Source organism: Luteimonas sp. A611 (assembly GCF_054072715.1).
The window spans coordinates 1641683-1697368 of the sequence record NZ_JBSVRP010000001.1; the positions used below are offsets into that span (position 1 = coordinate 1641683).

Annotated in this window: 52 protein-coding genes and 1 pseudogene (1 of these 53 running past the window's edge); 26 read left to right on the forward strand and 27 right to left on the reverse strand. The window is 65.3% G+C overall.

Going from position 1 to position 55686, the window contains the following annotated elements:
* Nucleotides 1-19 precede the first annotated feature (19 nt).
* The gene (locus ACW5EG_RS07255) at nucleotides 20-1582 is read right to left on the reverse strand and encodes a phospholipase D family protein (RefSeq protein ID WP_457021150.1); all 1563 of its coding nucleotides are present in this window, start codon (nucleotides 1580-1582) and stop codon (nucleotides 20-22) included.
* A gap of 137 nt (nucleotides 1583-1719) precedes the next feature.
* Here ACW5EG_RS07255 and ACW5EG_RS07260 point away from each other — a divergent pair, with 137 nt between their 5' ends.
* From ACW5EG_RS07260 to ACW5EG_RS07270, 3 genes are all read left to right on the forward strand, one after another.
* Complete coding sequence (locus ACW5EG_RS07260; protein WP_457021151.1) at nucleotides 1720-5502, forward strand: methylmalonyl-CoA mutase family protein; 3783 nt, start codon at nucleotides 1720-1722, stop codon at nucleotides 5500-5502.
* A 93-nt stretch (nucleotides 5503-5595) separates the two neighbouring features.
* Nucleotides 5596-6618: an adenine-specific methyltransferase EcoRI family protein gene (locus tag ACW5EG_RS07265; protein ID WP_457021152.1), complete on the forward strand. Its 1023-nt coding sequence runs from the start codon at nucleotides 5596-5598 to the stop codon at nucleotides 6616-6618.
* Nucleotides 6615-7763, forward strand: coding sequence for an HNH endonuclease family protein (locus ACW5EG_RS07270; RefSeq protein ID WP_457021153.1), 1149 nt, complete (start codon nucleotides 6615-6617; stop codon nucleotides 7761-7763). Before ACW5EG_RS07265 ends, ACW5EG_RS07270 begins: the two co-directional genes overlap by 4 nt.
* A gap of 50 nt (nucleotides 7764-7813) precedes the next feature.
* On the opposite strand, the gene ACW5EG_RS07275 is transcribed toward ACW5EG_RS07270, so the two are convergent.
* The 3 genes from ACW5EG_RS07275 to ACW5EG_RS07285 form a co-directional block, all read right to left on the reverse strand.
* Entirely contained in the window at nucleotides 7814-8395 is a 582-nt protein-coding gene (locus ACW5EG_RS07275) for an SLATT domain-containing protein (RefSeq protein ID WP_457021154.1), read from the reverse strand.
* Nucleotides 8370-9254: an SMODS domain-containing nucleotidyltransferase gene (locus ACW5EG_RS07280; protein WP_457021415.1), complete on the reverse strand. Its 885-nt coding sequence runs from the start codon at nucleotides 9252-9254 to the stop codon at nucleotides 8370-8372. The genes ACW5EG_RS07275 and ACW5EG_RS07280 overlap by 26 nt, the downstream gene beginning before the upstream one ends.
* 405 nt (nucleotides 9255-9659) lie before the next feature.
* Complete coding sequence (locus ACW5EG_RS07285) at nucleotides 9660-10235, reverse strand: hypothetical protein (RefSeq protein WP_457021155.1); 576 nt, start codon at nucleotides 10233-10235, stop codon at nucleotides 9660-9662.
* Between the two features lie 691 nt (nucleotides 10236-10926).
* Here ACW5EG_RS07285 and ACW5EG_RS07290 point away from each other — a divergent pair.
* The gene (locus tag ACW5EG_RS07290; RefSeq protein ID WP_457021156.1) at nucleotides 10927-11577 is read left to right on the forward strand and encodes a DUF4041 domain-containing protein; all 651 of its coding nucleotides are present in this window, start codon (nucleotides 10927-10929) and stop codon (nucleotides 11575-11577) included.
* Here ACW5EG_RS07290 and ACW5EG_RS07295 read toward each other — a convergent pair whose 3' ends face one another.
* From ACW5EG_RS07295 to ACW5EG_RS07310, 4 genes and pseudogenes are all read right to left on the reverse strand, one after another.
* Entirely contained in the window at nucleotides 11578-12282 is a 705-nt protein-coding gene (locus tag ACW5EG_RS07295) for a transposase (protein ID WP_457021157.1), read from the reverse strand. It abuts the gene before it with no gap.
* 195 nt (nucleotides 12283-12477) lie between these two features.
* Entirely contained in the window at nucleotides 12478-14955 is a 2478-nt protein-coding gene (locus tag ACW5EG_RS07300) for a glycoside hydrolase family 9 protein (RefSeq protein WP_457021158.1), read from the reverse strand.
* Between the two features lie 166 nt (nucleotides 14956-15121).
* A pseudogene (locus tag ACW5EG_RS07305) lies at nucleotides 15122-15286 on the reverse strand (IS4 family transposase); the annotation flags it as partial.
* Nucleotides 15287-15502: 216 nt separating this feature from the next.
* Nucleotides 15503-15982, reverse strand: a complete 480-nt coding sequence (locus ACW5EG_RS07310; RefSeq protein WP_457021159.1) for a VOC family protein — start codon at nucleotides 15980-15982, stop codon at nucleotides 15503-15505.
* Nucleotides 15983-16740: 758 nt separating this feature from the next.
* On the opposite strand from ACW5EG_RS07310, the gene ACW5EG_RS07315 reads away from it, so the two are divergent.
* From ACW5EG_RS07315 to ACW5EG_RS07350, 8 genes are all read left to right on the forward strand, one after another.
* Entirely contained in the window at nucleotides 16741-17700 is a 960-nt protein-coding gene (locus ACW5EG_RS07315; protein ID WP_457021160.1) for a hypothetical protein, read from the forward strand.
* 8 nt (nucleotides 17701-17708) lie between these two features.
* A complete protein-coding gene (locus ACW5EG_RS07320) occupies nucleotides 17709-18230 on the forward strand; it encodes a hypothetical protein (protein ID WP_457021161.1) in 522 nt (173 codons plus the stop codon).
* Between the two features lie 144 nt (nucleotides 18231-18374).
* A complete protein-coding gene (locus tag ACW5EG_RS07325; protein ID WP_457021162.1) occupies nucleotides 18375-18602 on the forward strand; it encodes a hypothetical protein in 228 nt (75 codons plus the stop codon).
* 1326 nt (nucleotides 18603-19928) lie between these two features.
* Nucleotides 19929-20438: a serine hydrolase gene (locus ACW5EG_RS07330; protein ID WP_457021163.1), complete on the forward strand. Its 510-nt coding sequence runs from the start codon at nucleotides 19929-19931 to the stop codon at nucleotides 20436-20438.
* A 9-nt stretch (nucleotides 20439-20447) separates the two neighbouring features.
* Nucleotides 20448-21041 (forward strand): serine hydrolase domain-containing protein, encoded by a 594-nt coding sequence (locus ACW5EG_RS07335; RefSeq protein ID WP_457021164.1) that lies wholly within the window; start codon nucleotides 20448-20450, stop codon nucleotides 21039-21041.
* Between the two features lie 46 nt (nucleotides 21042-21087).
* On the forward strand, nucleotides 21088-21645 hold the full coding sequence (locus ACW5EG_RS07340) for an MOSC domain-containing protein (RefSeq protein ID WP_457021165.1): 558 nt from the start codon (nucleotides 21088-21090) through the stop codon (nucleotides 21643-21645).
* 201 nt (nucleotides 21646-21846) lie between these two features.
* The gene (locus tag ACW5EG_RS07345) at nucleotides 21847-22959 is read left to right on the forward strand and encodes a hypothetical protein (protein ID WP_457021166.1); all 1113 of its coding nucleotides are present in this window, start codon (nucleotides 21847-21849) and stop codon (nucleotides 22957-22959) included.
* Between the two features lie 49 nt (nucleotides 22960-23008).
* Nucleotides 23009-23437, forward strand: coding sequence for a hypothetical protein (locus ACW5EG_RS07350; RefSeq protein WP_457021167.1), 429 nt, complete (start codon nucleotides 23009-23011; stop codon nucleotides 23435-23437).
* A gap of 39 nt (nucleotides 23438-23476) precedes the next feature.
* Here the strand turns inward: ACW5EG_RS07350 and ACW5EG_RS07355 are convergent, their stop codons facing one another.
* Genes ACW5EG_RS07355 through ACW5EG_RS07365 form a run of 3 tightly spaced genes read right to left on the reverse strand, consistent with a single transcriptional unit; the run spans nucleotide 23477 to nucleotide 26211 of the window.
* Complete coding sequence (locus tag ACW5EG_RS07355) at nucleotides 23477-23728, reverse strand: hypothetical protein (RefSeq protein ID WP_457018122.1); 252 nt, start codon at nucleotides 23726-23728, stop codon at nucleotides 23477-23479.
* Complete coding sequence (locus ACW5EG_RS07360) at nucleotides 23728-25041, reverse strand: TFIIB-type zinc ribbon-containing protein (RefSeq protein WP_457021168.1); 1314 nt, start codon at nucleotides 25039-25041, stop codon at nucleotides 23728-23730. Before ACW5EG_RS07360 ends, ACW5EG_RS07355 begins: the two co-directional genes overlap by 1 nt.
* A gap of 18 nt (nucleotides 25042-25059) precedes the next feature.
* Entirely contained in the window at nucleotides 25060-26211 is a 1152-nt protein-coding gene (locus tag ACW5EG_RS07365) for an SPFH domain-containing protein (protein ID WP_457021169.1), read from the reverse strand.
* Nucleotides 26212-26382: 171 nt separating this feature from the next.
* On the opposite strand from ACW5EG_RS07365, the gene ACW5EG_RS07370 reads away from it, so the two are divergent.
* From ACW5EG_RS07370 to ACW5EG_RS07385, 4 genes are all read left to right on the forward strand, one after another.
* Nucleotides 26383-26589 carry a hypothetical protein gene (locus ACW5EG_RS07370; protein WP_457021170.1) on the forward strand — a complete coding sequence of 69 codons (207 nt, stop codon included), beginning with the start codon at nucleotides 26383-26385 and terminating at the stop codon, nucleotides 26587-26589.
* Between the two features lie 481 nt (nucleotides 26590-27070).
* Entirely contained in the window at nucleotides 27071-27481 is a 411-nt protein-coding gene (locus ACW5EG_RS07375) for a hypothetical protein (RefSeq protein WP_457018139.1), read from the forward strand.
* On the forward strand, nucleotides 27478-28965 hold the full coding sequence (locus ACW5EG_RS07380; RefSeq protein WP_457021171.1) for an RAD55 family ATPase: 1488 nt from the start codon (nucleotides 27478-27480) through the stop codon (nucleotides 28963-28965). The genes ACW5EG_RS07375 and ACW5EG_RS07380 overlap by 4 nt, the downstream gene beginning before the upstream one ends.
* 25 nt (nucleotides 28966-28990) lie before the next feature.
* Entirely contained in the window at nucleotides 28991-30031 is a 1041-nt protein-coding gene (locus ACW5EG_RS07385) for a sensor histidine kinase (protein ID WP_457021172.1), read from the forward strand.
* Between the two features lie 63 nt (nucleotides 30032-30094).
* Here ACW5EG_RS07385 and ACW5EG_RS07390 read toward each other — a convergent pair whose 3' ends face one another.
* The 5 genes from ACW5EG_RS07390 to ACW5EG_RS07410 form a co-directional block, all read right to left on the reverse strand.
* The gene (locus ACW5EG_RS07390) at nucleotides 30095-30538 is read right to left on the reverse strand and encodes an FKBP-type peptidyl-prolyl cis-trans isomerase (protein ID WP_457021173.1); all 444 of its coding nucleotides are present in this window, start codon (nucleotides 30536-30538) and stop codon (nucleotides 30095-30097) included.
* Nucleotides 30539-30648: 110 nt separating this feature from the next.
* Nucleotides 30649-31914 (reverse strand): lipopolysaccharide biosynthesis protein, encoded by a 1266-nt coding sequence (locus ACW5EG_RS07395; protein ID WP_457021174.1) that lies wholly within the window; start codon nucleotides 31912-31914, stop codon nucleotides 30649-30651.
* 99 nt (nucleotides 31915-32013) lie between these two features.
* Complete coding sequence (locus ACW5EG_RS07400) at nucleotides 32014-33396, reverse strand: carbohydrate porin (RefSeq protein ID WP_457021175.1); 1383 nt, start codon at nucleotides 33394-33396, stop codon at nucleotides 32014-32016.
* A 74-nt stretch (nucleotides 33397-33470) separates the two neighbouring features.
* On the reverse strand, nucleotides 33471-34229 hold the full coding sequence (locus tag ACW5EG_RS07405; protein WP_457018145.1) for a transporter: 759 nt from the start codon (nucleotides 34227-34229) through the stop codon (nucleotides 33471-33473).
* 81 nt (nucleotides 34230-34310) lie between these two features.
* The gene (locus ACW5EG_RS07410) at nucleotides 34311-35924 is read right to left on the reverse strand and encodes a CoA transferase (protein ID WP_457018146.1); all 1614 of its coding nucleotides are present in this window, start codon (nucleotides 35922-35924) and stop codon (nucleotides 34311-34313) included.
* A gap of 432 nt (nucleotides 35925-36356) precedes the next feature.
* Between ACW5EG_RS07410 and ACW5EG_RS07415 the strand changes: the two genes are divergently transcribed.
* Nucleotides 36357-36707, forward strand: coding sequence for a helix-turn-helix domain-containing protein (locus ACW5EG_RS07415; RefSeq protein ID WP_457018147.1), 351 nt, complete (start codon nucleotides 36357-36359; stop codon nucleotides 36705-36707).
* Nucleotides 36708-36728: 21 nt separating this feature from the next.
* On the opposite strand, the gene ACW5EG_RS07420 is transcribed toward ACW5EG_RS07415, so the two are convergent.
* The 4 genes from ACW5EG_RS07420 to ACW5EG_RS07435 form a co-directional block, all read right to left on the reverse strand.
* Entirely contained in the window at nucleotides 36729-37697 is a 969-nt protein-coding gene (locus ACW5EG_RS07420) for a Csu type fimbrial protein (RefSeq protein WP_457018148.1), read from the reverse strand.
* Nucleotides 37688-39979 carry a fimbria/pilus outer membrane usher protein gene (locus ACW5EG_RS07425; RefSeq protein ID WP_457021176.1) on the reverse strand — a complete coding sequence of 764 codons (2292 nt, stop codon included), beginning with the start codon at nucleotides 39977-39979 and terminating at the stop codon, nucleotides 37688-37690. Before ACW5EG_RS07425 ends, ACW5EG_RS07420 begins: the two co-directional genes overlap by 10 nt.
* Nucleotides 39980-40067: 88 nt before the next feature.
* Nucleotides 40068-40820 carry a fimbrial biogenesis chaperone gene (locus ACW5EG_RS07430; RefSeq protein WP_457018150.1) on the reverse strand — a complete coding sequence of 251 codons (753 nt, stop codon included), beginning with the start codon at nucleotides 40818-40820 and terminating at the stop codon, nucleotides 40068-40070.
* An 84-nt stretch (nucleotides 40821-40904) separates the two neighbouring features.
* Complete coding sequence (locus ACW5EG_RS07435; RefSeq protein ID WP_457018151.1) at nucleotides 40905-41396, reverse strand: Csu type fimbrial protein; 492 nt, start codon at nucleotides 41394-41396, stop codon at nucleotides 40905-40907.
* A gap of 502 nt (nucleotides 41397-41898) precedes the next feature.
* Between ACW5EG_RS07435 and ACW5EG_RS07440 the strand changes: the two genes are divergently transcribed.
* The 4 genes from ACW5EG_RS07440 (at nucleotide 41899) to ACW5EG_RS07455 (ending at nucleotide 44616) form a co-directional block, all read left to right on the forward strand.
* On the forward strand, nucleotides 41899-42552 hold the full coding sequence (locus tag ACW5EG_RS07440) for a GNAT family N-acetyltransferase (protein ID WP_457018152.1): 654 nt from the start codon (nucleotides 41899-41901) through the stop codon (nucleotides 42550-42552).
* Between the two features lie 137 nt (nucleotides 42553-42689).
* The gene (locus ACW5EG_RS07445; protein ID WP_457018153.1) at nucleotides 42690-43757 is read left to right on the forward strand and encodes an HDOD domain-containing protein; all 1068 of its coding nucleotides are present in this window, start codon (nucleotides 42690-42692) and stop codon (nucleotides 43755-43757) included.
* 118 nt (nucleotides 43758-43875) lie between these two features.
* On the forward strand, nucleotides 43876-44244 hold the full coding sequence (locus ACW5EG_RS07450) for a YajD family HNH nuclease (protein ID WP_457018154.1): 369 nt from the start codon (nucleotides 43876-43878) through the stop codon (nucleotides 44242-44244).
* A gap of 21 nt (nucleotides 44245-44265) precedes the next feature.
* Complete coding sequence (locus ACW5EG_RS07455; RefSeq protein WP_457018155.1) at nucleotides 44266-44616, forward strand: hypothetical protein; 351 nt, start codon at nucleotides 44266-44268, stop codon at nucleotides 44614-44616.
* Nucleotides 44617-44699: 83 nt separating this feature from the next.
* Here the strand turns inward: ACW5EG_RS07455 and ACW5EG_RS07460 are convergent, their stop codons facing one another.
* The 7 genes from ACW5EG_RS07460 to ACW5EG_RS07490 all read right to left on the reverse strand — a co-directional run bounded on the left by ACW5EG_RS07460 (nucleotide 44700) and on the right by ACW5EG_RS07490 (nucleotide 51418).
* Entirely contained in the window at nucleotides 44700-45368 is a 669-nt protein-coding gene (locus ACW5EG_RS07460) for a class I SAM-dependent methyltransferase (protein WP_457018156.1), read from the reverse strand.
* Nucleotides 45369-45589: 221 nt separating this feature from the next.
* Nucleotides 45590-45907, reverse strand: coding sequence for an HPF/RaiA family ribosome-associated protein (locus ACW5EG_RS07465; RefSeq protein ID WP_457018157.1), 318 nt, complete (start codon nucleotides 45905-45907; stop codon nucleotides 45590-45592).
* 173 nt (nucleotides 45908-46080) lie between these two features.
* Nucleotides 46081-46746 (reverse strand): NAD-dependent epimerase/dehydratase family protein, encoded by a 666-nt coding sequence (locus ACW5EG_RS07470; protein WP_457018158.1) that lies wholly within the window; start codon nucleotides 46744-46746, stop codon nucleotides 46081-46083.
* Between the two features lie 382 nt (nucleotides 46747-47128).
* Complete coding sequence (locus ACW5EG_RS07475) at nucleotides 47129-47506, reverse strand: hypothetical protein (protein WP_457018159.1); 378 nt, start codon at nucleotides 47504-47506, stop codon at nucleotides 47129-47131.
* A 271-nt stretch (nucleotides 47507-47777) separates the two neighbouring features.
* Nucleotides 47778-48893: a hypothetical protein gene (locus tag ACW5EG_RS07480; RefSeq protein ID WP_457018160.1), complete on the reverse strand. Its 1116-nt coding sequence runs from the start codon at nucleotides 48891-48893 to the stop codon at nucleotides 47778-47780.
* Nucleotides 48894-48978: 85 nt separating this feature from the next.
* Entirely contained in the window at nucleotides 48979-49473 is a 495-nt protein-coding gene (locus ACW5EG_RS07485) for a response regulator transcription factor (RefSeq protein WP_457018161.1), read from the reverse strand.
* 355 nt (nucleotides 49474-49828) lie between these two features.
* Nucleotides 49829-51418, reverse strand: coding sequence for an SDR family NAD(P)-dependent oxidoreductase (locus tag ACW5EG_RS07490; protein ID WP_457021177.1), 1590 nt, complete (start codon nucleotides 51416-51418; stop codon nucleotides 49829-49831).
* A 218-nt stretch (nucleotides 51419-51636) separates the two neighbouring features.
* Between ACW5EG_RS07490 and ACW5EG_RS07495 the strand changes: the two genes are divergently transcribed.
* The 5 genes from ACW5EG_RS07495 to ACW5EG_RS07515 all read left to right on the forward strand — a co-directional run.
* The gene (locus ACW5EG_RS07495; protein ID WP_457021178.1) at nucleotides 51637-52314 is read left to right on the forward strand and encodes a DUF5666 domain-containing protein; all 678 of its coding nucleotides are present in this window, start codon (nucleotides 51637-51639) and stop codon (nucleotides 52312-52314) included.
* A gap of 162 nt (nucleotides 52315-52476) precedes the next feature.
* Nucleotides 52477-52887: a hypothetical protein gene (locus tag ACW5EG_RS07500; RefSeq protein ID WP_457021179.1), complete on the forward strand. Its 411-nt coding sequence runs from the start codon at nucleotides 52477-52479 to the stop codon at nucleotides 52885-52887.
* Between the two features lie 13 nt (nucleotides 52888-52900).
* Nucleotides 52901-54001, forward strand: a complete 1101-nt coding sequence (locus ACW5EG_RS07505) for an extracellular catalytic domain type 1 short-chain-length polyhydroxyalkanoate depolymerase (RefSeq protein WP_457021180.1) — start codon at nucleotides 52901-52903, stop codon at nucleotides 53999-54001.
* Between the two features lie 73 nt (nucleotides 54002-54074).
* Nucleotides 54075-55043, forward strand: coding sequence for a DUF4344 domain-containing metallopeptidase (locus ACW5EG_RS07510; protein WP_457021181.1), 969 nt, complete (start codon nucleotides 54075-54077; stop codon nucleotides 55041-55043).
* A 117-nt stretch (nucleotides 55044-55160) separates the two neighbouring features.
* A protein-coding gene (locus ACW5EG_RS07515; protein ID WP_457018167.1) for a glutaminase crosses the window boundary here: on the forward strand, nucleotides 55161-55686 show its 5' portion. Its footprint extends 428 nt past the window's final position; 526 of the gene's 954 nt are visible here — the first part of the coding sequence; it begins with the start codon at nucleotides 55161-55163; its stop codon lies beyond the right edge, outside the window.

Consider the following 55686-nt stretch of genomic DNA (forward strand, 5'->3'; position numbering starts at 1 on the left):
GCATCGTGTGCGCCACGCCCTAAAGCTGCGATTCCACCGGCAGCCAGCCCACCACGCGGGCCAGGACGCGGGTCAACAGGCCCGATTCCGGCTCACGGTCCAGGACCACCGGCGGGTCTTCCACCCGGTCGAGCCAGCGCAGGTCGTCTGCCCCGTCCAGGTACACCCAGTAGCTCTTCTCGCCGCCCGACAGGCGCAGGTATTCCTCGCGCAGCGCCAGCGCCAGCGGCTTGTCGTCGAACAGCACGCCCATCTCGGTATTGAGCTCGATCGAACGCGGGTCGATGTTGAACGAGCCGATGAACCCGTAGCGGTCGTCCACCACGAAGGCCTTGGTATGCAGGCTGGCGCCGCTGCTGCCGAACAGGCTCGAATCCGAACCCTTCACCTGCGGCCGCATCTCGTACAGCTTCACGCCGGTGCGCAGCAGGTCCTTGCGGTAGTTGGCGTAGCCGCCGTGCACCGCGATCACGTCGTTGGCCGCAAGCGAGTTGGTGATCACGCCCACGTGTGCGTCGCGCTCGCGCACCAGCGCCGCCAGCGCTACCACGCCCTCGTTGCCGGGCACGAAGTAGGGCGAGATCAGCAGCGCCTTGTGCTGCGTATTGCGCACCACCTCGAACAGCTCGGCCGCCAGGTACTCGCCCGGCTGGTGCTGCTTCCACTTCAGCGGTGGATCGGACAGCACGCGGATGCGGTCGGACCAGTGCGGGCTCAGCTCCTCGGCCAGGTAGGCGCGCACGTTGGGCGACAGGTCCACGCGGTCCAGGTAGCGCCGCGCCACGCGGCCGTTGGCCTCTTCCTTGATGCCCGCCAGCACAGCCTCGAGCTTCTGCCGAGGCTTGCGGTTGAGCTGGGCGATCGGCACCACCGCATCGCTGTTCCAGAAGTCGTCGAAGATCGCGCTGGCCTGCGACACCGCCGGCCCGAACAGCAGCACGTCGAGGTCGCGGAAGTTGGTCTGGTTGTGCGCGTCGAAATACTCGATGCCGATGTTGCGCCCGCCCACGATCGCCACCTGGTTGTCGGCAATCCAGGCCTTGTTGTGCATGCGGTAGGTGATCGAGAACATGCGTTGCACCATCTCGATCACGCGCGCCACGCCGTTGCGGTTGCGGAACGGGTTGTAGACGCGGATCTCGATGTTGTCGTGCGAATCCAGCGCCAGCAGCGCCGCATCCTTGCCGGAGGTGTTGATGTCGTCGAGCAGCATGCGCACGCGCACCCCGCGCTCGGCCGCCTTCCAGGCCTCGTACATCAGCAGGTGGCCGGTGAGGTCGTCGTGCCAGATGTAGTACTGCAGGTCCAGGCTGCGCCCGGCCTGGCGCGCCGAGATCGCCCGCGAGGCGAAGGCATCCAGCCCGTCGGGGATCAGCAGCGCCGCGGTCTTGCCCGGATTGCGCGCCAGCAGCGGCTCGAGTTCCTGGTCCAGCGCGGTCTGCCCCGGCACCACCGGCAGCACCAGGCCCGGTGCGCCCGTTGCCGGCGGCATCAGCCGATCGGCCAGCAGCACACCGCTGCCCACCAGCAGCGTCAGGGAGAACAGGCCCCAGACCAGAATGCGTTTGATGCGCTTTTTCATGGAATCCAATGGCTTGGTGGCGTAGGAAGGACGGGTGGGGCGGAAGTGTGGCATTACCGGATGGGCGCGTGCCTCCCCGGACGGCTTCCACCCCCACGCTACAATCCGTCTCATCTGAAATCATGCCGGAGCGCGCCATGGGCACGCCAGCCACCCAGCTCACCGAAACCCAGCCCGACACCACCCCGCTGCGCTTCGTCACCGCCGCCAGCCTGTTCGACGGGCACGACGCGGCCATCAACATCATGCGCCGGTTGATCCAGGCCCAGGGCGCGGAAGTCATTCACCTAGGCCACAACCGCAGCGTCGAGGACGTGGTGCGCGCCGCGCTGCAGGAGGACGCCGACGCCATCGCCCTGTCCAGCTACCAGGGCGGGCACGTGGAATACATGAAGTACATGGTCGACATGCTGCGCGAGCGCGGCGCCGGCCACATCCGCGTGGTCGGCGGTGGCGGCGGCACCATCACGCCCGAGGAGATCCGCGAGCTGGAGGCCTACGGCGTCGAGCGCATCTACCACCCCAACGACGGCATGAAGCTGGGCCTGGTGGAGATGATCGAGGACGTGGTGGCGCGCGTGTCGAACGCGCGCGAGGCCGCGGACGCGCAGGCCCGCCAGCCGGCCAGCACGCGCCCCGCGCTGGAAGACGAGATCGCCATTGGCCGCGTGCTGTCTGCGATCGAGGACGGGGCCTATTCCGACGCCGAGCTGGCCATGCTGCGCAAGCAGTGGGCCGCGGGTGCGGCCGGGCACGCCGGCACCACGCCGGTGATCGGCATCACCGGTACCGGCGGCGCGGGCAAGTCCAGCGTGACCGACGAACTGCTCAACCGCTTCCTCGCCCACTTCCCGAAGATGCGCATGGCGGTGATCAGCGTCGACCCCACCCGCCGCCGCAGCGGCGGCGCGCTGCTGGGCGACCGCATCCGCATGAACTCGCTGCGCAGCCATCGCGTCTACATGCGCTCGATGGCCACCCGCCGCCAGAACGTGGCGACCAATGCCGTGCTCAAGGACTGCATCGGCTTCCTCAAGGGCCTGGGCTATGACCTGGTGATCGTGGAAACCGCCGGCATCGGCCAGAGCGATTCGGAGATCGTCGACCTGGTCGATTTCCCCATGTACGTGATGACCAGCGACTACGGCGCGGCGAGCCAGCTGGAGAAGATCGACATGATCGACTTCGCCGAGCTGATCGTGCTCAACAAGTACGACAAGCGCGGCGCCGAAGACGCCCTGCGCGACGTGCGCAAGCAGTGGAAGCGCAACCGCGTCGCCTTCCAGATGGCCGACGAGGATGTGCCGGTCTATCCCACCATCGCCAGCCAGTTCAACGACCCCGGCATCAGCTGGATGTTCGCCAACCTGTGCCGGTTGCTGCGCGCGAATCTCTCCCTGCCGCCCGCAGCCCCTGCCTCTCCCGCGTCTCCTGTAGGAGCGGCTTCAGCCGCGACCACGAAACCGGCAGACGGCTCCACCCAGGTACCGATCGCGGCTGAAGCCGCTCCTACAGCGGCGACGGCGGCGCCGCGCTGCGATTTCACCCCGCAGATCGACACCACGCTCAAGGAACCCCGCGCCACCATCCTCATCCCCGGCGCCCGCGTCCGCTACCTGGCCGAGATCGCCGAGCAGGGCCGCGCCATCAACGCCTCCATCGAAAAGCAAGCTGAGGCCGCCAACCGCGCCCAATCCTTCTGGCAATCCCTGCAGGAACTCGAAGACCCCAAGCTGCCCAAGCAGCTCGACCTCTACGACACGACAGACGTCGTCCCCGCGAAAGCGGGGACCCAACGCCTGCCGACCACCACCGGTGTCATCCCGAGCGCAGCGAGGGATCTCGCTTCCCACGCCGACGCAGATTCCTCAGCTTCGCCTCGGAATGGCATCGTTGTCGACCGCTCCCTCCTCACCCTCCGCCAGCGCTACAACGACGCCATCCAGGCCCTCACCGCCGAGAACCTGCGCAACCTGCGCGACTGGCCCCAGCGCCTGAAATCCATCACCGACGAAGCCACCGAATACCAGGTCCGCAACAAGACCATCCGCGTCGAGAACTACCGCCAGTCGCTCAGCCACCAGCCGATTCCCAAGATCGCCGCCCCCACCTACAAATCCTGGGGCGAACTGCTCACCTTCCTGGGCAAAGAAAACCTGCCCGGCAGCTACCCCTACACCGGCGGCGTCTACCCCTATCGCCGCACCGGCGAAGACCCCATCCGCATGTTCGCCGGCGAAGGCACGCCCGAGCGCACCAACCGCCGCTTCCATTACCTCAGTGTCGGCCAGCCCGCCGCGCGCCTGTCCACCGCCTTCGACAGCGTGACGCTGTACGGCGAAGACCCGGCTCCGCGCCCCGACATCTTCGGCAAGATCGGCAACTCCGGCGTCAACATCCCCACGCTGGACGACATGAAGAAGCTCTATTCGGGCTTCGACCTGTGCGCGCCCACCACCAGCGTGTCGATGACCATCAATGGCCCGGCGCCGATGATCCTGGCGATGTTCATGAACTGCGCCATCGACCAGCAGGTGGAGAAGTACCTCAAGGCCGACGACGCCCGCTGGGCGAACGCGCAGCAGACCATCGAGACGTTTTTTGAAGGCCAGGAGCGCCCCAGCTACCACGGCGACCTCCCACCCACCAACGACGGCCTGGGGCTCGCCTTCCTCGGCATGACCGGCGACCAGCTGGTGGACGCCGACACCTACGCCCGCATCAAGGCCGAGACCCTGGCCACCGTGCGCGGCACCGTGCAGGCCGACATCCTCAAAGAGGACCAGGCCCAGAACACCTGCATCTTCAGCACCGAGTTCGCCCTGCGCATGATGGGCGACATCCAGCAGTACTTCGTCGACAACGCGGTGCGCAACTTCTACTCGGTCTCGATCTCCGGCTACCACATCGCCGAGGCCGGGGCGAACCCGATCAGCCAGCTCGCTTTTACCCTGAGCAACGGCTTCACCATCGTCGAGTACTACCTGGCGCGCGGCATGAAGATCGACGACTTCGCGCCCAACCTGTCGTTCTTCTTCTCCAACGGCATGGACCCGGAGTACACCGTCATCGGCCGCGTCGCCCGCCGCATCTGGGCGCGCGCGATGCGCGAGCGTTACGGCGCCAACGAACGGTCCCAGATGATGAAGTACCACATCCAGACCAGCGGCCGCTCCCTGCACGCGCAGGAGATCCAGTTCAACGACATCCGCACCACGCTGCAGGCGCTGTACGCCCTGTTCGACAACTGCAACAGCCTGCACACCAACGCCTACGACGAGGCCATCACCACGCCGACCGAAGAAAGCGTGCGACGCGCCGTGGCCATCCAGATGATCATCAACAAGGAGCTGGGCCTCAACTTCATCGAGAACCCCTGGCAGGGCAGCTTCGCGGTGGACTACCTCACCGACCTGGTGGAAGAAGCCGTCTACAAGGAGTTCGAGGCCATCAGCGAGCGCGGCGGCGTGCTGGGCGCCATGGACACGATGTACCAGCGCGGCAAGATCCAGGAAGAGTCGCTGTATTACGAGCACAAGAAGCACGACGGCTCGCTGCCGCTGGTGGGGGTGAACACCTTCCTGCCCAAGGAGCATGCGGGCGAAGTGGCGACGGAGATCGAGCTGATCCGCTCGACGGAGGGGGAAAAGGGGCAGCAGATCGAGAACGTGCGGGGCTGGCAGCAATCACGTAATGTCCTGGCGCCGGTCGGGCAGACTGAGCACGGGCATGTGGTGGAGGATGAGGCTGCCGCGGCGACCGAGCCGCGTGACGGGCATGGGTTGGGCTATCTGCAGAAGACGGCGCGGGACAGAAAGAATGTGTTTGCGGCGTTGATGGAGGCGGTGAAGACGCATTCGCTGGGGCAGATCAGTCATGCGTTGTATGACGTGGGTGGGGAATACAGAAGAAACATGTAATGGCTCCGGCTCGTTAGCAGACCGCGGGGTGAGGATTAGCCTCAAGAGCGGCGCCCAACTGTCGACACGACCGGAAAACTATGGGAGGCACATGTGACGACTGCCGGGAACACAAACACTAGTCTTGGCGCTGCAAGAGCTGCGAAGAAGGATGAGTTTTATACGCAACTTGCTGACATTGAGCGAGAGTTGCGCCACTACAAAGCCCAGTTCAAGAACAAGACTGTGTATTGCAACGCTGACGACCCCCGCGTCAGCAATTTTTTTCATTTCTTCAGTCACAACTTCGCGCGTCTGGAACTGAAGAAGTTGATCACCACGTGCTACAAGTCCAAAGAGCGCGACCTCTTTAGCCAGAACAACTCTGAGCGCGCTATTTACCTCGAGTACACCGGGGACAAGAGGAAGAACCAGGTACCAGATCCCGACGAAATTGGGGTGCACCCTCTTCAGGGCGACGGCGACTTTCGTAGTGCCGAGTGCATAGAACTACTCAAGCAGTCCGACATCGTTGTGACCAATCCCCCCTTCTCGCTGTTTCGCGAGTACGTGGCACAGCTGATCGAGCACGGCAAAAAATTCCTGATCATCGGCCATCAGAACGCCATTACCTATACCGAAATTTTCCCACTGATTCAAAAAAACAAGCTTTGGCTCGGATACGGCTTTAAGCGCAACATGGCGCACTTCCTCAGCAGCTATGAAAACACTGCCGCTGACCTCGACCGTAGGGAAGGAATGATTCGCGTATCAGGGGTTCAGTGGTTCACGAATATGGACACCACGAAGCGTCACGAGGATCTGATCCTCTACAAGTCCTATAACCCTCAAGACTATCCAAACTACGACAACTTCGATGCAATCGAGGTCGGGCGGACTGTCGACATTCCCGCTGACTACGACGGCATGATGGGTGTGCCAATTACTTTTCTAGAGAAGTACAACCCAGACCAGTTCGAGATCGTCGGGAGCTTTAACGCTGGCAGCCATGGCGAGGAACTCGGGGCAGTGAAGACTGAGACCGAGACTAACAACAAAGTAATTATGTGGAACGGGCCCGTTGTCAATCGGAAGCCGCTTTACAAGCGAATCGTAATCAGGAACAAGCGGCTATGAAGATCGATCTCCAACGAATTATGGTTCGTGATCTCGTTGCCGGGTACGAGGATAACGAAGAACTTGGTGTCAGAGCCTACGGAGGCAAGCTGGACATTCGCCCACCTTTCCAGCGCGAGTTTGTCTACAAGGACAGGCAACGGAATGCCGTTATCGAGACTCTGCGTAGGGAGTTCCCTCTCAACGTCATGTACTGGGCCGTGCAGGAGGACGATACGTTTGAGGTGATCGACGGTCAGCAACGCACTATCTCGATCTGCCAGTACGTTGAAGGCGACTTTTCGATCCCCATCGGCGGCCACCAGCTCGCCTTCCACAACTTGCGGTCCGATCAACAGAAACAGATTCTTGATTACGAACTCATGGTCTATCTATGCGAAGGTTCCGACTCGGAGAAGCTTGACTGGTTCAAGACTATCAACATCGCCGGTGAGAAGCTCACCGACCAAGAGTTGCGCAACGCGGTCTATCACGGGCCGTGGGTGTCGGCGGCGAAGAGGTACTTCTCTAGGAATGGATGTCCCGCCTACGCAATCGGCTCGGATTACATGACCGGCTCGCCCATCCGGCAGGAGTACCTCCAGACAGCAGTTGAGTGGATCAATGGCGGTAAGATCGACGAGTACATGCGCGACCACCAGCACGACACCAATGCCAACGAGCTCTGGCTCTACTTCAAGAGCGTGATCGACTGGGTAGGGACTGCCTTCCCGAAGAAGCGTCCACAAATGAAATCGGTAAAATGGGGTCTTCTCTATAAGCAGTACGAAGATGTGAAGCTCGATCCGACGGCACTTGAGGCTCGGGTCGATGAGCTCATGACCGATGTTGATGTCTACAACAAGCGGGGCATCTACGAATACGTCCTCGGCGGGGAGAGTGACACAAAGCTTCTTGAAGTACGCGTTTTCGACGAGAAAACCAAGCTCGCGGCATATGGCAAACAAACCAAAGCCGCGCAAATAGCCGGCATCTCAAACTGTCCGATGTGCGCCGCCGGCACGAACAACAACGCCAACCGCATTTACGATATAACAGAGATGGATGCTGACCACGTAACTGCATGGTCAAGTGGTGGCTCGACGACGCTCGCTAACTGCGAGATGCTCTGCGTCTCGCACAACAGGGCTAAAGGAAATCGATAAGGGAAAAGTGGTCAGGTATAACCTGACCCGTTTATCCGGAGCAGCTAGAACTACGGAGCGCGCCGCAGAGGCTCCGGCAGAAATGCATCAATCTCTGCGTCCGAGAAGGTTAGTTCTTCGCGTGACTTAAGTCCCTCGCCTGCATCCTTGTACGCAGCATCGCTGGTGCGCGGTGCTGTCTCGTAGATCTTGACGAGTCTCGCTTGGAGTTCGTCGCGCTTTCGGCGCAAATCCTCCGCGGATGATGTGCCGTCGTGGAGATCCACAAGCATGGTGAAGTACGACTCCCGGATGTCCCAAAGCGAGCTCGCAGTTTTTTTGTGTTTCTCGGCCATTTGGCCAGGGTCCACGTCTTTCGCGTAGGCGTTCAAGGCAAGGAGCGCCATCGAGATGATCGCTGTGCTTATTGTCGCCGTATACGCCAACGCGTCGCCGACAAAAAGGGCGGCTATCAAGCCACTCGTCGTCAGTGCGGAAAGAACGATCTGCCATACCTTGACGTCGGAAAGTTTGCGCGTGCATGCGTCTGCGCTCTTTTCGTGCGTTTTCGTGGTGTAGACAACTCGCCCAAAGCACTCCCTAATCTGCGATTCAAGAGCCGTGGCATCACGCGCTTGGGAATTTGGTTCCATATATCTCTCGCCATTTTTGCCTGGCCGACCAACCATAATTTTCTCCCTGATAGGTGCACGCCCCTATGGCTATGTTCCGACACTGGGCAGCTTTGAATTGGAAATTACCCTTCTTCCAAACGTACTGTCCTGCACCTGGGGACAGCCAGTAACTCTTATCGCTATCCTGCTTGCTCAGGAAGTCGAAGAAATCACGGCTGATGTAGTCGTAGTAGAGATACGACTTTTCGCGGTACTCATACTCGCGAATGAACTGATACACCAGCGTGTCGATCAGCAGCCCGCTGATGTCCACATTCCAAACATGCTTCCAGGCACGAGCCATCTTGGCGAGGCTCTTCAGATTTCCGTTGCAGAGCTTGTCGACCCTTGCAACCTCTTCGATCTCAGGGCGTGGGTTTGTGGTTTTCCATGTCCCGCCGCCATTGGTATCCGCGTACGTGAAGCTGCCGTTCTCATTAACAAATGCGGGGAGGACCTCAAATACGATCCCGTCATCGAACGGCACTACAACCACTTGGCCGTCGGCGCCGATCTTCGTGACCGAATATGTCTTCTGGATCGTCTTACTGACCTCATGCAACATGGCCGATTGCCCGTTTCCGGAGTGGCCATTGAAGCGAACGTACTGGGCGTACGGGAGCCAGAAGATCATGTCGACGTCACTTGTCCGAGACGTTGCAGTTCCCCGGCCGTATGAGCCTGCGTAAATACTATGCTGAGTACGTGAATCCGAATCCCAGTATTCGAGATTCAGTCGGCGCGTCATTAACTCGTAGCGTTCCGATACCTTCGATCGCCTGTCGTTTGGGATTGCGAGTCCGTTGCACAGACTCTGGAAATCAGCCGCCACTCCCATAAGCGCTTCCCCCACCTGGTCTGTAGCTATTGTGCCCGAATGGATGAGACATTGGAAAAAATGGATCAGGTTGAGCCGCCCCTGATTCTTCGGACACCAGAACAGGGGACAGAGGAGATTTTCTCACCTCTCCGTGAGCGCGTGTGAGGCGCGCCGCGGCCGCCCCATCGAATAACGGGGCCACTCCACCACCCGTTCGTTCGAGGCAGAGGGCGTCGGCCGAGTTGAAAAACGGCTCGCTAGAGTCGCGCCAGATGATCACCGTTCGTCCTTCGGGGAGCGCGCCGATTGGCTGAACCGTGTAAAGGCCCAAGTTGACGTACGCGAGGACAGTAATAGCAGTGAGAGCCGCTACCGCGACCCAGGCGCGGCGCGATGAGGGCGCCGACGAGTTCTGTGCGTCAGTCACTTGAAGTTCTCCGGCTTGAAGCCCGAAACATCGAAATCAAAGGCCTGGTTCCCGCCCTGATAGATCGATACCTCGATCTTCAAGCTCTTGGCACCTGGAAGACGCTTCATGAACGTGCCGAAGGCAGGAATAAAGACGACTTCACTGCTGTTGTCTTCGGGCGGGTTTCCGTCGTACCGCGTGACCTTGCCGTCGTCGAACTTCACGTTGATCCTGCAGTCTCCGTACGAGTGGCAAAGGATCTGCCCTTTCTCGATTCGCAGAATCACATCATTGCCCCATCTCGGATGCCGTCGCAGCGTCAGTGTTCCACGCTGCTCGCCCTGATAGGGGAATCCGAGATTGATGGTGTTTGTACTCTGGGTCCAAGCGACCACGACGTTCTTTCCGCTCATGCCTTCGGGCGAAGATGTGTATACCCACTGCCGTCCCATGGCCTCATAGGCGATCGCATTATCCAGGTCGGCAAGTTGGGTGACCGCCTGCTTACCTTCCGCGGTGTCCGGAAAGTGCTCTATGAGGTCTTTCGCAGCCCGCTGTCGCAGCGTAGGTGAGGCCTGATCGTCATCCATCATCCTCGCCCACTCGATCCGGTCAGCATCGGTCGGCCCGGGAAGTGGCTGCGTAGCAGGCGAACTGACAGGGCTCGCCTGTGATGTTGGCTGAACGGCGGTTGGTGCGATTGGGTCGTTTTGGTCGTGGGTGCACGCTCGAATAACGAATGCCACCACGAGCAAAGCGCCTATCCATAACAGGGCACGGATCCGACTAGTTGACGGTGGGCCGGGACGCTGAGGTTCCGGTGCCGTCACTGGTGGTGGTTCCATCCAGGCTGCAGGGACGGGAGGCCCATCCTTGGCTGGCGCAGGAGCCGGAACCTCGCTTTCCGCGGCCTGTGTTGGCGGTACGGGACAGCCACAATGTGGGCACAAAGTTGCCCGGCTGCTGACGTCCCTACCGCAATCCTCGCATTTCAGAAGTGCCATTCCATCTTCCCCTGGTGCCGGACCCGGGCTCCCCAGCCCGTATCTTCAGTTGTATCGTCGTTTGCCGGGGTGACGCAAGCATCGACGAAGAGCGTGTCAGGGACAATTGCCGACGAAGAGCGTCTCAGGGACAACCACCGACTGCTGAGGAGAGGGTGTCAGGGATGCCGACTGATGCAAGCGCAAAGAAGGGGCGTAGTCGACTTTTTCGTATAACGGAGTTAGGTTCACGCTTGAAGCGCTTCAGGTACGGTCACGGGCACCAATTGGGGGCGGTATGGATGCCAACAGGAAGATTCCGCTCTTTCGGGTGCGGCGTTTCGCACGAGAGCTGCTTGCAGAGCTCGCAGCCGTCTCGAGGGATCGCGATGAGATATACGCCACGCTGTCCCGTATCGGCGGTCTAGATCAGCTTGAGCGTGAGAGGACGCTTGAGCGCTTGAGTGGGGAGATCAAAGCCTCCAACAGTGCGTGGAAAGCGCAGCTCGCGGAGCTGGGCGCTGAACGCGACCAACTTCTTGCCCAAGTAGCCGAGTTGCGCACGGACGTGGTCGAGACGCGTGAGCGGGCGCTGTTGCAGGAGTCTGGCATATACGAGTACACGCATCCTCTAGACGATGCTGTGGCCTACAAGGAGCGTCTGGACGGGCTCCGGCTCAGAATCAAGGAGATGAACAAAGCCGATGGGCGTGCGGTTTCCGCCGCAAAGGGCTGGACGGTCAATGGTTCGGAAGCCCAGGGACGGACGATGATCCGGGACTATTCGAAGCTGATGCTGCGCGCGTTCAATGCCGAGGCGGATGTGCTGGTGCGTGGGCTGAAGCCGTATGCGCTGCCTGCGGCGATTGACCGGCTGGAGAAGGTCTCCAAGACGATTCAACGCCCGGGCAAGACCATGAGCATCCATGAAGAACGGGGCCAGGTGTAGTTAATCTCTTGCTTCTTCCGGCCTTCGGCATGGACGATGGGCAGGTCGGGCAGAAGCGAAGCGTCGGGTTTTCGCTTCGACCATCGCTTTGAAGGCGTCGCGGCCCAGTGCCCGTTGCTGTTGCAGGTAGAGGCGGATTTCAGCGAGTTGTTCCGGCGGCACGGCCTCCTCGAGGATGCGACGCCAAGCTTCCCGACGCTCGGGTTGACTGCCGGCGAGGCTTTGCCAGACCGGGTGGTGGCAGAGGTCGGAAGTCGGGCGCTGGCCCAGGTATGCCGGGCAGCTGGACCAGCGATACGTTGCTGGATCGTCGGTCAGTCGCGCGCGGACGGGATTGAGCTCGATATAGCGATGGCAGCGCAGCACGTAGTCTTCACTGTCGACCAGGCACGCCTTGTATCGCCCCTCCCACAGGCTCCCGCTGCGGACATGCCGGGCGTTGAAGAGGCCGACGTAGTTCGTGCCGAGTCGTTGCATCAAGCGGCCAACGTCGCCGGCGTTCTGCGGTGTCACAAGAAGGTGGACATGATTGTCCATCAGGACGTAGGCATGCAGGCGGCAGTGCGTCGTGGCCAGTGACTCCTGCAGGAGCTGGAGGTAGCGCAATCGATCGCCGTCGTCGAGGAAGCAGGGCAGGCGATTGTTGCCGCGTTGCACCACGTGCTGCGGGATGCCGGGCAGGTCGATACGAGGGAGGCGGGCCATGCCTGTGAGCATGCGGAAGCATGTGGTTGGCTGCGGTCCGTACATCCCGGAACCGTGTCTCGGGAATCGCCATCAAGCGTTGTCAGGAAAGTTAACCTGGCCCCGTTAACGGTTGCGGCAGCGTGAGTCGACCTGCGCAAGCAGGGCCTGCGCAGGTCGACTGAACGGCCCGGGCACAAAGCGCCCGGGCGAGGCTCAGTTGGACGCGTCGCGCTGCGCTGCGGCCAGCGCCAGGAACATGAAGTTCTCCGCGCCGCCTCCGATCACGTACTCGCGCTGCTGCCAGAAGTAGGGCCAGATCTTCAGTTCGGGCAGGTCCGGGCGGATCAGCGCCGTGCCCGAGATCACCCCGCCGGGGATATAGCCCCAGTCGGCGCGGTTGGTGCCATACGCCACCGTGGCCGAGTGCGCGCCCACGCCGGAGGCGAAGGACTCGGTGACATTGCCCGGGTGCACGCCCAGCACGAAGTTGAGCGCGTCCATCTGCAGGGCATCGGGGGTGTGCTGCGGCCAGCCCTTGCGGAAGAAGTACTGGTCCACGCCGAAGCGCTGGATGTCCCAGCCGGCGCCCCAGATGTGGGGCACGTAGGGAACCCGGTACGGGGTCTTGGTCGCGTCGTCGGCCAGCTTGGCCTGGTGTGCCGCCACCGCGGCATCGACCTCGCGCAGGAACGCGGCGTCCTTGACCAGGGGCAGGGCGCTGGACAGGGAAGGGCCGGTCTTGTCGATCGCCGCCACGATGTCCGGCTTGAGCGCGACCAGCGCGTCCACGTAGGCCTGGTCGCCGGTGCTGCGGGCCAGTTCACTCAACGCTGCTACTTTCGCGCCGACGCTGGTCGCGCGGTCCAGGGCCTTGGCGGTCAGGTCGATGGCCGCATCCAGCGCTTCCTGGGCCATGGCCGGATTGGACGCGCGCAGCACCCGCGCCGCCACGGCCAGGCCCGAGGCCGTGGACAGTTCGCGGTTGGGGTTGTCCTCGGTGAACACCCAGCGGTCGTCGTTGATCGCGGAGGTCGTGCCGGTGCGGCCACCGGCGGGCAGGGCGGGGTCGTAGGCCAGGTTGTCGGTCTGGATGGTGACATCGCCCAACAGCACGTACTGCTCCAGGGTCGGCTCGATCACGCCGCGGTAGGTGCGGCCCAGGGCGCGATAACCAGCCAGCACATTGAGCAGGCCGTGTTCGATCTGCTGGAGGCCGTCGTTGACCCCGTCCGGGCGCAGCAGCAGGGCTTCCTTGCGTGCCTGGTCGATGGTGGTGGTGTCGTGGTCCAGGCCGAATTCCTCGACCATCTGCGCCAGCAGCTTGATCGTGCCCATCTGGCTCTCGATGCGCAGGTCGTAGTCGCCGGCGTCGTGCCAGCCACCCACGGCCATGCCCGGGATGCGGTCGCCGGGCTTGAAGCGGCTGAGGGTGTCCGCCCCCTGGTCGTAGCCGTCGAAATGCACGCCGGCCGGCGCCATGCGCGCGTCATCCATGTGGTCCAGGCCATGCCAGGTGCGGTAGTTCTCCTTCACCAGCATGTGGCACATCTGCGCCGGCAGGAAGTACTCCAGCGTGGGCTGCCACACGCCGCGGTCGAATACGTCCCCGCCGATGCGGAAGGCGTGCGTGCGCTTGCCGCGGTAGGACAGCTCGTACATGCCCGGCTCGCGCACCGCGCTCAGGTCCGCGGTCAGGTAGTGATAGCGCAGGAACTTGCCCCAGGACCTGGGCGTGTAACGCGCGGCTTCCTTCGGGCCATCCTCGGTGATCCGGTACAGGGTCAGCGGGTCGGCGCGGGTATCGCGCTTGTCCTGTTCGATGATGACGGTCTTGGCCTGCTCGGGCCGGTAGCCCACCTGGGATACCTGGACCACCGGCGCATAGCGCCATTCCGGCACCACGTTGGGCGTCACCACCCAGGTGATCGCATCGCGCGTGGCCCCGGGACGGGTCAGCTCGCGCACGATGTACCAGCCGTTGTTCATGTTGCCGCGACCGTCCAGCAACACCAGCTCGCCGCTGCGGCTTTCGATCTTCAGCCGCTGCAGCGGGCTCTCCGGCGCGACCACCAGGCTGCTGCCGGTCGCCAGGGGCGCAGTGAGCGTGTGGCCTTCCATCGAGACCACCGGGCCATTGGCCTGGCGCGGGAAGCTGCCAGCGGCGCCATCCATGAGGAAGGATTTGCCGAACAGGTCGGTCGGGAACAATTCGAAGTTGAAGCCGACCTTGCCTTCCCATTCGGCGGGCAGGGGCTTGTCCAGGTGGACCGCGATCCGGAAGGCGTGCCCGTCCAGCGGCGTCACTCCCACCTCGTAACGGAAGTCCAGGTCCGGATACTCGATCGGGTTGAAGCCCTTGCGGTTCTTGCTCTCGTCCGGGTAGCGCAGGGCCTGGGTCACCGTACCGGTGGCCGGGTCATGCGCAGCCGTTCCGTCACCAGCCGGCACCGGCGACCACTGGCCGGGCGAAGGCTCCAGGCGCAGGTCGCCATTGGCTGCCACGCGCTCGCCATGCTGGATCACGGTCACGCCGGTCTGGTGCCCATCGGGATAGATGTCGGCAAAGACGGTGACGTTGAGGCCCGGCGCCTCGAAATAGCCTTGCTCGTTGAGCTTGAGCTGCGAGGCAGCGCCCACATTGCCCGCCAGGGCAAGCAGGCTGGCTGCCGCCACGAATGTCACACGCTTCATCGGTTCTCCCCAGTTCGATCCCTTGCCATCCCGATCTGCCCGGGCGGCGGTGATGATGCCAGCCCCGGGATGTCCATCCGAGTGGCTCGACGCGATCGCCGACAGTAGCCGTCCCGGCTGCGCAAGGCAAAAGGGGCAAAGGGTGTCAGGGACGAATGGCGCTTACTTAAGCGGCAACATGCTGTTTTGTCGTGTCATTTCTGAGGCCTTTGCGTGCGATCTGGCGCGGTTGATTGAGAAGCGGCAGGCTTTTAGGTCGTCGCTTGATCGCTCGTGGCTCCATGCGTCCCGGACGATTCCCCACGCGCTTGCTGGCGATCAGGATCAGGAGTGCCGGGTCCCCGACGGCAGCGTCGAGCGCGCATTGCTGCCAAGCCAGCCAGAGCTGCAGGCGCTGCTTGAAGCTCAATCGATAACGGGGTCAGGTTGGAGTGACCCCGTTCTGCAACACGATGGCCCCCGACTCGGACAGGGCCATCTCAGAGTGCACTTTTCGATTGGGCGACTCTGACCCTTGCTTGGCTACGGTGGCTGACAACTGCCAGTGTCAACCGCGCCGGGCGGCCTCGATCGCGGCGATGTCGATTTTCGTCATCTCCATCATGGCGTCGAACGCGCGCTTGGCGACGGCGGGATCCGGGTCGGTGATCGCGGCAATCAGGGCGCGCGGGGTGATCTGCCATGACAGGCCCCACCGGTCCTTGCACCAGCCGCAGACGCTGGCCTGGCCGCCGTTGCCGATGATCGCGTTCCATAGGCGGTCGGTTTCGGCCTGGTCGTCGGTCGCCACCTGGAACGAGAACGCCTCGTCGTGCTGGTGCGCGGGTCCGCCGTTCAATCCCAGGCACGGGATGCCCATGACACTGAACTCGACCGTCAGCACATCACCCTGTTTGCCGGCGGGATAGTCCCCCGGCGCACGATGGACAGCGCCCACGGCGCTATCCGGGAAAGTCTTGGCGTAGAACGTCGCGGCGTCCAGCGCGGTGCCGTCATACCAAAGGCAAATCGTGTTCTTGCTGACCATGCTGGTTCTCCTGGTTCAGGGTGGTGAGGATGCCCTTCATTCATCTTCGACGAACGACGGGCACGTAGATCGACACGTCGCCACGTCGATACGCCGGCCAGCAGGCAACAGGTCGCGTAAGCCCGGCTTCATGCGGCGGGCTTGAGCCCGCCCTATGGATGTCGGGATTGGTGGATTCATAGGGTGGGCCCCGGCCCACCGCATGGGCATGGGCGTCGGGGAAGGTGAAGCGCTTCCCAACTGCCGGTAATTTCCTACGTCGTCGCACGGCATATGCCGATGGCATCGGGTGCACGGCGTGGCGATTGTTGCTGCATGCCCAACTATCGTCGTGTCTGGGTGCCCGGCGGCACCTTCTTCTTCGATAACGGGGTCACTCCAACCTGACCCCGTTCTGGTGTGCAACGCCTGTCTGAGCGCGTGTCGCCGCGGAATGGCGCTCTGCGCAGCGACCTGATAAACATCGCGCTCGCAGGCTAGAGGCTGCTCAAGCTCGCCCCCGCTACCGCGTCCGGAAGGCGCCGCCGAAGCTTTGGGCGCCGCTTCGCCGGCGCAACCACCGCCGAGCGCCACCCCGCCCGACTGAGGCCTCCGTATTCCGCAAAGGGGCTTTCCGACGAACGGTCAGAATAATATGCCCGATTCAGAAGCCGAAGCGCGTTCAGGTTTATGCAGGTGAACGACATAGCGGCCGAATCGGAGCAAGTGGACTCATGGCAGCTCGTGTCGCAAACGCGGAATCTCAAGAGGAAGCGGTCATGCAGGATGCCGTCCGCAGTATTCGTGCCGTATATGCACTGCTCCTGATCTTGTTGACGGTGTGCGGATGCACCTCGATGCACGAGTCTGAGGAGCTTTCAAACCCCCCTAGAATCCACGGCCCGCTGCCACAGGGACCTGAGCTCAACGCACACATCACTGAACCGGCCGATGTGGCGAAGCGCCAGTACGAGAATTATTACCGCGCCTTCCAAACCTTTCAGACGGCGTGCGATCGGGTAGAACACGCGCAAACCCCGGGCGCTCCAAGTTGCCGAGAGCATCACCAATATTACTTTGAGCAGGGAATCGGTCTTGTCGACAGCTACTGCCGGGTCTGGTTCCGGCAGATGGACGACCACTCACGAAGGCTGGCGCTGAAACGCACGGACCATGGCGTGCTGTCCCAGCTTGGTACCGCATTGATCGGCATTGCCAAGCTGCATTCCGATGTGACAGCGGTTTACGGCGCGCTGACCACCGCCTACACCGGTTCACTTTCGGGGGCAGAGTCCTTGCTACTGATCGCACCCGAGACAAAAACGATCGAAACCCAGGTCTTCGCGCATCTTAGTCAACGCGCTGTTGAGCTCAGGGCGACACAGTTTGTCAGTGTTCCTCAATCACAGGGGGCAGTCGAAGATTACGCGCGCATCTGCACGTGGAAGCACGCCAAGTCTATTGTCGAAAAATCGGTCGACCGAGCGCGCACGCAGGTGTCCGCGGACGGTGCAGTAGAGATCCTAGCGTTCAGTGAGAACGACGAAAGCAGAACGCTACGCACGCTTTGGAAGCCGGGCGGCGTTACAGACGCTGCCGTGGAAAAAGCACTTCGAGATTGGTTAAGCAAGAGTGGGCTCGATATCAGCATCTCCGAGTTGATCTACGCAGAACAATACGCGCCACTGCGGGGGGCGGCGGTGGTCGAGGCAGTCAAGGCCATGGGAGAGATAGAATGAGAAGGACGGTGGTACTGACCGATGTACCAGCAAGTCGAGTTGATCAGGTTGTTTCCGATTTTGAGTCCGAAGGTGCGACCGTAGAGAGGAAGTCCACGAAGAAGGGCTACTACACTGTTACAGCAAAGTTCGGGAAGACGTCCGCTGCTGGGACAGCGCTCGGCGGGGCGCAGGTTAGTACTAGCAAGTTGCAGCTGGCGCCCGGCGAAGATGAGCGTCCATCCCGCAGTGAACTGGAAACCATTCACCGAGGGAGCGTAGCCCTCTACTACCCTGAGGCAACGCGGGACGTTTCCGGGCAGATGAAGACGGTCGGCCGCTACGTGAAGGGATATCCAGTTGGGGCCATCGTTCACTACACAGCCGGCCGCGATAATCCCCTAGGTGATATCAAGAACGCGCTCGACAACGGCTACTGCTATTTCGTAATAGCTCCGAGCGGAAAGGTATACCAGAATTTCCCGCTCGATCGCTGGGGTTATCATGCGGGAAAGAGTTATTACGCAAAGTTGGGATCAGGCGTGAGCTAAAACCTCGTGGGCATTGAGATTTGCTGCGCCGGTAGAGTCGAAAAACTCCAGAACGGCAAATATCGACCTTGGTACAACGACGAGACGTATTTGAGGCCACTCGGGCGTGATCCGGATCCTGACGCGGACCTAGATGCATCTGTCGTGAGAACTGTCACCAAGCAAGGCAATCAGTCCGCAGGCCATTACCAAAAGTACACCATTCTCCAAGAAGCGTCTTTGCGCACGCTTTTAACGTGGCTGCGGTCGAACAATCCCGATGTCTTCCGCTTCGATCTGGTATTGGGCCACGATGAGGTATCGCCGGGCAGGAAGGTTGATCCGGGCGGATCGCTTTCCATGACGATGTCGGCTTTTCGGCAAAGCCTCTAGCTACACCGCGAGGTTTACTATCCGAAGGAGTCGATGTTGGCTTAGTCAATGTCTACGTTGCCGATGACTCCCTGATGGAGCGCACCTCGCACAGATCGAGCCAGCGTAGTACGGCCACTCGAGTTGGACTAGCAGCTTGCGAATGTACAACCGAAGAATCACCGGTGAAGGGGGAGAGATGACGGCGAAGTCGCGCTTGCGGTTTGGGATTGGGTTGGTGGTAGTTGCAGTTGCTTTTGCGGCGTGGGGATTCTCCTTGGGAGAGCTTACGCACGATCAGAGAACCATCCTGTTGTGGGCGCTGCCTCTTGCGTCTGGGGTTGGAGCTGCGGCATTCGCCGGTGGGATCGCTGCGAAGTTCGATAGGCTGATTCCTGGTGTGGCCATTACGGCGGCAGGTGGATTCGCTGTCTGGTGCTTGAGCTTCTTTTTTCTGTTTCCCTCTGGGCCAGGGGCTCAGCCGCCACGCGCCGGGGTAGAGATCACTTTTCCAAGAAGGGTTGCGTTCGAACAAGCCGTTAGGAACATAGAGGACAAGGCCGAAGTCACTGTCATGATCCAGAGTTCCTGCGGGAATGACGTAAAGCAGGCGCTGGTTCCGGTTGGTCCGCATAGCGGGGCGACCGTGCAGGATCTTCTTGAGCGTATTATTGAGCGCACTCCCGTTAACGGGATAGGGCCCGTAAGGAGAATCAGCGATGCAAGGTTCGAGATCGAATGTTCGTAGCTGTTCTCGCGCAAGAAGAGCATTTGGGGTTATGGCGGTCCTCGCATGTGTGCTCATCGGGACGGCCGGTGCGTCGGAGTGCAGTTGCCCGCAGCCGCCCGGCGGAGGTGGCAGCTGTCAGAGCGATCAAGTTGCCTTCTGTACGGTTCGCTCCGGGTCATGCCACGCGAAATGCACACCTCTATCCATGATTATTGGGCACGCTAGTCAGGAAGTCCGCTTCCTGGAATCGATTGGCGTGGATGGAGATACGATAAATTCGATAGATGTCAGTCCTTCTAGTGCGCTTGACAAGAGGATCAGGGGCATAGAGCAGGTTCAAGGCGATCAGGGCGGGCGTTACGAACTAATTTTGTCCGAAGGAGACCGTGCTTCGGTGGATAGCGCCCGCTCGAGCGAATTGGAAGAAATACTTGGAGAGCGACGGTTTAACGCCTTGATAGAAAACGGCGCGCTACAGAGTCGACAGAGCCCCCCTGAGTTCTAAGGTGCGGGTTTGCCTCGTTGTTACCTTCTATCCTATGTCTCGAGTTGATGGGTCTAGAGCTGGAAACGCAAAGGTCGGCGACACGCCCGGGCGGGCGCAGCGGAGAAGCGTCATGCTGCGAAGCGTCGTGGTCATCGCATTGCTCGGCCTGGCGGGGCCACTCCAGGCGCAGCCGCATGGGGACGCGACGAAGCTGACGGAATTCAAGACGTTCGCGCAGGCCTACCGCGCCGAGCGGGGGATCCTCAGCCTGTCGTATGCCATCGTCAAGGACGGCCGGATCGTCGCGGCGGAGGGTTTCGGCTGGCAGGACCACGACGCCGAGGAGCCGACCACGCCGGACACCAGCTACCTGGTCGCCTCGATCAAGAAGACCTTCAGTGCGGCGACCCTGCTGGCGATGGATGCGGACGGCCTCATCGACCTGGACGATGCGTTCACCGACCTCTCCGACTGGCAGGATCGCTGCGAATGGCTGGCGACCAGCGGCAACATCTTCGGCGGTGGCACAACGCTGGATGATGGCTACGTGCCGCCGAGGATCGATTGCAGCGCACGCGTCAGCGTGCGCCAGGTGCTGCAGATGCGGGTCCTCGGCATGCCGGGGAGCAACTTCCTCTAGAACCCGATCGTGTTCGGCCGGTTGTCGAACTGGGTGGAGGAGAAGGCCGGGCAGCCGTTCGACCACTGGATGCGGCGTTACGTGATCGACAAGGCGGGGCTCGAGGACATCGCCGCCGGCTGGCGCGACGCGCGCGGCGCGATGGCGCTGGTACACCTGGCGCCGCCGTTCCGGATCGCCAAGGACGAGGAAGACGGCTGGGCGCCGTCGCCATTGCCGAACCCGGAGATGAATGCCTCCAGCGGCATCATCGCCAGCGCGAGAGGCCTGGCCGAGTACTCGCTGGCACTCGACCAGGAGCGCATCCTGCCCAGGGCGCTGCTGCAGCAGATGTGGACGCCGCCGACCGATCCCGACGGCACTCCGGCGAGCTATGCCTACGGGTGGTGGACCCAGCAATGGCGCGGCCAGCAGCTTGTGTGGCATGGCGGTTGGTGGCCCGATGCCTACGCCGGCCTGCTGCTGAAGGTGCCGGGCAGGGGCCTGACGCTGGTCGCGCTGGGCAATACCGAGGGCCTGCACTGGGGCAACCGCCTGCAGGTGGCGGAAGTGGAGAAGAGCGCGCTGGCGCTGAAATTCCTGGAGCTGGTTGCGGCGGATTGATGTCGGGCGCCAGTCGGGACGCAGAGGTGTTTGCAAAAGGTGCGATATGACAACGGGACAGAAGGAAGGCGTGGTCTCGGCGGTCAGCCGCAGCGCGCTGCACACGTTCGGCAAGACCCCCGTCGACGAGGTGCAGCTTCTGGCGGGGCTGGGTGTGGAAGGCGACGCGCACATGGGCGTTACGGTCAAGCATCGGTCACGGGTCCGGGTCGACGCGTCGGAGCCCAATCTGCGCCAGGTGCATCTGATCCACGCAGAGTTGCTCGACGAGCTGAATGTGCAGGGGTTCGATGTCGCTGCAGGACAGCTGGGCGAGAACATCACGACCAGGGGCATCGATCTGCTGGGCTTGCCGAAGGGAGCCCGGCTGCACCTGGGTGATGCGGCGGTGCTGGAGATCACGGGTCTGAGGAATCCGTGCAGACAACTTGACCGGCTGCGCCCCGGGCTCATGAAGGCGGTGCTCGAGCGTGGCGATGACGGCACGCTCAGGCGGAAGTCGGGCGTGATGGCTGTCGTGCTGACGGGCGGGTGCGTGCGCGTTGGTGACGGTATCCGGGTTGCTCTGCCAGACGGTCCGCTTGTTCCGCTCAAGTGCGTGTGAGGCGCACGCTCGGCGACAGCGACAATCCGTCGTGCCTTCTTGCCTGGCCGTGAGTTGTGCCCCCACTGTGCGTGTCGGCCGGCCAGTGTTTGGCTCGGGCCGGTCCAGGCCGGGGGTCACTCAAGCCTCAGCCCCGTTTTCCATGATGGTAGAGGTACGATCCCGCCGGCGGTCGACGCCATCGCGAAAGTAGGGGATCCGATGCTACAGATGATGGTGGGCTTCTCGGTCGGAATGTCGCTGCTGTTGGCCGCAGCCTTCGCGACTGGCTACCGCAACGCGCCGTTGCCGTGGCAGTCCCGCCTGGCGGGCTTCGTGATGCTCGCAGGGCTCGCGCTGACCCAGCTGGGGCATCTGGGGATGATCGCGCAGGCAGGCGACGCGCTGCCTGTGCGCCGCTATGTGGTCGTCCTGTTTCTGCAGTCGCTGGGGTTCTACTGGCTGTTGCTGGGCGTGTTGCGTCCGGAGGGCGCCTGGCGCCGGGTGGAATGGGCGCTGCCGGTGCTGGCGCTGGTGGTCGCACTTGCCGTGCCGCTGGCATGGGCCATTCCGGCGGCGCTGCTGATGGGCACCGCCTTCGCGCTGCACCTGTCCGTGCTGGTCTATCGCCTGCGCGTGTTACGGCGCTGGTTTGCGCTGGAGTTGAAGGTGTTGGCGCTGTTCGGCGCGATGGCGTTGGCGGTGGCGACTACGGGCCTGCTGGCGCCCCACAGCTTCGGCTGGGATGCCTACGCGTGGACGTACACGGTGCTGATCGCGCTGGGGTTCGGCCTGGTCGGCTGGCTGCTGTTGGCCGTGCCGGACATCGTGCCGAAGGCGCGCGAGGCCGTGGCGGTGGCCTACGCGCAGTCCACGCTCACTCGCGTGGATCGCGAGGCGATGGCCGCGCGGCTGCGTCAGGTGTTCGAGGTCGACCAGGCGCATCGCGCCGAGTCGCTGAGCCTTGCGGCCGTGGCCGACCTGCTGGGTCTCAATGGGCACCAGCTGTCGGAACTGGTCAACACCGAGTTCGGCATGGGCTTCCCCAGGCTGGTGCGGCGGTACCGGGTGGAGACCGCGCAACGGATGCTGGTGGAGGAGCCGCGCGTCGGTGCTGTCGGTGGGCATGGCGTCGGGCTTCAATTCGCAGTCCAGCTTCTACGTTGCGTTCAAGGAGCAGGTGGGCGAGGTGCCAGGCGCATATCGGCAGCGGATGCTGGCGGTGAGCGGCGCACCCGACCTTCCGGAATGATCACTCTGGACATGGATAAGCCCTTGATCCTGCGTGGATCGGGGTGCGACTTGTTCCGGAATTATCTTTCCGGAGGCCCATGACGGGCACACCGGGTCAAGTTGGCGTCACTCCCAACCCGGAGCGACACCCATGCTTGAACTCGGAGATTTCGTCATGACGCATCTTGCCTACGGCCTCTACCTCACCATTTCCATCGGGATGACCATCTGGGTGGCGCGCGCCCTGTCCAGCAATGGCGAGGTCTTCCTGGTCCGCTGCTTCGGCCAGGACACCGAGCTGGCCGCCTCCACCAATCGCCTGCTGGTCATCGGCTTCTATCTGGTCAACCTGGGCTTCATCAGCTACCGGCTGGGCAACTGGCAGGTCGACACGATCAGCCTGATCCCCGAGGTCGGCTCCCGCGTGGGCATCAGCCTGCTGGTGCTAGGCCTGATGCACTTCCTCAACATGATCCTGATCGCGAAGTTCGGCCGGGCGGTCAAGGCCTGGGCGCGTGACCAGGCGGACGATGGCCAGGCACGCCGGGACGGTCGCGTTGGCCCGCCACCGCTGGGCTGAGAAAGAAGGACGGGGTCGTGCACGTCGCAGGGCAACGCGTCACTCAGCGACCCGCTTCACCCTGTGCCGATACGCCTTCACATTGTCCCCACTGATGCGCGTCGCCTGCGTCCCCCTCACTTCGCTCACCTTGCGCTCCGACCCGGTCACTGGCTTGGCATCCACGGTCGTCTCGCGCTCGAAGGCATGCGATTTGTCGGTGTTGCGGTAGTGCCGATAGATGGCCCAGTACAGCGCAGCAGCGCCGGCCGGGCCGAGGGCGAGCAGCCAGAGTCCACCGTCGTCGCTCATTACTGCATTCCTATGATGATCAGGGCGACGGCTTCCAGGATCGTGCCGGCGGTGAGCGCAGCCAGCAGCAGCTTCCACGGCTGCACCGGTACGCTGCCCATGGTTTCTCCGGTGCGGCCGTTCACCGCGATGTAGTGCAGCATGCCGCCATTGGCACCGGGCTGGTGGTAGGAGTACAGCCACACCGGCAGGTACATCGCCACCCAGCGCGTGCCCTGTACGTCCAGGCGTTCGGTTTCCCAGCGCACGCCGCGGTCGAAACGGCGCACCGACGGCTCGACCTGGGAGCGGGCGATCGAAAGCAGCTGGTCCTCCAGGCGCGGGTGGAGGTGCTCCACGTCGCTGTCGCGCTTCTCGGAGGTGAAGCCCGACAGGTAGGACGCGTTCCACTTCACCGCGTTCTTGGTATCGAAGGGCAGGATGGTGTTGATGATGTTGTTGGTGTTTACGTTCGCGTCCAGCTTGCTGCGTTCGCGCGATGATTCCAGCGGCAGGTCGTCCACGGTGAAGTCTACGTGCCGATCCAGCTGGTACACATCGGCGTCGTAGTACGTCTGCTTCTTGTCGCCGGTGCCCTGGGTGTAGCGCCGGGTTTCGATTTCGCCCTGGCCAACCACGCTGGCGCTCGCCTTGCCGTCGACGATCATGTACGGCAGGTACACGCCCACCACGTTCTCGGGCGTGAACTCTTGCTTGAAGACCTTCAGCGCGAACATCCGCCGCTTGTCCACGAACTGGCGGATGCGCGCCACCGCGTCTTCCTTCTTGATGCGGAAGGGCAGCACGGCGTCGGGCACAGCGCCGTTCGCCACCTGTTCGTTCACGCCGAAGACGTGTCGGCACCAGTGGCAGCGCGCCGTCATCGAACTTTCCGTGTTGACGGTAACCTCGGCGCCGCAGCCGGTGCACTTGAAGCTCATGAGGCTGGTGGCGTCGGCTGCGATGGCCTGCGCTCCGGACGCAATCACGGTGCCCTGCAGCTCGTCGAGACCGACCCCGAGTCCGAAGGCCTCTTCGACGCCCTCGCCATGCCACTCATTGCGGCAGAACAGGCAGATCAGCATGTCGGTGCCGGGACGCTGCCGGATGTCGGTGGCGCCGCATTTCGGGCAGTGGTTCTGGCCGTCCTTGAGCTCGTCGGAGGCCGTATCGATGGCGACCGGGTCGGGCGCCAGGATTTCGTCGCGGATCGGGTCGGGCAGGGTGGCCGGGTCCACCGGGAAACTGCCCGGGGGCGGCGGCACGTCCTGCGGCGAGCCGGGCCCGATGGCGGGCGGCAAGGGCGGCGGCGTGGGAACCGTGTGTCTGGACATCGTGGAAGCCAACCCGCCTTACAGGCCCAGCGTCTTGGCTTTGAGCGCGTCGTAATCGCCCTGCGTGATCAGGCCGAGGTCGAGCATCTGCTTGGCCTTCGTGAGCTTGGCGATCGGGTCATCGGCCGCCGGCGCGGCCGGTGCCACTGGCTGCTGCAGGGTGCCGACGCCGCCGAGCATGCCCGTCGCCATGCCGACGCCCACCAGGCCTGCCGCACCGCCATTCTCGCCGGCAGACTGCACGCCTGCGGCGACGCTGGCCTGAAGGTTGGAATTGCCGCGGGCACCAGCCAGCGCATCGGCGCGCTGCACGGTCTTGAGCAGTTCCCTTGTGTTGGGGTCGTACTCGATGGAAATGATGGCGGTCTTGACGATGGCCAGGCCGCGGTCGGAGCTCCACTGGTAGGCGTGCTCGACCGCCGCCGACAGGCTCTGGGCGAAGCCCACGGAGTCCTGCTGCAGCTTCGTGATCCGGTTGCCCTTGCCCGGATCGTTCGTGTACAGGCTGAAGGCCGGCGCGAGCGAACCCACCACTTCGTTGAACAGCTGGGTGGCAGCGGGGTTGTCGATGTCGGTGAAATCGAAGACCTGGCCGGGCTGCAGGTATTTGGCTGGCACGAAGTTTTTCACGAACAGGATGGGATCGGTGATTTTGAGCGTGTACGATCCGCGCGTCACCGCGCCGACCTGCGTGTTGAGGAAGCCATCGTCCCAGTAGATTTCCGACTGGGTGCCGAAGCGGTTGTCCGGCAGTTCCTTCAGCGAGACGAAGAATGCGAGTTGCTGGCCGCCGGGCTGGCCGCCGAACTTGAAGCGCTCCCAGCTCTGCTTGATCAACGAGGACACCAGGCCGTCGCCGACAAACACGGACTTGGAATTGATGTCGTCCGAGCGCCATTCGTAGCCGCCCGGTTCCGCTGCGAAGCCGGTGATGGCGCCGTCCTGGAACAGCAGCAGCCCGTAGCCTTCGGGTACGACGATCTTCGACCCGTTGGTGATGATGTTCGAGGAGCCCTTGGTGTTCGAGCCGCGACCGGCATTGGTGCCATTCGGCACGGCGGCAAACAGCGCGGCCGTAGCCGGCAGACCGGCCGGCACCGTGTAGAAGTCCTTCCACTGGTCGGCCAGCACGCCACCCACCGCACCCGCCACCGCTTGCACAAGACCCATGACGTCTCTCCGTTAGTCGCGGCCGGTGGGGTACCGGCCATGCGCGCCAGACTATACATCCCGGCAATAGCGGGATCAGGCTCACCTGCCCGGGCAGACCCGATCTTCGCGGGGCGGTGGGCAGGCGTGACGCAGCGAATCGCCGGGTCACGGGTTCGACCACGGGCGGACGTGGCGAAGTTCATCGAGAAGGTCATCGGGCGACTCAAGGGCCTGAAAGCCGCCAAACCGGCCACGCTCAAAACGCTGAAATCCTCCCTGACTTCCTGGGCGCTACCGGGACTGGATGCACCCGCCGTGTCGCAGGTACTTGCAACCCTCGTGGACCGCAAGGTCAGCTCCGTCCAGGGCACGAAGGTGTCGTATCAATTCAAGTGATGTCGCACCCAACCGCGAAGAATGCGTCACGCTGATGGCGCACCTGCTGGCTGGGTTGTTGGGCAATCGTAGAGTGGGGTGCGTCCCGGCGCGGGGCCCTCCATTCGTCCAGCGTTGTTGGCAAGGGCGGTGTGCCTGGGACGTCTGGACACCCCGCATCGCATACATGGCGCCCTGCGTGCACATGACCCCGATCAGTTCCCGCGCCGGCCAGGCCGGTGGCGCGAGCAGAGCTCATCCAGCAGCCCGCGCAAAACGTCACCACTCCTTCGCAATCGATGGATGAGTGGGAACGTCGCAACCGCGAGTCGATGGAGATCCTTCGCGAGACGACGCCCGAGATCGACTTGGCGCCCTGACACCAGCCGGATCCATGCACGGCGCTGCGTCGCCGGCTTTGCGCTCCTGTTGGGCATGCCGTAGGATGCAGGCGACCCGCATTGCGGGTATCAGGTGGCAAATGCCAGTCCAAGTGCACCAAGTGGACATTGTGCTGCGCCACATCGTTGCAGAAGGGCATGGTATCGAAGCCATCTGCGACCGGACGGTCGTGCTCTGGACCGAAGTAGCGCGCGCGCTCGTTCCCATCATCGGCCAGGACGGCATGTCCGCGCTGTACGATCGCGCCCTGCACCTGGCAGCGGCCAAGCACCGGTGGCTGGAACAGGCGCGGAGCGTTGACGCGGGCAGCGAACCCCCGGCCTTCCCCATGCTGGCACGCGCCGCCTCCGGGCAAGCGGTGGACGACGCGATCGCGGCGGTCACCACCCTCTTTGAAACCTTCGACCGCCTGCTGGTCAACCTGATTGGTGCATCGCTCACCGGGCGTTTGCTGAAGCCAGTCTGGGACGTCCCGTCCGCCGGCCCCACCCGACAGGACACTGCCCCATGAACAGCCAGAACGCGACCATCCGACGCTTGTCCACCGGCGTCAGCGGCCTCGACGGCATCCTCGGTGGCGGCATCCCGGAGTTCTCCTTCAACCTCATCGCCGGATCGCCGGGTGCGGGCAAGACCACGCTCGCGCACCAGATGATGTTCGCGATGGCGACGCCGGAGCGGCCTGCGCTGTATTTCACCGTGCTCGGCGAGCCGGCGCTGAAGATGCTGCGCTACCAGCAGCAGTTCGACTTCTTCGATGCGGAGCAGATCAACTCGTCGATCCGCTTCGTCAACCTCGCCGCCGACACCGCCAACGGCGACCTGGACAAGGTGCTCGCGCGCATCATCGAGGAAGTACGCACCCATGCCCCGGGCTTCGTGTTCGTGGATTCGTTCCGCTCGGTGATCCTCGCAGGCCAGGGCAAGGGCGAGGCCTTCCTGTCGCTGCAGGAGTTCATCCAGCGTCTGGGGATCCTGCTGACCAGCTGGGAGGCGACCACCTTCCTGCTGGGCGAGTACTTCAGCGACGCCGACCCCAATCCCATCTTCACCGTGGCCGATGGCCTGATCTGGCTGCGCCAGAGCGTGCAGCGCAACTCGGTGGTGCGCAAACTCGAAATCGTGAAGATGCGCGGGCAACCGACCTTGCCCGGGCTGCACACGTTCCGCATCACGCAGGGAGGGCTCAAGGTTTTTGCGCCGCCGCCACGCATCCCGCTTGCTTCAAGTGCGATCGATGAGGTCTCGCCGCTCGAGGACCGTCGCAGCGTAGGCGTCCCCGGCCTGGACGACATGCTGGGTGGCGGCTTGCCTCGCGGATATTCGCTGCTGGTCGCGGGACCCTCGGGATCGGGCAAGAGCATCCTCGCCACGTCGTTCCTGGCCGAGGGCGCGCGCCAGGGCGAGACCGGCGTGATCGCGGCTTTCGAGCAGCGTTCCCGGCAGTCGCGCGGGGCCACGATCGCCGGGCTGATCGAGGCCGGCCGCATCGGCGTCATCGACACCCAGGCGGCGACGCTGTCGGTGGACGAGATCGCCCTGCTGCTGATCGAGGAAGTGCAGCGGCTGAAGGCGACGCGCGTGGTCATCGATTCGCTGTCCGGTTTCGAACTTGCGCTCGCGCCGACGTTCCGTGATGACTTCCGGGAGTCCCTGGCGCGGCTGGTGTCGGCGCTGGCGGACACCGGCGCCACGGTGCTGATGACGTCGGAGCTCGAGGACCGCTACAACGAACTCAGCTTCAGCCCTTATGGCACCGCCTTCCTCACCGACGCGATCATCGTGCAGCGCTACATCGAAGTGGACAGCCGGCTGGAGCGCGTGCTTGCCGTGGTCAAGGTCCGTGGCAGCGCGCACTCGCACGACCTGCGCCTGTTCGACATCGATGCTGAAGGCCTCCAGCTGGGCGAACGCCTGGCCGGCCACGAAGGCCTGCTGGGCGGCCGCCCCACGCGCGCGACCGGGACCGGGTCAGCGGGCGCGCCGCAGGAATGAACGCGACACGACCGCCGGGGGCCACATGAGCGGGCAGGATTCCCCTTCGCGGACCGCGGCGTCGATCCAGTCCCTGGTCGCGCTGGAGGCCGACGCGGTGAAGCTGCGCGCGGAGGTCGCGGGACTGCAAGCCGAACTCGCCGCCCTGCGCGGCCGCACGCCACTGCGCAGCGAGAGTGACGTGCTCGAGGCCAATGAACAGCTGGTCCTGGCGGCAATGCGGGCCCAGGCCGTCGCCGAGAACGCCGCAGCCCTTCGACTCCCCCGCCAGGCCGCCGCCCGGGCGCGCAACCATGACCTGCAGGAAGCCAACAGCCAGCTGGTGACTTCCAGCCTGCATGCACAGGAACAGGAAGCACAGGCGCAGCAAGCGCACGCGCAGGCGCTCGCTTCGATGGCGACGGCGGCCCACGAGCTGCGCAATCCGCTATCGCCCATCAGGCTGGCTGCCGAAATGCTGGGCGAGGCACGCGGGGACCTGAAGCGGTTCACCCGGCTCCGCGACATCATCGAATCGGAGGTCGTGCACCTCGTCCGCCTGGTTGACGATCTGCTCGACGGGTCGCGGCTGGCCAGCGGCAAGCTCCGCCTGGAGCGTGCGGACACCGGGCTTGCCCAGGTGCTGGAGATTGCCGTGGAGACGTGCCGCCCGGTGATCGAGTCACGGCGGCAGCAACTTGAGGTCGTACTGCCGCCGGGCGATGCCATGCACCTGCACGCCGATCACACCCGCCTGGTGCAGGTGTTCACCAACCTGCTCGACAACGCCTCGAAGTACACCCCCGAGGGCGGCCGCATCGACCTGGTGGCGACCCGAACCCCCGGCGCGCTCACAGTCCGCATCCAGGACACCGGCAACGGCATATCGGCCGGTGCGCTGCTTCACATCTTCGACCTGTTCTTCCAGGAGACCGCCGCCGCTGCGCTGCGCCCCGGTGGACTCGGCATCGGCCTGGCCATCGTGCGCGAGCTGGTGGAGGCGCACGACGGCACGGTCGTGGCCAGCAGCGGCGGCGAGGGCCAGGGGAGCACGTTCGAGGTGACGCTGCCGGTGGATGCCTCGTAGCCGCGCGCGGTAGTTCCGGCTCTAATCGCAAGGCTAGGGTTTCTCAAGGCAGACAGCGCGGGCTTATCTCCGGATATCCAGCAATTCCACCTCGAATACCAGCGATGCGCCCGGCGGGATCAGCTTGCCGGCGCCATCCGCGCCGTAGCCGAGGAATGCGGGGACATGCAGCTCGCGCGTCCCGCCACGCTGCATGCCCGCGACGCCCTCGTCCCAGCCCCGGATGACCCGGCCAGCGCCAAGCGGGAACACGAAGGGCTGGCCGCGATCGTGCGAACTGTCGAACTTGGCGCCACGCTTGTCGGGCGCGTTTTCGTCGTAGAGCCAGCCGGTGTAGTGCACGCTGACCTCGTCACCGGAAGCAGCGGCAGGGCCTTCCCCCGTCGTCACGTCGATGCGCTGCAGTTCGGCCACGTCGCCTCCGGTATAGGGCGGAGGGCCACCGCAGGCGACGAGCAGCAGCAGGACAGACAGGATGACGGCGTGGCGGAGCGGGCGATAGGTCATGTGAAGTGGCGCGATGGATGGAGCGACAGGATAGCCGTGTGCCCTCCATCACGCCGCAGCGGTGAAATGGCTGGCATTGACGTCTGCACTCCGTCCTTGGGTTTGCACAGCTAGCCATCGCGCGGTCGCAGGTTCCTCAACCCGAGGTGTGCCAGCCGCGCCAGCCAGCCATACATGAAACCGTTCGCCAGCGCGTACGAAAGCGCCGCACCGGTGGCCCCGTAACGCGGCACCAACAGCACCAGCAACACGAACTGCAGGGACGCCGCCATCGCGACGACCCACATGATCGGGCGGTTCTCGCCACGGTGCTTCAGGTAAGTGGGACCCATGGCCAGCACCGTGCTGAGCGCCGTGCTCAAGGCCAGTATGCGCAGTGCGGTCGTGCCTTCGTCCACAAACTCGGCATGGAACAGGCCGAGCAACATGGGCGCGAATGCGAACACCAGCAGGAGGTAGCCCAGCAAGGGTGCCGCCAGCCAGCGCAGGCGCGCCATCCTCAGGCGCTGGATGCCGTCGATGTTGCCCTGATCGAGCAGCAAGGACAGTTTGCTGCCATAGACCCGATTGGTCGCCGTAGCCAGGATCTGTGCCATCGCGGCGGTACCGAGCGCGGCGGCGAACGCGCCCACCGCGCTGGCCGAGGGCTGGAACGCCTCCATCGCCACGATCCCTGCCTGGGCCAGCACGGCCAGCGATACCCGATAGATCCAGAAGGGTCGCGCCCCGGATGCCCAGGCCGCCGCATCCTCCACCGGCCGCACCGCCCGCGTGGAGGCGGAAAACACACGGCGCAGCTGGCCGCCCATCAGCGCCAGCGCGAAGCACCACGACACGCCCCAGGCCGCGACGGCCCACCACGCCTGCATCGCTGGCGCGAACGAGAGCAGGATGCAGACCAGCAACAGTGCAACGCCCGGGACGACCACGCGGAACACCACCGTGGCGGCCACGGCACGGCCCGCCGCCGCCAGCACCTCCAGCGCCAGATGCACAAGCGCGCCGGCCGGCAGTGCGAGGCAACTCACGGTGATTGCAATGCGTGCCTGCAGGGACAGGCCGTCCGCGCTCCAGGTGATGGCGGCAACTACCGTTGCCACCGGCAGGCAGGCAATCAGGATCCGCCGACTCGAGAATCGCCAGTAGCCATGCAGCCGTGCCCATTCGCCACGCTTGAACAAGGGCGGCAGCAGTGCCAGCGCATACTTGTCGAAGCCTTGCGGGACGAAGCTCACCATCAGGATGAACACCGCCGAGGCGACGACATAGGCCTCGAAGCCATCCACGCCCAAAGCTCTGGCCACAAGAATTCCCAGGCCGTAGGACAGCAGTTGTCCAGACAGGGCCAGCAACACCAGTCGCGATTCCCACTTCATTCCGGTCACTGACGCCGACCGCGGGAGGACTCCGGCCAGGATCCGGTTCCGGCAGGCCGGGCCGGAACCAGCATCGTCAGCGCCTCCGCCTGCCCGGCATCAGAACGTGAGCCGTCCACGCAGGCTGACCACCCAGACCGCGTCCGCCGTGCTGAGCGCCGGATCGACCTGCACCTGCAGGTCCGGAGTGATGGCGAGGTTGGGGGTGAGGTGGAAACGATAGAACACCTCGGCGGTGTACTGGTTTCGCAACTGCGGATTGGCCGGCTTCAAGCCACCCACGGCCACGCCAAACAGGTCCGAGAAGTGTTCGGTCGGCCGCCAGCCGATGCCGACCGCCGCGTTGCGGTCCACGAACCACCCGTCCGACCAGCCGGCACGGGCGAACCACATCAGGTTCGCGCCGGCCATGTAGTTGGCGTTGAAAACCAGCCCGCGCGCGCGCGGCAGCCCACCTTCCTCGGCTTCCTTGTACCAGGCGGTGAAGTGGATGTTGTTTGCGTCCATCGCCGCGCGCGCGTGGATCGGCGTGCGGGTCCGACCCAGGGAGGTGACGCCGACTTCGAGCATGTAGAACCGCTCGTTCTTCTCGAAGAAATCCCCGATCGTGCTGCCGGTATCACTGCTGTGCACGGTGAATACGCCCGGCTTGATGTACAGCCCACCGGTGGTCGGGTACCAGGCTGCGACTGCGCCGAATCCCCGCAGAGGCGAGGCAATGCTGGGACTGGTCGAGAATGCCTGGGTCAGGAACTGGCGGTTGTCGTCGAAGAACGGATACGCGTTGAGAAAGTTGGGCGCGAAGATCTTTCCGATCGTGTACTGGAAGCGGTTGTCGGCCAGGTTCTGGCGGATATAGGCTTGGGTCACGCCCAGGCTGAAATCACCGTAGGTGGCCGCGGTGGGGATCATCGAGCCCGTGGACATGCCGGCGTGCAGCGGCGCCAGGTCGGTGCCGATCGGACGGCGGTCTTCGACAGCCACGTCGAACGACAATGCGTTGGCCTGGCCGCGGTTGAAAAGATCGTAGGAAAAATTGAGTGTCAGCTTGCTGCCCACCGCGTTGTGCTCGTCGACGAGGCTGCGGGAGTAGTTCTGCCACAGCATCATCCACGAGCCGCCGAAGGTCAGGCCGGTGTTTTCGCGCACCTGGTTCTTCCATGCGAACCATGATTCCAGGGAAGTCGGGCTGCGCATCCAACCGGTGGGCTGCGCGGTGTCTTCCTGCAGGTCGCCCTGCACCGACATCGAGGTGTCGAGCAGGTCTGGATAAAGCTCATACGCCGCCTCGTCGCCCAAGGTCAGGTCGAGCGGTGCGGGCGATCCGGCCGTCGGCTCGGCCTGCTGGGCCGCGGCGATGCCGGGCACCAGGATGCACCAGGCTGCGACGGCGAGGGCGTGCCGGCGCCGCGCGCGATGCGAAGGCGGTCCGTCGTGCAAGGAGGAGGCCGCGGGATAGCGCGTGTCGCTTTGCGTGGACATCTCATCCTCCCGAAACGTGGGGTGCGACCATCGCAGCGGGCGGCGGAAACGTGCGGGGCCGGCGCTGTCGCGGGTCATCTGGGGAACAGCAGGGTGACGGTGAACCGCGCGCCCCACTCGGGGCCGAGCGCGGGCGTTTCGGCGAAGTAGCTGACGCCGAGCTGGTAGCTCACCAGCTGGGTTCCGACGCTCGAGACCTTCGAGTAGAACAGGCTCACCGGCACGGTCCACTGGCTGTCCTTCCAGTCGTAGCTGGACTCCAGGCTCACTGACACCGTGCGCCCCTGGCCGAGCCCGCGCGACAGGAACGGCTGCAGGAACGTCGCGCTGATGTCGTCGCGGCTGCTTTCACCGGCGAACGACCACATGTGGTTGACCAGCGCACCGTAGGTCCAGCCCGTGGAAGACTGCTTCAGCGCGACGGCGGTCGGACCTGCGGCCCACTTCTCGGCGCCGAGGAGGTCGTCGCTGGCGGTCGGCAGGCGCAGCACAGGGCCAACGCCCCAGGTCCAGCCCGAGGCGGTCAGCGCCTCGGGCGAGAAGAACAGGCTCTGCACCACGTCGCCGGTCCCGAACTGGCTCCCGGCGCCGGGGAAAAGGCCCTCCTGGTACACCACCGGGATGATGGTGCGCGAGATCAGGTTCCAGTCCTCACCGATGGACATCGGGATCACCGGCTGCACGTTGAGGAACGTGCGCGAGCCATCGTCGCCAACGCCGATGCCGTCGTGGTAGTTGAACTGCAAGGGCACGCTGGTCAGGCTGGAGATCGGGTTGGAGAGCTGCTGGGCGAGCTGGTCCGCATCCTGTGCGGCAGCATGCGACGGGGCCATGCCCGCTGTCGCCGCGACGGCGAGGGCCAGTATCCCGGTCCGCGCCGCGGGGGGCGGTGCGCATCGGGAGGCGGGCATGGCTCAGCCCTCCCAGCGGGGCAGGTCGCCGCCGCGTACGGCCACCAGCGGCTCGCGCCAGCGCCCGGGCGTCTTCGTCAGCCGGACCTGCGGCACCAGGCGCTCCACGCGCCCGTATGGCGATTGCCCCGCCATGGTTTCCGGCGGGGCCATGCGGTTGTTCGGCCGCGCGGCATCGAAGTCGATACCGGGGAAATGGCCCAGGCTCTGGAACCACATCGCCGCCCGGGAGAGGTTGACGCGCACGTGCCAGCTGCCGCCTTCGGTCGCCTGGCGCCGCAGCGCGGCGAGGATGCCGGCCGCGCCGATGTAACCGGTGATGTAGTCGTTCATCACCAGGGTAGGGGGGAAGCGCGGCACGCCGGTGCCGCCACCCTCGATGATGGTGAAGCCGGTGGTGGATACGCCTTCCATGTCGAACGCGGCGCGGTCTGCCCAGGGACCTTCCCAGCCATAGCCCCGCACCGACAGGTAGACGATGCCCGGCCGTCGCGACGCGACTTCCTCTGCGCCGAAGCCCAGCCGCTCCATCGAGCGGCCCCGGAAGCCCTCGATGAATACGTCCGTTTCGGGCAACAGGCCGGTGAAACGCTGGTGCTGTGCCTGGTTGCGCAGGTCCACCCAGGCCGAGCGCATGCCGACGTTGACATCGATCACCAGTCCCTCGTGCTCGAAGCTCTGGTCGCGGGCGATGTGCAGCACGTCGGCGCCGTACTCGGCCAAGGTGCGTGCCGCGGTCGTGCCGGCGATCACGTGTGTGCACGAGATCACCTTGAGGCCCGACAGCGGGCGGGTCGCCTGGGATGCGAACTCCCTGGGCGGAGCCTCGCCGACCTTGACCAGTTCGATCAGCGGCGTGCCCGCCAGGTACTGGCCCTGCGGATGGGCGAGCCACTCCTCGCGGGTGCGATGCAGCGCGGCCACGGCGTTGTTGGCGGCCAGCGTGTCCTCGAGTTCCTGTCCGTCCCACTTCTTCACCGCGGCGCGGATCGCCGCTGAATCCGGCGGGGTCTTGAGCACGTTGAGCACGCGATCCATCAGATGCGGGTAGATGCCCGTCAGGTTGATGTATCGGTCATCGCGAGTCTCGAATGCCTGGAAGGAAAGCGGATTGTCGAGGCCGAGCGGGGCCTGCAACATCAGGCCGTTGACGCTCGGCTTCCACGCGGTGAGGGAGGCGGGCACCGGGTCGCTCGCCGGGATCATCCCGGCTGCCTGCAGCTTGCCGTGGACCATGCCGATCAATGGATTGACGTTCCATACCGACTGGCGCAGGTCCACGGTCAGGTCCTGGCCTTCGCCGGTGCGATGCCGCCAGATTGCCGCGGCACCCAGCCCGGCCGCCATCGCGGGAATCGCCATGCAGGCGCCTATCCGGAAATGGCTGCGCAGGAGCGGGTCGGAGCCTGTGAACTCGACCCGGCCGCCGGCGTCGGCGGGACTGCCGCCGATGTCGCGCATGAACTCCGCGAACCCTGTGTCGATATCGAAGGTCGTGGATGGCTGCGGCTCGGCCGCGAGGGCATGCAGCGGGAAATGCAGCGCCAACGCGGCGCCGATGGCGGCGCCGGAGCCGGCTTTGAGTAGGGAACGGCGATTCGGATCATGCTGCGACATGAGCTTCTCCTGGAGGCGCGTGCTGAACCGTTGGACGGATGCTGACGGAGCGTCGTCTGGAGCCAATCGCGGAATCTGTGAGCGCGAAGCATTCCTTGCCATCGGCGACCGTGGCCGGAGCCTAGCACCGCATTACGGAGAATAAATAGTAGATAAATGGAACGGGAACCGAGAAGAAGCAGGAAAAAAATGGAACTTGAAGCGGTTTGAAGAAAAAGGCCGGAAAAACAGGCTGAAAACGACAAAAGGAGAACTCGGGGCCCCTGCCGCGCCCTGCTGGGTGAGTATCGCTAACGTCGGCAGCGGAGGCGCCGCCGTTGCTGCCGCTCAGGCGCATCCGCAGCGTTTCTGCACATAATTCAGGTAGAATTACTGTACATATGCAGTATCGCTGTCTCCTTGCCACTTTTTGAGGGGTGCATATGTATTTCGATGCCGATCCGAATCAGGCAAGCGCGGCGCGAGGCCCAGTTTTCGCAAGCCCAGCTTGCGGTGCAGTTGGGCGTATGTCGGAGCGCGGTGGCGCAGTGGGAGCGGACAGGCGGTACTTCGCCAAGCGTCGATCATCTGGCCAAGGTGGCAATAGTGACGGGCGTGTTGTTCGAGTGGCTCGCCACCGGCAGGGGGGGCAGTCACCCCGAGGGTGTCGAACTGGACAACGCGGCCACGACCACGGATTTCGCGATGGACGAGCTCGAAAGCAGGATATTGGAGGCCGTCCGGCGGTTGACCCGGCGCAAGCGCGAAATGGTGTGTCGCGTCGTCGAACTGATAGCGACCTGAGCGTCGCGCAAGCCGGACCGGTCAGTAGTACAGCGTGGCGATCACCGTATCGGCATATCGCCCAGGCCGGACGTCGGCCTGGGCGGGCACGCGACCGTAGACGGTGACGGTGACGGTGTTCCCGGCGGCGTCGGTGCTGCCGGCCAGGCGGTCGCCAGGCCCCGTGTTGCCCCAGGCCTGGCTGCGGGCCGGATCGCGGTAGAGCTGGTAGACGACGTAGTCGCCGCCACCCTCCATGCGCCGGGTGCCGCCCGCGTAGTGCCGCCCGTTGCCCAGGCCCAGGCTCCAGTGGGTACCGGCCGGGCAGTCGACGCGAAGGGAAGCGCTTTCCTGGGCCAATCCGCCCAGCGTTTCCACCTGTCCGAAGTCCAGGTCGCTGGCGGTGAAGCTGCAGCGGTTCTCGAACCGCGCCTCGACCTCCCGGGTATTGAATCCAACCGTGGTCCCGCCCCGGCAGTCGACGGTCTCCGGGACTGCGGTGGGGCTGGCGAGGAATACCAGGCTGCCGGGCAGGCCGGTCTCCTGGAACTCCGCGAACGCAGGCACCGACTGGCCCGGATGGACCTGGCCATAGATCGGGGCGTGCCCCTCGCTGATGCTGTTGGCCGCCACCTCGAGCTGCAGCTGGTAGGCCGGCGCGGTCGCCACGCCTCCGAGGATGGCCTGCCGCCCCGGATCGGAGTACAGGTCGTACGCGAGATAGCTGCCGTTGTAGTTGGTCATGCGTCGCGGGTTGATGCGTCCCTGGCTGCCCGGGCCGATGAACAGGCACATGCGGAAGTAGTACCGGCGTGCGTACGGGGCCTGGCAGCGATAGGTGACGTAGGTACTGCTCTTCGCGCCGGCCGGGGTAATGCTGCCGAAGTCCATCCAGAAATCCCCGTGGATCCAGCACTGCTGCGCCTGGGCGATGCGTGGCGCGAACGCGAGCAGCACGCACAGCGCCGGAAAGGCGAGGGCGCGCACAAGCCGGCCCGGTGTCAGCGACACGGCAGTTCCCCAAGTTCGACCCAGCCGCGTTGCGGCAGCGCGTCCGGAAGCGTAGCCGTGCACTGGCCGCGCTCAAGTGTGATGCGCAGGCGCGCGCCCCCTGGCGGATCCTCCAGGAAGGCCTGCCCGTCGTAACCGATGGAGGCCACCGGCGTGACCGAGCCGTCGGGGCCGATCAACTCTGCCGGCGAACCCGCGGGGATCGGCCGGCCGTCAGGCCCGCGCAGGGTCAGTTGCACCGCCACCACGCCGCGCATCGGGAAGCGCGCCAGCATGCCGCTGCCGGTGGCGGGAACGGCCTGCATGCGGGTGCGCTCCACACTCACGTCAGCCGGCAGCACCAGCGGATCGATCGACAGGTCGTTGTCTTGCCAGGCATTCAGCGGGGCGACCAACAGCAGCCCGCGCGCATCGGTGCGGCCGACCGGCCGGTTCTCCAGCATCACCGGCACGCCCGCGATGCTGCCGGTGGAAACCAGCGCGAATGCGTCGAAGGCCTGGCGCATCGGGAACAGCCCGCCCCGCATCCACAACAGGCCACCGCTGGCCTCGAAATAGCCCGTGGTGTCGGACGTCCCGTCGCCGCGCCAGACCAGCGCACCGGCATTCCACTGCCCATGCTCGCTTGCACGTCCGATCTCGGCCTGCCCTCCGGCGTTGTCGCCGGTGCCGGCCTGCGCCCGCCAGCCCCAGCCGCCGGCCTCGACCGGCAGCGCGCGGCGCGCGCCCACGACCAGGCCGTGCCCGGAATCGCGGCGCTGGGCGCTGGCCCAAGCCTGGCGATCGTCGTCCAGCAGCAGGCTCAGGTGGAGGAGGGCGACAGTGCCAGTGCCGCCGTCGAGGTCGCGGCTCAGGCTGAGGCCCAGGTGGGCGCGTCGATGCAGTCGCTGCGATGCGCTCAGCGTGGCGTAGCGGGCGCGCGTCTCGCCGGGTAGGTCCTGCCGCACGTAGCCGGCGCCGACCTGGCTGTTACCCAGGTTGAGGCCGAGGTAGGCGCGATCACTGCGCAGCGGCAGCAAGCTGCCTTCCACGCTTGCCACGTCGTGGAAGTCGTCATCGCGGCGCAGGGTGGACGCGCTGACGCTGAAGCGCCGACTCTGCCATTCGTAGCCCAGGCCGTAGCGGGTTCCGTCGTCCGCGTAGGCGTGCTGGCTGCGCGCCCACGAGGCGCTCAACACGCCGCCGGCGTGGCCGAGCCGCAGCATCGCGCCGACGCCGCCCATCCGCAGGCCGCGGGTGGCTTCCGCATGCGCCTCCACGGTCAGGAAATCGCGCACCCCGTGGCGCAGGCTGCCCCGTCCCATTGCGTCGCTGGCGTAGGAGAAGGAGTCCGACCCGTAGCCGCGGCGCAAGGCACCGGCTTCCAGCGACCAGTCCGACAGTCCGCGCTGCAGCAGGTGGCGTGCGTTGTAGATCGAGAAGTCCACCACCCGGCTCTGCCCGGTGATGTCGGTCACCACCACCTGTGCATTGCCCACGCCGCCAAGCACCGGCGCGCTGTCGATCTGGAAACGCCCGGGCATCACCGCCTGTCGGGCCTGGCGGATGCCGTCGATATACAAGTCCACCGTCGAGGGCAGGACCGCCTCGCCCGCGTACGAGGCCAGCGGCACGGTCACGCGGTAGGGCTGCAGGCCGAAGTTGCGCGACACCCGCACGCCGCCGAAGCGCACGCTGCGGGTCCAGTCCGGCCCGCTGCCCCAGGTATCGCCCACCACCACACTGATCATGCGCTCGGGAAAATCCAGCTGCCACGACGTGTCGAGCCGCACCGCATCGCTGCGGTCATCGCCCTCGCCGTGGTGGGACGACAGCAGGCTGCTGCTGCGCCACACGCCGGGGCCCACGCCGAACAGCCGCAGCTCCTGCCAGGTGCTGACGCTGCGGTGGCCATCGTTGCCCTGCGCCCAGAGGCTGTAGTTCAGCAGTAGCCCCGGCGCACGGGTGGCAGGATCCAGCCGCGGCGCGGGGGGCGCGCGGTAGCCGATGGCCACCGGCGGCGCGACCAGCATCGACACCGGCACGTCGAGGTACACGCGCTGTTGCGCCGCGTCGTAACGGCTGCGCACACCCGGCAGCGCGTCCAGCGCCACCAGCGCGTCGGTGCCGTCTTCCCCTGGCCAGGTCAGCCCGAGTTCGCGCAGCGTGCGCGGGGTGGCGTGCAGCTTCCCGCGCACGAGCACGAACCAGCCCAATCGATGCAGCGGCACGTGGTTGAGCACCACGTCCAGGAACAAGCCCTGATCGTCGAGGCGGTCCGCAGCGCCTTGCGCACCGGCCATCCCGGCAACTCTCTCCTTGCGGGCCGCGGCGGCCGACGGCGTGTCGGCCTGCGCCCATGCATCAAAGGCAGCACATGCCGGAACGAGACTAAGGGCCAACGCGGTCCAGCGGAACCGGCCGTGCTTCCCTGTCGTCATTGAAACGCGCCTTCAATGTCTGGCCTGCTGAAAGGGGAGCGGCAAGGCCGAGCGGGAACGACATCTGCTGGCCCGGAAGGACATAGCCGACCAGGCCCGGCACCACCGGCTGCTCCGCGTTGCCGCCGGACTGCAGGCCCAGCGCGCCGATGCGCAGGTGCCGCGGACCGGAGTTGCGCACCCGCAGCGCGCTACCGCCATCGGCGCCCTGGACCAGCTGTGCGCTGATCCCCGACAGATCGGAAGGCACCGGCGCCGGGCGGGTACCGTCCGAGGACGGCGCGGCCTTCGCGGGCGCCGCGGTCGTGGCGACGAACACCGGGATCGAATAGCGCAGCAGCACCTGCAGCCCTGCGCGGCCATCTTCCTGGCGCGCATTGCGCGGCAATTCGTCGACCAGCACGCGGTAGCTCAGCTCCTGCGCCGGCGCGCGGGCCTGGTTGCGGACGAGCCGCACGATCTGGCGCTGGCCGGGCGCGATCTCGACGATCGCGGGCGTCGCCACCATGTCGTCGGCCGCTTCCAGCCAGTCCTCCCCGTCCCGCTGGTACCAGCGCTGCACGCGCACCTGCGCCTCCAGCGGCTCCGTGCCCGCGTTGGTCAGGTACATGGCCTCGGCCTGCGCGGTGGGATCGATGCGGATGCGAACCGGCGAGACCTGCAACGACGAGGCCTGCGCCGTGCCGGCGGCGACGGTCGCCATCAGCGCCAGGAGCGCGCATGCGAACGCCCGGCCACGCCGGACGTGGCCGATGGAATGCTTTCCGTACATGACGTGTTTTCCCTGTCAGAAGATGAGGGTGGCGGTGACCGTGTCGGAGTAGGTACCCGGCGGCTCGTTGCCGGTCAGGGTGGCGCGGGCATGCACCTGATGCTGGGTGGCCTGCCCGGCGGCCAGACCCTGCCCGACGCCGGTCACCCAGCTGCCTTCCTCATTGCCCCAGGCGCTGGCATGGCCGGCGTCCGACGAGAGGGTGTAGGGGATCAGGTCCGGATCGGAGGCCATGTTGCGGACGTCGGTCCAGTTCCTTCCCTGGTCCAGGCCCACGGCGTAGTCGGTCCCGGTACTGCATCGCACCTGGATGCTGCCCGTCGTCGCCGGTGAGCCAGCCATCGGGGACACGGTGCCGAAGCTGATGTCGGAGGCCGCGTCCAGCAGGCACACCCTGGTGACATCGATAGTGACGTTGAAGGCCTGGGTGGGCGCCTCCGTGGTCTGTGCGGAAGCATGGAACATCAGGGCCGCAAGCGGAATGGCCAACAGACGGTGTGCGCGCATGACATTGCTCCTTCAACGTTGGACGAACACGGGATCGACGCGGGGGAAGCATCCTTTCGTTCCGCCCGTCGAATGCCAGTCCGGCCTTGCGCGGGCACCACGCGACCGACGGAGGCATCGGTCGCGCAGCCATTGCGACATACTGCCACCCGCTATTGTTAATACGGAATCAAGGTTGCATTAAGGCGCCGGTAAATAACCAGCCGCTTGTCGGCGCGGCGCCGTTCCCTTTCCAGAATCAGAATCCGGACCCGGGTTGAAGGTATCCCCTCAGGGCTGGGTGTTCTTGTAAATCACCCCGTGTGGTCTCCTGAGGGTGGTTGTCGCGTATGGCATCCGCAGTGCGGGGCCATGGACTGCCAGATGCGATTGGCGCGATGGGCGGACGCTTCGTCAGGCGGCGCGGGCTTAGCTCCGGATATCCAGCAATCCACAGTTGGCCCGCGAACAGCGACGGACCTGACGCCGACGCCCAGGAACGGGCACCGGGTATGGTGCAGCAATGGATCTGAGCCCTCAGCCTGTGATCAGACCGCTCCAGCAAGAGTCGCTTGCTGAGGCGGCCCGACTGCTGGCCAGCAGCATGCGCGACAACCCGCTGCACCAACGGGTGTTCGCGAGCGATGACGCGCGGCTCGAGCCACTGCTCGCGACGGCCTTTGTCCGCCTGCTGCGCCGACAGATGCGGGCCGGCCACGTGCTGGGCGCATACGAGTGCGATGTGCTGGTCGGTGTCGCGGCGGTGGTACCGCCCGGCCATTGCCAGCCAGACCTGCAGGAGAAGCTTGCGATGCTGTCGATCCTCGCCCGCGGACGGGCGCTGCGGCGCCTGCCGCGGATCGGGCATTGGCTGCGGACCTGGCGGCGGCACGATCCGCCGTACGCTCACTGGCATCTGGGCCCGGCGGCGGTCGATCGCACGCGCCAGGGGCAGGGAATCGGAAGCCGGCTGATGGTGGCGATCTGCGACCAGCTCGATCGGAACCAGGGCATTGGCTACCTTGAGACCGACAAGCCCGCGAATGTGCGGCTCTATCGCCGGGGCGGCTTCGAGGTGATCGCCGAGCAGTCGGTACTCGGGGTGACCAACTGGTTCATGCAGCGGCACCCCGTGGGCACCGACTCAGGTTCGCTTGTCTCGGAGCGGGGGCGGTAAGCCGGGGCAACGCCACCTCGCCGCGCATGGGGAGAGTAGCGGTGATGCACCTGTCGCCGGTCACGCTGTCCGACGCCATACCCTCTCACCATGCTTGAATACGCCACGCGGCCGGGCGGGGAACCCGGCGACTCCGGATGACAACGATCGTGCCGACCTTGTGGATAGCAGTCTTTGCTGCGGTGCTGGTGCTGGGCGCCAGTGGCTGGATGCTCGCGCGCCGGCGTCGCGGCGGTACGGCGGGATCGGTGCGATCCGCGCCTGACGCGATGGTGCCACGCGCGGCGCGCAACGAGGCCGCGCCTCGACCGGCCGACGGAGCGGCATCGAACAGCGATGCCGTGCCGCTGGTGGATACGTTCGCGCTCGAGCCGGAGCGGGTGATCCTGCAACGGCTGTGTGGACGCGCGTACGCGGATGCGACAGCTGCGCCAGGTGCCATGCCGGCTGCGGCGCAAGCGGCTGCCGAGGCTGCCGCGGTCGAGGTGCTCGCGCGCATCGACGCGCATCCGCGCTACACGCCGCGCCGCCCGCAGCTGTTGCCGCAGCTGACCCGTGCCATCAACGATCCTGCCGCCAGCGCCCAGTCCATCGCCGCGATCCTGGGGCAGGACCCTGCGCTGGCCGGCAACCTGCTGCGCATCGCCAACAGCGCGCTGTATCGCCGCCGGGGTGCGCCGATCGAGCACCTGGAGCGGGCGGTGGCGCTGCTCGGCACCGAGGGCTTGCGCCAGACTGTGATGGCGGCCCTGCTGCAGCCGGTGATCACCGACGATGGCAGCGTCTTCGGGCGGTGTGCGGCACTGCTGTGGGACCACACCCTGCTGTCGGCGAACATCGCCACGCGCCCGGCGCAAGGCGCGACGCGCGATGACCTGCATGCGACGCAGCTGCTGGCGCTGCTCTATGGACTGGGGTCGGTGGTGGTGGTGCAGGTGCTGCGCGACACCTGGGGCAAGCGCGGCAAGGGCGGTCCGGACCCGGACGCGCTGGTGTCGCTGATTGACACCTGGTCGGTGCGCTGCGCGCGCTCGATTTCGGTGGACTGGGGGCTGTCGGTGCGGGTGCAGCGCGCACTGGAAGAACTGGCCGGCGGTACCGATGGGGAGGCCCTGGGCGATCTCGGCCGGTCGCTGCGCAGCAGCCGCGCGCAGGCCGCCGCGGAGATGTCGGGCGTCCCCGGCGCGGAACCGGTCGGGTCGTAGCGGTCGTTGATACAGAAGACGCAGCGTCCGCCATCGAGCGGTCTGGTCAACGCGGGAAGCAGGGGGCGGGGGCGCCGGTGCTACCCTTTCCCCGCCGTTCCCATCGAACTCCGCGACCATGTCCACGCCCGACAACGCCAGACTTGACCGCATCGTGGCCGAGGCCCGTCGCAGCGCCGAGCAGCGCGCCAAGGGCTACCGCGAGCGCGCCCTCAAGATGTACCCGTGGACCTGCGGCCGCTGCGCGCGCGATTTCACCCGCGCCAACCTGCAGGAGTTGACGGTCCACCACCGCAACCACAACCACGACGACAATCCGCCCGACGGCAGCAACTGGGAGCTGCTGTGCGTGTACTGCCACGACAACGAGCATTCGCGCCAGGTCGACCACACCGGGGTCAGTGCACTGGCTGCGGAGGACGCGCCTGTAACGGCCAAGGCCAATCCGTTCGCCGACCTGAAGTCGCTGCTTGACCGCAAGAGCTGAGTCGCCCCGGTGACGGCAGTTTTGCCGATCCTCGAGTTTGCCAACGCCAGCTTCCTGGAAGGGCGTAACACGACGGTGCGCCGGGGAGCGCGCTGGTACGGCGTACCCGCTGCCCGGCTGCGGCTCAAGGACGGCAGCCTGTCGCCGCCGGTTGCGCTGGAGACCGAACTGCGTGTGCTGCGTGATATCGACGAGGACGCGCTGCGGTTCGAACACGACCCCGCGTGCCGCACCCCGCAGGGCCTGTTCGCCGAACTCGGGCTCCACTACCGCAGAATCAGCGAAGACGAGACGATGACCCTCTGTCACTTCCGTCGGGAGGCATCAGGCACAACAAGTCTCATGCGGCCCGGAGTGGCGGGCCATGAGTAGGCGGCGGACGCGGAACCCCGACACATGCACGGCAATGCCGCGTCGTCCTGCCCTGATGCCACCGCCGCGTCGTTGGCGTGTGCTCACCCGTCGCGAGCGGGCGCCTGGTGTCGATAGTGCAACAGGCGTCCGCGCGAGGACTGGTCCGCGTCGTCCATCGCACAGCGCGATTCGCTGACCTCGAACCCCTGCGCCGCCAGCAGTCTGGTGAAGCCGCTGCTGTGGCCGCGACCGGGATCGGTGATCAGTATTTCGCCGTCCGGGCGCACATGGCGCTCGACCACGCCCGCGAGCAGTTCGGCATGGCCGCGTTCGTACAGCACGTCGCTGGCGATGAGCATGTCGAACTCGCCCAGCGCGGGCAGCGGCTGTCCCCAGCGCAGTTGCCGGTAATGCAGGGCGGGCAGGGCGTTGAGCGCGGCGTTGTAGGCCAGGAAGGGTTCGGCCAAGGGGTGCATGTCCGAAGCCACCACGTCGGCGCCGCGTCGCTGCAGCACCAGGCTCGCCAGGCCAATGCCGCAGCCGATTTCCAGCACGCGCTTGCCAGTGATGTCGGCGCGGTCCATCGCCTGGGCCAGCAGGCGTCCTGATGGCCACAGCTGCCCGAACAGGCTCCACTGCGCCGACGAGATGCCCAGGCGCGCGCCATGGCCGTCGGGATCGGCGAACTGCTGGCGGTCGCTGAGAACGCGCAGCCTGTAGGCATGGCCCCCGACCAGTACGGTGAGATTGCGGGTGCTGAAACCGGGCATGAGCTCCCCCGTAAAGCGCCGCCCGGCAAGCCGGACGATGACGCATGGAAGGGAGCGAGGGGGGCGACGGGCGCCGCCCGGAACGCGCGAAGCGGGCGCATGCCCGCATTGCCATGCTAGTCGAAACAGCAGGGGGACATGCGAAGGCCTGAACGGGTTGCCGTATGCCTGGATCTTGGACGCAGAGTCCTGGACGCCCTGGTCACTGGGCCGGTCGCCGCTCAGTACCCGCGCTGCTTCTCGATGCGAGTGTCAAGCACGGTCTTGAGCTTGTCGCATGCGCCGCGAATCGCTTTTTCCATGTTCTCGTCCTCATGGCTGACGCCCAGCGGGTCATCGTTCTCCAATCGGGCTTCCAGGGCGCAACGCTTGTCGTTCGGCCCACCCTTGGTGGAGTTGGTGTCCGACAGGTAGACCTCGATCCGGCTCAGGCGGGAGGAGAAGCGACCCAACGACTGCTCCAGCATGGCAGTGACACGTGATTCCAGCGCGTCGGTGCCGTCGATGTGGTTGTCGGTGTTCAACTGGATATTCAACATTCGGACTCCTCCATTCACTTGCGATGAGCCCCAGCGTATCCCAGGCGGCCGCTGTTGCTGCGTGAAGCGGGGACGGAAGATGTGTTTGATCCCGCCACAAAGTTAGCCTTGTGGCGGGGTGCGTTAAAACCGTCCGGCCGATTTGAACGCGGAGCCTCGGCGACCAGGCGTTGTCAGCGGGCGCCATCCGCGGCGCTTTCGCCAAGCTGGTTGATCGCATCGTTCTCTACCACCCGTGGCGGCGAAGTCATGCCCGCGAGCGCGAGCATCGCCCGGCCGACATGCGCGGTGCTGGTGATCATCCGCGGCATCATCCGCACACCCCATCCCATGACGGGTGCGGCGAGGGTGTAGAACGGCCGCATCCAGGCGTGGGGGCTGCGTTCGCCGTGTGCGGGCTGGATGCCGCCGGGACGCAGCATCACCGTGGTGATGGGCAGCGCAGCCAGCGCGGACTCGGTTTCGCCCTTCACACGCATCGGCATGAAGCGGCTGGCGGGGTCGGCGTGCGCGCCGGAGATGTAGATCAGGCGCGACCGGGGATTGCGTTCGGCAAATGCGCGGGCCACGTGCAGGGTGAGGTCGTGGGTGACGTGCCGGTAGCGATCCTCCGGCGTGCCCAGTGGTGGCGCGCCGGCACAGTAGAAGCAGGCGTCGAACGGCGCGAGGCGATCGAGTACGGCAGCGAGGTCGTCGAACCGTTCCACCACCAGGTCTTCCACGCGTGGATCGGGGTGCCGGACCGCGCGGCGTCCCAGCACCGTCACCTGCGACACGTCCGGATGCGCGAGCGTTTCCAGCAGCACGCCCTGTCCAACCAGTCCGGTCGCGCCAGTCATCAGGATGCGCATACGAGCCTCGAATGGAGCAGGTGCGTTGGAGTCTAGCGCTCGGGCTGTGTGCGCGCAGCGAGCAAGGGATCAAACGCTGCCAGTCGAGCCATCCTCGCTCGGGCAACCACTGCCATGACCGCGCCCGAACTGCCTGGCGCTGTCGCTACCTACCTGCAGGCGACCGTGTTCACCACCGATGCGCTGGTGCTGGACGAGAGCGGCAAACACCGCCGTCACAAGGCCATCCGCGCCTGGCGACGCGGCTCCTGCGCGCCGCCGTGGCGGGCCGCCAGCGCACAGGCGCTTGCCTGGACGGCCGAAGCCGGCAGGATCGAGGATCTCCTGGGATCATCGATCCTGGTCCGGGGTCGACCGCTGCGCGACGAGGTCAATCCTCCTTTCGCTCCAGCCGCACGTTTGTCGTCTGCTTCAGCCCCGCTGCTCCGGGTGTCGCGCAGGTCAGCAGGATGACTTGCGCGGTACAGCCGTGGAAGTAGCACAACGCGCCGGGATGAATCTCGTAGTCGCGGTCCGCTATGTACAGGCCATGCGGGGATCGGAAAACGGACACGCTCTTGGTCACCACCCTTGCCGCCTGGGGAGCGATATCGATGGCCGGAGGCGGAAGCAGGCTGACGACGTTCGGATAGTTGCAGGCATTGGAGAGCGGCGCCGACATGAAATAGACCGACTGCGCTTGCGCCGGGCTGCACAAGGCAAGGCTTGCGGCGGCGATGGAGGTGGCGATTGCGGGATGGATCTTCATGAGAAGTGGTCCTTGTGGATCGGGTCATGGATGCGAGGCCTGCGCAGCACTGCGCAGGTCCGGTGTGCGGCCCGGTGCGTCAGGGCCGCGCGGAGCGCTGCCAGCATGGGTCGCGGTGCTGCTGGCAACGTGGGCAGGCGCTTGGTTGGCGTCAGCGGATCCGCGCGGGCAACTCGCCCGGCGTCGGATGGTCATGCCTACAGGTTCGGCCCTGTGCGCACTGCAGCGTCCGCAGGCGGGTCGTGCCTGGCTTGCGCGCGTGGCGCCCGGGTCAATCGATCCAGGTTGCGCCGGTCGGGCCCGGCCACCATCCCGTCAGCTTCAGGTGGCCGCGTCCGAGGTGCCAGGCCCCCAGCGGGTTCTGCACCCGCAGGAACTGGGATGCGCCGGCGACGAAATGCAGCTCGATGTCGAGATCCGTCGCGGAGATCGGGATGCCGGTGATCTGGCCGTCCATGCCGCCGGACACGCGCACGGTCCTAGTGTGCTTCTCGCCATCGGCGAGATAGCTGAGCTTCGCATCGACGATATACGAACCGCCATTGTCCAGCCAGAGATTCAGGTACGGAATGTCGCTGACCCAGCGCGGGACGATGGTGCGACCGGCGAACGAAGTGAACTCATACGCGTAGCCGACCGGCTGGGCCTCGACCACATTGGCCTTGCCGGGAAAGGTACGCTTCTCGATGTTGTCGACCGTGTCCGTACTCTTGTACGAACCCTTGAGTGAGGCCGACTCATCGCTGCCGGTGATCGCCGCAATGCCGTCGACCGAACCGGTGATGCTGAAGGATGCGTTGTCCTGGCGGGAGCCGACGTTGACGCAGCCGCTGGTCAGCCAGACCCGGGTGATCATGCCGAAGCCCTGGTCGATCCTGTCGCCATCGGCCTTGTTGTACTTCCTTGCCAGTTCCAGGAACTGGTCGTAGTTGCGCAGCATGTAGTCGGCGGGATTGTCCGCATAGTCGATGCGTACGGTCGATCCCTGCGAAATGAGCGAGCCCTTGGTACCGAACTCCCATTTGCTCTGCATGCCCACCGAGACCTCGATGCCGGTGGTGGGATCCTTGTAGGGCACCTTGAACTCGACCCCGGCGGATGATTGCCTGACGTCTCCCTTCTCGATGTGCCAATCGGTGTTGGTGCTTTGCGACTGTAACGGCGGATCGAAGCTGGTGCCGGTGGACTGGAACTGGGAATCGGTGAGGCCGAACCAGCCCACCGCACCGACCTTGATGGTCGGGTCGAGGGTCCAGTTCCCCCACGTATGGCGCTCGGTGTTACGCAGCAGGCGCGTGAGCTGGACGTTCCACGCGGTGCCGTCCTCGTTCAGCAGACCGTCGGACTCTGCGACGAGACGATACTCTTGGTCCTTTGACTCTCTCATGAGTGCAACTCCTTTGCTGGATGGCAGTACGGATGATGATCAGAGTGACTACTCGGTAGCGCTGGAGCACGGCAGCGTGCCTGCGCTACCGGCTGATCCTCTGACCCGACGCAGGCGCGGTCAATACTCCCGATGTCGTAGTGGACGGCGCAGGTGCGACGGCGGATGCGGGCAGCAGCGCGACCAGCGCGGCGGTGCTGTTGACGCCCAGCTTTGCCATCAGGTTCTCGCGGTGCTTGCGCACGGTCAGGTCGCTGATCGCCAGGCATCTTGCGATCTGCTTGCTCGTGCATCCTTTCAGGACCAGCGAGAGAACCGCGGTTTCCCGCGGCGTCAGCCGTGTCAGTGGCGGGGCGGGAGGCGACGCCAACAAGCCGCGGTCGCGGGCGAGAGCGATCAGCTGGGGGAGGTTGCCCAGACCCGCCTTCGCAAGCATGTTGCTTCGGTGCTTGCGCACCGTGAACTCGCTGATGCCGAGTAGTTGTCCAATTCCCCGGCAACCAAGCCCTTGCGCCATCGCGGCGAGGATCTCTGTTTCCCGCGCGGTGAAGTTTCCGTGCGCCGGCTCATCCGGGACCATGTCCGCAGCGCGTGCCTGTCAATGGCGTGACATCTCCTCGCAGCGGGCAGCTTCCCCGCCGTGCGCGCGAGCCCGTGTAGGGCATTTGTCATCATTGCATGGGAGCAAGGGATGGCGGAGGCGGTTTTCCCAATATTGGCGCCGGCTCTGGTGCTCTCAGCCGCTCGGCCCGGATGGGCTGAGCGCATGGCACACTCCTGGAGTCGGGATATTTCCGGGGAACACGGATCGTGCGCGCTAGGGCGAGATCGCGCCCGGAAGTCGAGAGGACGGATCGAGTCAATTCGAGCGGTGTGAGGTACGTGCAGCCAATCGCCGGCCCAACTCCGACGCGGATGACCGAACGAGTTGTCGCCTACCAGTCCGTCGGCGCGTAGTCCTTCAGGAACTGGCCCCAGACGTGGCTGCCGGTGTTGATGCCGTCGATGATGGGGTCGACGATGCGCGCCGCGCCGTCGACGATGTCGAGCGGCGGGTGGAAGCGCTCCTCGATGATCTTGCGTGCGGCGAGCTCGGCCGGATCCTCGTCGGTCACCCAGCCGGTGTCGACGGCGTTCATGTGGATGCCGTCGCCGTGGTAATCGGCGGCCGCCGTGCGCGTCATCATGTTCAGCGCGGCCTTGGCCATGTTGGTGTGCGGGTGCCTGGTGGTCTTGAAGTTGCGGTAGAACTGGCCCTCGACGGCCGACACGTTGACGATGTGCCTGTCGCGCGTGGGTGGTTCGCCGTCCGGCGTGCGCAGCATCAGCGTCTTCAGGCGCGCGTTGAGGATGAAGGGCGCGACCGCGTTGACCAGCTGCGTCTCCAGCAGTTCCACGGCCGGCACCTCGTCCATCTGCAGGCGCCAGGAATTGCGTCCGCGCAGATCCACCTGCTGCAGGTCCTTGTCGACGCGCCCTTCGGGAAACAGGTGCGCCTGTCCCAGCAGTTCGTCGGCCAGCAGCGGCACCTGGGACAGTTCCGCCGCACGCGCCAGGCCGGCGGGCGTGGACAACGAAGCTCCTGACACCAGCGACTGGCTGCCGCCCGGCAGCAGGTCGGCGGCGCGCAGGCCTTCGTAGCCGCCGACAAGGTTGCGCACGTGTGCGGGCAGGGTGTGCAGGGCGGCGGTTTCGCCGGCCAACATGTGTGCGTAGAACGCCGGCGGGCGGCGCACGGTCTGGCAGGCGTTGTTGATGATGAAATCGAGCCGGTCGCGGGTGGCGAGCAGTTCGGCGCAGAACGCTTCGACGCTGGGCGTATGCCGGAGGTCGAGGCCGAACACTTCGAGGCGATGTCCCCACTCGGCGAAATCCGGCTCCTGCGCGTAGCGCTGCGCGGAGTCGCGCGGGAAGCGCGTGGTCACGATGAGGCTGCAGCCGGCACGCAGCAGCTTCAGTCCCGCCTGGTAGCCGATCTTCACCCGCCCGCCGGTCAGCAGGGCGACGCGCCCGTCGAGGTCGGCGGTCTCGGTCCGCTTGTGGAAATTGAGTTGCGCGCAGGACGGACACAGCTGGTCGTAGAAGTGGTGCACCTGCGTGTACTTCTGCTTGCAGACATAGCAGTGCAGCAGTTCGGGCGACTCGCCGTGCGAGACCGGGTCGACCGCGTTGTTGTGCGGGTCGTGCTGGCCGGGGGGCTGTGGCGGGAAATAGTTGGGCGTGCTGAACACCGGTTTGCGGCGCAGGGTGCGGATGCCGGTCTGGTCGAGCAGTGCCTCGGTCTGGCGCGCCTTCTCGCGTGCGAGTTCGCGCGCGTCGTTCTTGGCCTGCTTGCGGCGCGCGCGTGGCTCGGGATGGTGCACCAGCGCGACCGCCTGCAGCAGGCGGATGCGGTCGGCATCGGGCAGTGTGTCGAGCAGGCTGCGGTCGTCGCGGATCGCTTCGAGCACGTCGAGCGCAATGCGTGCGCGCTCGGACAGGGTGGCGTCGCCTTCGTCGGCGGACGCGCGGGGCTGGCTGGTCATGGCGTAGGTACTAGAACCGGATCGGGGTCGCGGGATAGGCGACCGGATGGAGGCTTGCGCGGGAGGCCGCGTGATGCCTGCAGGGGCGTCATGGTAGGGCAAACGGGCGCACGGGTCGGAGTGCGTGGCCGGTTCCCGGCCAGGCAACCGGGCAATCAACCCCGCGTTCACCTGTGCAGGTGCATATGGCGTGCTGGACGAAGGCACCGGAGCGGGCGATGGGCGGAATCAGGCGCGGTATCGGCATGCTGCTGGGCGCAGGCGTCCTGTTGCTGGCGGGGTGCGTGACTCCGGGCGGACATGGCGGCGGCTATCCCGGCGGATACCGGCAATCCGATCCGGGCTATCCGCAGGGGTATGGCCGCCAGTTGCAGGGCACCATCGACGGGCTCGACAGGTCGTCCGGGCGCATCCTGCTGGTCGTCGACGATCCGCGCAGCGGTCGGGCCGGGCGGACCGAAGTCCGTTACGACCAGCGGACGCGCCTGTTCCACCAGGGGCGCGAAGCCGCGGTGGAAGGCCTGGAGCGCGGTGATGTGGTGCGGGTCGATGTCGCGGAGTCCGGGCGGGATCTGTGGGCGCGTTCGATCGAGGTACTTGGTGATGTCCGCGATGGCGGACATGGCGATGGCTATCCAGGCCGCCACGCCGAAGATGCACGCGGCCCGGTCGCCTTTGTCGACCCGCGTTCGCAGGTGATTGGCCTGGACGGCGGCGGGTACGCGCGCGACATGCAGCTGCGGTACGACAGGCGTACGACCGTCGAATACCGTGGCCGCCACTATCGGCCCGAGGATCTGGACCGCGGCGACCTGGTACGCATCCAGGCGCGCCGGCTGGGCAATGGCGACTGGCTTGCGGAGCGGATCTTCGTGGAGCGCTCCGTCCGCCGCTAGGCCATTGGCGCTTGTCCGCGTCGCCCCGCGTTGCGAACGGCCGGGGCTGTATCGCTGTCGGGTTGAACGAACAGCCTTTGGCATGAACGGGCGGCATGGACGATTTATCACCATCCGCCTGGATGGTGATAGGATGGCGTAGACCATCCGGAAGCCAGTTTTATGTCAGATCCGCGCCCCCGGGCCATCGCCGACAGCGAGAAGATCACCATCAATCTGGGCGTAGTCGACCTGGGTCAGATCGACCTGCTGGTCCAGGAAGGCTTCTATTCCAACCGGACCGACCTGATCCGCACCGCCATCCGCAACCAGTTGGCGACCCACGGCGAGGCGCTTCGCCACACCGTTGCCCGCCGCACCCTGGTCGTGGGGCTGCAGGACTACGGTCGCCGCGAGCTGGAGGCCGCGCGCGATGCCGGCCAACGACTGCGCATCCAGGCCCTGGGCCTGGTCCGCATCGCCGAAGACGTCACGCCGGAACTGGCGCTGGCGGCGATCGAGTCGATCAGCGTGCTCGGCGCCCTCCAGGCAAGCCCCAGGGTCAAGGCCGCGCTGGCCGCCCGCACCCACTGAAACCAGGATTTCCATGACACCCAGTCAGGACCACATGCGGCAGGTGATGCGCCTGATGCAGGCCGGCGATCTGCAGGCCGCTACACGCACGCTCCAGGATGCGCTCAGCGGCGCAGGCTATCCGGCGCCAATCCCCTTTGCACAGGATGCCGCTGCACATGCTGCCGCGCACGCCGCGCCTATCGAGGGCGAGTTCCGCGTGGTCAACGAAGGCCAGGCGCGGTCCGCGTCGGCGCCGGCGGGTCCGCGCGCCGACGGCAACGGACGCCAGCGCTTCTCCTGTGCAGCCGGAGAACTGGAGTATCTGTTGCACATTCCGCCCGGCCTCGATCCGGCCGGTGCGCCCTTGCTGGTGATGCTGCACGGCTGCACGCAGACGCCCGAGGACTTCGCCCGCGGCACTCGCATGAACCAGCTTGCGCAGGAGCACGGCTATGTCGTCGCCTGGCCCGCGCAGTCGGCCGAGCGCAACCCCAATCGCTGCTGGAACTGGTTCCGCGGCAGCGATCAGCAGCGCGGCGCCGGCGAGCCCGCGATTCTCGCCGCGCTGACACAGGACCTGTTGGCCAGCCACAGGCTCGATGCCGAACGTGTGTACGTGGCTGGCCTGTCTGCAGGTGGCGCGATGGCCGCAGTGCTCGCCAGCACCCATCCGGATGTGTACGCCGCGATCGGCGTGCACTCGGGGCTGCCGATCGGTATGGCAAGCGACATGCCTTCGGCCTTCGCGGCGATGCGCAAGGGCGGTCGAGGACGTCGGCCATCAGCGGCCAACGACGGCGGGCCCGTGCCCGCGATTGTTTTCCATGGCGACAGCGATTCGACCGTGCATCCCGGCAACGGACAGGGCGTGGTCGAGCAGAGTCTGGGCAGCAGCAGCGCGGCGGACGCCGTCGCCACTAGCGAACACGGGACGGCACCGGGCGAGCGCAGTGCGACGCGCACGGTGCATCGCACCGCCGACGGTCGCATCGTTGCCGAGCACTGGCTCATCCACGGCGCCGGACATGCATGGTCGGGTGGCGATGCGGCGGGCAGCTATACCGATCCCCAGGGTCCCGATGCCTCCCTGCAGATGCTGCGGTTTTTCGACGGATGCAGGCGTAGCGTCTGATCGAACTCGCGTGGATTACGGGAGCGTGCTCTCCCAATCTTTCCTGCAGTGTCGGGGGCGGACGGTTCACACCATGTCTTTCAAGCTCTGCATGACCGCACTGCTGGCGCTGCTGGCCGCGACCACCGGTTGCGCCAACGCGCCGGCGCCCATGCGAGATCGCGAGGCGCCAGGAGCGTTGCCGCAGCAGGCGCCGGGCCCGATGTCACGCACGGTGGTCCAGGCAAGGGCGCCGTCCGCTGAGGATCCGACGCGGCCTGCGCCGCCCGCGTTCGAATACGCTTACGTGGTGCCCCGGTCGCCCGACCTGCAGCAGATCCACCTGCGCGTGCGTGATGCCGACCTGCTGAGGAGGCTGCCCGAGGTGCAGGCGATCGACGGCATGTTCGCGTTGCCGCGGCGGCTGCGCTACGTGACCGCGGAGTGCGGAGAGTTCGGCGCCTTCTACCGGCCGGCCGAGGCCGAGGTGGTGCTGTGCTACGAAACCCTGCGCACGCTTTACGAGCGCGGCCAGGTGCACCAGCATGCGCTGGGCCTGGGCGACGGGCACCCGCTGCGCTACCTGCTCGCCAACGTACGTTTCATCGTGCTGCACGAAACCGGCCATGCGCTGGTGCACCTGCTGGATCTGCCCGTCACCGGCCGCCAGGAGGATGCGGTGGACCAGCTTGCGGCGATCCTGATGTTGCGTTTCGCCAGCCTGGAGGAATCGCCGACCGAGGTGATCGACAACCTGCGCATGGCGGCGAACTGGATGCTCTCGCGCAGCACCGGCGCCTACAACCTGGACGCCTATGCCGACGAGCATGCGCTGGGCGAGCAGCGCTACTTCAACCTGCAGTGCCTGATCTACGGCACCGATCCTGACGGCTTTGCCGGCATGGTGGATGCGGGCGACCTGACCGCCGCACGCGCCAGCGGCTGCGCCCGCGAAATGCGCATGGTGATCCGCGCGTGGCTGCGCCTGCTGCAGCCGCACCTGGCGCAGGGTTACGAGATCTACCAGGAAGATGTCGCGCGCTATCTGGAGCAGCGCCGGTAGAACTTCGTGCACGAGGGTCGCCGGGAGATGCGGTGCGGGCGATGTGAATTCATCGTGCTGACGCCACCATGCATGTCGCCCGATACAGTGTCCGCTCCAGCACCCGACGGACCGCACATGCGCAAACCTCCGCAGAATCCCTACGACCTGGCACGGCTCGATCTCGACGACATCCTCGGCACCATCGACAGGGAGGTCAGCCAGCGGTTTGGCGAAGGCAAGGTGGCCGACTACATCCCCTCGCTTGCCGACGTGCCCCTGGACCGTTTCGGCATGGCGCTGGCGCTGCTGGATGGCGAGATCCACGAGGTAGGGCATTCGCGCGAGAGGTTCTCGATCCAGAGCGTGTCCAAGGTGTACACGCTCACGTTGGCGCTGGAAGCGATCGGCGACAGGCTGTGGAAGCGCGTGGACCGCGAGCCGTCGGGTGATCCGTTCAACTCGCTGATCCAGCTGGAACACGAGAAGGGAATTCCACGCAATCCCTTCATGAATGCCGGTGCGCTGATCTCCGCCGACGTGATCCTGTCCAACCACGACGATGCGGAAACCATGCTGCTGGAGTTCATGCGCGCGCGTTCGGGCAATCCCGACGTGGGCGCCGACGATGTGGTGGCGAAGTCCGAGCGCGAAAGCGGCTACC

Bases quoted from the DNA above. Each gene is read 5' to 3' on its own strand.
- ACW5EG_RS07495 (WP_457021178.1), top strand. From the start codon at position 51,637: ATGGGCGGAATCAGGCGCGGTATCGGCATGCTGCTGGGCGCAGGCGTC.
- ACW5EG_RS07490 (WP_457021177.1), bottom strand. From the start codon at position 51,418: ATGACCAGCCAGCCCCGCGCGTCCGCCGACGAAGGCGACGCCACCCTG.
- ACW5EG_RS07355 (WP_457018122.1), bottom strand. From the start codon at position 23,728: ATGAGCGACGACGGTGGACTCTGGCTGCTCGCCCTCGGCCCGGCCGGC.
- ACW5EG_RS07465 (WP_457018157.1), bottom strand. From the start codon at position 45,907: ATGTTGAATATCCAGTTGAACACCGACAACCACATCGACGGCACCGAC.
- ACW5EG_RS07275 (WP_457021154.1), bottom strand. From the start codon at position 8,395: ATGGAACCAAATTCCCAAGCGCGTGATGCCACGGCTCTTGAATCGCAG.
- ACW5EG_RS07480 (WP_457018160.1), bottom strand. From the start codon at position 48,893: ATGAGAGAGTCAAAGGACCAAGAGTATCGTCTCGTCGCAGAGTCCGAC.
- ACW5EG_RS07260 (WP_457021151.1), top strand. From the start codon at position 1,720: ATGGGCACGCCAGCCACCCAGCTCACCGAAACCCAGCCCGACACCACC.
- ACW5EG_RS07315 (WP_457021160.1), top strand. From the start codon at position 16,741: ATGCAGGATGCCGTCCGCAGTATTCGTGCCGTATATGCACTGCTCCTG.
- ACW5EG_RS07405 (WP_457018145.1), bottom strand. From the start codon at position 34,229: ATGGCCCCGTCGCATGCTGCCGCACAGGATGCGGACCAGCTCGCCCAG.
- ACW5EG_RS07345 (WP_457021166.1), top strand. From the start codon at position 21,847: ATGCTACAGATGATGGTGGGCTTCTCGGTCGGAATGTCGCTGCTGTTG.
- ACW5EG_RS07410 (WP_457018146.1), bottom strand. From the start codon at position 35,924: ATGTCGCAGCATGATCCGAATCGCCGTTCCCTACTCAAAGCCGGCTCC.
- ACW5EG_RS07360 (WP_457021168.1), bottom strand. From the start codon at position 25,041: ATGTCCAGACACACGGTTCCCACGCCGCCGCCCTTGCCGCCCGCCATC.
- ACW5EG_RS07270 (WP_457021153.1), top strand. From the start codon at position 6,615: ATGAAGATCGATCTCCAACGAATTATGGTTCGTGATCTCGTTGCCGGG.
- ACW5EG_RS07385 (WP_457021172.1), top strand. From the start codon at position 28,991: ATGAGCGGGCAGGATTCCCCTTCGCGGACCGCGGCGTCGATCCAGTCC.
- ACW5EG_RS07380 (WP_457021171.1), top strand. From the start codon at position 27,478: ATGAACAGCCAGAACGCGACCATCCGACGCTTGTCCACCGGCGTCAGC.
- ACW5EG_RS07505 (WP_457021180.1), top strand. From the start codon at position 52,901: ATGACACCCAGTCAGGACCACATGCGGCAGGTGATGCGCCTGATGCAG.
- ACW5EG_RS07400 (WP_457021175.1), bottom strand. From the start codon at position 33,396: ATGTCCACGCAAAGCGACACGCGCTATCCCGCGGCCTCCTCCTTGCAC.
- ACW5EG_RS07255 (WP_457021150.1), bottom strand. From the start codon at position 1,582: ATGAAAAAGCGCATCAAACGCATTCTGGTCTGGGGCCTGTTCTCCCTG.
- ACW5EG_RS07425 (WP_457021176.1), bottom strand. From the start codon at position 39,979: ATGGCCGGTGCGCAAGGCGCTGCGGACCGCCTCGACGATCAGGGCTTG.
- ACW5EG_RS07330 (WP_457021163.1), top strand. From the start codon at position 19,929: ATGCTGCGAAGCGTCGTGGTCATCGCATTGCTCGGCCTGGCGGGGCCA.
- ACW5EG_RS07485 (WP_457018161.1), bottom strand. From the start codon at position 49,473: ATGGTCCCGGATGAGCCGGCGCACGGAAACTTCACCGCGCGGGAAACA.
- ACW5EG_RS07280 (WP_457021415.1), bottom strand. From the start codon at position 9,254: ATGGGAGTGGCGGCTGATTTCCAGAGTCTGTGCAACGGACTCGCAATC.
- ACW5EG_RS07415 (WP_457018147.1), top strand. From the start codon at position 36,357: ATGCCGATCCGAATCAGGCAAGCGCGGCGCGAGGCCCAGTTTTCGCAA.
- ACW5EG_RS07295 (WP_457021157.1), bottom strand. From the start codon at position 12,282: ATGGCCCGCCTCCCTCGTATCGACCTGCCCGGCATCCCGCAGCACGTG.
- ACW5EG_RS07395 (WP_457021174.1), bottom strand. From the start codon at position 31,914: ATGAAGTGGGAATCGCGACTGGTGTTGCTGGCCCTGTCTGGACAACTG.
- ACW5EG_RS07350 (WP_457021167.1), top strand. From the start codon at position 23,009: ATGCTTGAACTCGGAGATTTCGTCATGACGCATCTTGCCTACGGCCTC.
- ACW5EG_RS07500 (WP_457021179.1), top strand. From the start codon at position 52,477: ATGTCAGATCCGCGCCCCCGGGCCATCGCCGACAGCGAGAAGATCACC.
- ACW5EG_RS07475 (WP_457018159.1), bottom strand. From the start codon at position 47,506: ATGAAGATCCATCCCGCAATCGCCACCTCCATCGCCGCCGCAAGCCTT.
- ACW5EG_RS07470 (WP_457018158.1), bottom strand. From the start codon at position 46,746: ATGACTGGCGCGACCGGACTGGTTGGACAGGGCGTGCTGCTGGAAACG.
- ACW5EG_RS07300 (WP_457021158.1), bottom strand. From the start codon at position 14,955: ATGAAGCGTGTGACATTCGTGGCGGCAGCCAGCCTGCTTGCCCTGGCG.
- ACW5EG_RS07445 (WP_457018153.1), top strand. From the start codon at position 42,690: ATGACAACGATCGTGCCGACCTTGTGGATAGCAGTCTTTGCTGCGGTG.
- ACW5EG_RS07365 (WP_457021169.1), bottom strand. From the start codon at position 26,211: ATGGGTCTTGTGCAAGCGGTGGCGGGTGCGGTGGGTGGCGTGCTGGCC.
- ACW5EG_RS07310 (WP_457021159.1), bottom strand. From the start codon at position 15,982: ATGGTCAGCAAGAACACGATTTGCCTTTGGTATGACGGCACCGCGCTG.
- ACW5EG_RS07285 (WP_457021155.1), bottom strand. From the start codon at position 10,235: ATGGATGACGATCAGGCCTCACCTACGCTGCGACAGCGGGCTGCGAAA.
- ACW5EG_RS07510 (WP_457021181.1), top strand. From the start codon at position 54,075: ATGTCTTTCAAGCTCTGCATGACCGCACTGCTGGCGCTGCTGGCCGCG.
- ACW5EG_RS07430 (WP_457018150.1), bottom strand. From the start codon at position 40,820: ATGGCGACCGTCGCCGCCGGCACGGCGCAGGCCTCGTCGTTGCAGGTC.
- ACW5EG_RS07340 (WP_457021165.1), top strand. From the start codon at position 21,088: ATGACAACGGGACAGAAGGAAGGCGTGGTCTCGGCGGTCAGCCGCAGC.
- ACW5EG_RS07450 (WP_457018154.1), top strand. From the start codon at position 43,876: ATGTCCACGCCCGACAACGCCAGACTTGACCGCATCGTGGCCGAGGCC.
- ACW5EG_RS07435 (WP_457018151.1), bottom strand. From the start codon at position 41,396: ATGCGCGCACACCGTCTGTTGGCCATTCCGCTTGCGGCCCTGATGTTC.
- ACW5EG_RS07460 (WP_457018156.1), bottom strand. From the start codon at position 45,368: ATGCCCGGTTTCAGCACCCGCAATCTCACCGTACTGGTCGGGGGCCAT.
- ACW5EG_RS07290 (WP_457021156.1), top strand. From the start codon at position 10,927: ATGGATGCCAACAGGAAGATTCCGCTCTTTCGGGTGCGGCGTTTCGCA.
- ACW5EG_RS07440 (WP_457018152.1), top strand. From the start codon at position 41,899: ATGGATCTGAGCCCTCAGCCTGTGATCAGACCGCTCCAGCAAGAGTCG.
- ACW5EG_RS07390 (WP_457021173.1), bottom strand. From the start codon at position 30,538: ATGACCTATCGCCCGCTCCGCCACGCCGTCATCCTGTCTGTCCTGCTG.